At 53.8% G+C, this 57671-nt stretch carries 54 protein-coding genes and 1 pseudogene (2 of these 55 cut by a window edge); 21 read left to right on the top strand and 34 right to left on the bottom strand.

The genetic code is table 11. The annotated features are described in order from the left end of the window. A protein-coding gene (locus tag FA91_RS00545) for a VirK/YbjX family protein (protein ID WP_034911531.1) crosses the window boundary here: on the bottom strand, window positions 1-639 show its 5' portion. 288 nt of this gene lie to the left of the window's left edge; 639 of the gene's 927 nt are visible here — the first part of the coding sequence; the start codon lies at window positions 637-639; its stop codon lies off the left edge, out of view. Window positions 640-870: 231 nt separating this feature from the next. On the opposite strand from FA91_RS00545, the gene FA91_RS00550 reads away from it, so the two are divergent. Then, complete coding sequence (locus FA91_RS00550; protein ID WP_034911532.1) at window positions 871-1833, top strand: DMT family transporter; 963 nt, start codon at window positions 871-873, stop codon at window positions 1831-1833. 820 nt (window positions 1834-2653) lie between these two features. Here the strand turns inward: FA91_RS00550 and FA91_RS00555 are convergent. After that, the gene (locus FA91_RS00555; RefSeq protein ID WP_034911534.1) at window positions 2654-3049 is read right to left on the bottom strand and encodes a transposase; all 396 of its coding nucleotides are present in this window, start codon (window positions 3047-3049) and stop codon (window positions 2654-2656) included. 529 nt (window positions 3050-3578) lie between these two features. On the opposite strand from FA91_RS00555, the gene FA91_RS00560 reads away from it, so the two are divergent. Both FA91_RS00560 and FA91_RS00565 read left to right on the top strand, forming a co-directional pair. Next, entirely contained in the window at window positions 3579-4835 is a 1257-nt protein-coding gene (locus tag FA91_RS00560) for a polysaccharide biosynthesis C-terminal domain-containing protein (protein WP_034911538.1), read from the top strand. Window positions 4836-4843: 8 nt separating this feature from the next. Next, the gene (locus tag FA91_RS00565) at window positions 4844-5803 is read left to right on the top strand and encodes an ATP-grasp fold amidoligase family protein (protein ID WP_034911541.1); all 960 of its coding nucleotides are present in this window, start codon (window positions 4844-4846) and stop codon (window positions 5801-5803) included. Window positions 5804-5838: 35 nt separating this feature from the next. On the opposite strand, the gene FA91_RS00570 is transcribed toward FA91_RS00565, so the two are convergent. After that, on the bottom strand, window positions 5839-6120 hold the full coding sequence (locus FA91_RS00570) for a YjcB family protein (RefSeq protein ID WP_034911543.1): 282 nt from the start codon (window positions 6118-6120) through the stop codon (window positions 5839-5841). Between the two features lie 288 nt (window positions 6121-6408). Continuing rightward, on the bottom strand, window positions 6409-6816 hold the full coding sequence (gene soxS / locus FA91_RS00575; protein WP_034911546.1) for a superoxide response transcriptional regulator SoxS: 408 nt from the start codon (window positions 6814-6816) through the stop codon (window positions 6409-6411). Window positions 6817-6935: 119 nt separating this feature from the next. Here soxS and soxR point away from each other — a divergent pair, with 119 nt between their 5' ends. The 4 genes from soxR to FA91_RS00595 all read left to right on the top strand — a co-directional run bounded on the left by soxR (window position 6936) and on the right by FA91_RS00595 (window position 11549). After that, on the top strand, window positions 6936-7406 hold the full coding sequence (soxR, locus tag FA91_RS00580) for a redox-sensitive transcriptional activator SoxR (protein ID WP_034911548.1): 471 nt from the start codon (window positions 6936-6938) through the stop codon (window positions 7404-7406). 41 nt (window positions 7407-7447) lie between these two features. After that, complete coding sequence (locus FA91_RS00585) at window positions 7448-8110, top strand: glutathione S-transferase (RefSeq protein ID WP_034911550.1); 663 nt, start codon at window positions 7448-7450, stop codon at window positions 8108-8110. A gap of 270 nt (window positions 8111-8380) precedes the next feature. Beyond that, on the top strand, window positions 8381-9730 hold the full coding sequence (locus FA91_RS00590; RefSeq protein ID WP_034911551.1) for an NCS2 family permease: 1350 nt from the start codon (window positions 8381-8383) through the stop codon (window positions 9728-9730). Window positions 9731-9899: 169 nt separating this feature from the next. Beyond that, window positions 9900-11549: a Na+/H+ antiporter gene (locus FA91_RS00595; protein ID WP_034911555.1), complete on the top strand. Its 1650-nt coding sequence runs from the start codon at window positions 9900-9902 to the stop codon at window positions 11547-11549. 43 nt (window positions 11550-11592) lie between these two features. Here FA91_RS00595 and FA91_RS00600 read toward each other — a convergent pair whose 3' ends face one another. The 5 genes and pseudogenes from FA91_RS00600 to FA91_RS00615 form a co-directional block, all read right to left on the bottom strand. After that, window positions 11593-12084, bottom strand: coding sequence for a DUF943 family protein (locus FA91_RS00600; RefSeq protein WP_034911558.1), 492 nt, complete (start codon window positions 12082-12084; stop codon window positions 11593-11595). Further along, window positions 12071-12176 (bottom strand): annotated as a pseudogene (locus tag FA91_RS21145) (DUF3289 family protein); the annotation flags it as partial. The gene FA91_RS00600 and the pseudogene FA91_RS21145, both read right to left, overlap by 14 nt. Window positions 12177-12273: 97 nt before the next feature. Further along, window positions 12274-12765 carry a DUF943 family protein gene (locus FA91_RS00605; protein ID WP_051936928.1) on the bottom strand — a complete coding sequence of 164 codons (492 nt, stop codon included), beginning with the start codon at window positions 12763-12765 and terminating at the stop codon, window positions 12274-12276. After that, a complete protein-coding gene (locus FA91_RS00610) occupies window positions 12752-13588 on the bottom strand; it encodes a DUF3289 family protein (RefSeq protein WP_034911560.1) in 837 nt (278 codons plus the stop codon). The genes FA91_RS00605 and FA91_RS00610 overlap by 14 nt, the downstream gene beginning before the upstream one ends. A 162-nt stretch (window positions 13589-13750) precedes the next feature. After that, window positions 13751-14653, bottom strand: coding sequence for a LysR family transcriptional regulator (locus tag FA91_RS00615; RefSeq protein ID WP_034911563.1), 903 nt, complete (start codon window positions 14651-14653; stop codon window positions 13751-13753). A gap of 101 nt (window positions 14654-14754) precedes the next feature. Between FA91_RS00615 and FA91_RS00620 the strand changes: the two genes are divergently transcribed. From FA91_RS00620 to FA91_RS00630, 3 genes are all read left to right on the top strand, one after another. Further along, the gene (locus tag FA91_RS00620) at window positions 14755-15168 is read left to right on the top strand and encodes a CidA/LrgA family protein (protein ID WP_034911564.1); all 414 of its coding nucleotides are present in this window, start codon (window positions 14755-14757) and stop codon (window positions 15166-15168) included. Continuing rightward, on the top strand, window positions 15161-15859 hold the full coding sequence (locus FA91_RS00625; protein ID WP_034911566.1) for an LrgB family protein: 699 nt from the start codon (window positions 15161-15163) through the stop codon (window positions 15857-15859). Before FA91_RS00620 ends, FA91_RS00625 begins: the two co-directional genes overlap by 8 nt. Before the next feature lie 124 nt (window positions 15860-15983). Further along, window positions 15984-16529 carry a YfaZ family outer membrane protein gene (locus FA91_RS00630; protein ID WP_034911569.1) on the top strand — a complete coding sequence of 182 codons (546 nt, stop codon included), beginning with the start codon at window positions 15984-15986 and terminating at the stop codon, window positions 16527-16529. Between the two features lie 77 nt (window positions 16530-16606). On the opposite strand, the gene actP is transcribed toward FA91_RS00630, so the two are convergent. From actP to acs, 3 genes are all read right to left on the bottom strand, one after another. Beyond that, window positions 16607-18265 (bottom strand): cation/acetate symporter ActP, encoded by a 1659-nt coding sequence (actP, locus tag FA91_RS00635; protein WP_034911571.1) that lies wholly within the window; start codon window positions 18263-18265, stop codon window positions 16607-16609. Beyond that, window positions 18262-18573, bottom strand: coding sequence for a DUF485 domain-containing protein (locus tag FA91_RS00640; RefSeq protein WP_034911574.1), 312 nt, complete (start codon window positions 18571-18573; stop codon window positions 18262-18264). The genes actP and FA91_RS00640 overlap by 4 nt, the downstream gene beginning before the upstream one ends. A gap of 171 nt (window positions 18574-18744) precedes the next feature. Beyond that, window positions 18745-20700, bottom strand: a complete 1956-nt coding sequence (gene acs, locus FA91_RS00645) for an acetate--CoA ligase (protein WP_034911575.1) — start codon at window positions 20698-20700, stop codon at window positions 18745-18747. A 518-nt stretch (window positions 20701-21218) separates the two neighbouring features. On the opposite strand from acs, the gene gltP reads away from it, so the two are divergent. The 7 genes from gltP to FA91_RS00680 all read left to right on the top strand — a co-directional run bounded on the left by gltP (window position 21219) and on the right by FA91_RS00680 (window position 32894). Further along, on the top strand, window positions 21219-22523 hold the full coding sequence (gltP, locus tag FA91_RS00650) for a glutamate/aspartate:proton symporter GltP (protein ID WP_034911577.1): 1305 nt from the start codon (window positions 21219-21221) through the stop codon (window positions 22521-22523). Between the two features lie 258 nt (window positions 22524-22781). Further along, window positions 22782-24326, top strand: a complete 1545-nt coding sequence (locus FA91_RS00655; protein ID WP_034911578.1) for a PAS domain-containing methyl-accepting chemotaxis protein — start codon at window positions 22782-22784, stop codon at window positions 24324-24326. 73 nt (window positions 24327-24399) lie between these two features. Further along, window positions 24400-26049: a dihydroxyacetone kinase subunit DhaK gene (locus FA91_RS00660; protein ID WP_034911581.1), complete on the top strand. Its 1650-nt coding sequence runs from the start codon at window positions 24400-24402 to the stop codon at window positions 26047-26049. 220 nt (window positions 26050-26269) lie between these two features. Continuing rightward, window positions 26270-28828, top strand: coding sequence for an EAL domain-containing protein (locus tag FA91_RS00665; RefSeq protein ID WP_034911584.1), 2559 nt, complete (start codon window positions 26270-26272; stop codon window positions 28826-28828). A 233-nt stretch (window positions 28829-29061) separates the two neighbouring features. Further along, entirely contained in the window at window positions 29062-29790 is a 729-nt protein-coding gene (locus FA91_RS00670) for a gluconate 2-dehydrogenase subunit 3 family protein (RefSeq protein ID WP_034911588.1), read from the top strand. Window positions 29791-29792: 2 nt separating this feature from the next. Continuing rightward, window positions 29793-31574: a GMC family oxidoreductase gene (locus FA91_RS00675; RefSeq protein WP_034911590.1), complete on the top strand. Its 1782-nt coding sequence runs from the start codon at window positions 29793-29795 to the stop codon at window positions 31572-31574. 9 nt (window positions 31575-31583) lie between these two features. Further along, window positions 31584-32894 carry a cytochrome c gene (locus FA91_RS00680; protein WP_034911591.1) on the top strand — a complete coding sequence of 437 codons (1311 nt, stop codon included), beginning with the start codon at window positions 31584-31586 and terminating at the stop codon, window positions 32892-32894. Between the two features lie 97 nt (window positions 32895-32991). Here FA91_RS00680 and FA91_RS00685 read toward each other — a convergent pair whose 3' ends face one another. From FA91_RS00685 to FA91_RS00695, 3 genes are all read right to left on the bottom strand, one after another. Beyond that, the gene (locus FA91_RS00685; protein ID WP_034911592.1) at window positions 32992-33477 is read right to left on the bottom strand and encodes an RES family NAD+ phosphorylase; all 486 of its coding nucleotides are present in this window, start codon (window positions 33475-33477) and stop codon (window positions 32992-32994) included. Continuing rightward, window positions 33477-33926: an antitoxin Xre/MbcA/ParS toxin-binding domain-containing protein gene (locus FA91_RS00690; protein ID WP_034911593.1), complete on the bottom strand. Its 450-nt coding sequence runs from the start codon at window positions 33924-33926 to the stop codon at window positions 33477-33479. Before FA91_RS00690 ends, FA91_RS00685 begins: the two co-directional genes overlap by 1 nt. A gap of 63 nt (window positions 33927-33989) precedes the next feature. Continuing rightward, window positions 33990-34895 carry a LysR substrate-binding domain-containing protein gene (locus tag FA91_RS00695; protein WP_034911594.1) on the bottom strand — a complete coding sequence of 302 codons (906 nt, stop codon included), beginning with the start codon at window positions 34893-34895 and terminating at the stop codon, window positions 33990-33992. Window positions 34896-34994: 99 nt separating this feature from the next. Here FA91_RS00695 and FA91_RS00700 point away from each other — a divergent pair, with 99 nt between their 5' ends. Together FA91_RS00700 and FA91_RS00705 are read left to right on the top strand one after the other, a co-directional pair. Continuing rightward, window positions 34995-36062: an SDR family oxidoreductase gene (locus FA91_RS00700; RefSeq protein ID WP_034911597.1), complete on the top strand. Its 1068-nt coding sequence runs from the start codon at window positions 34995-34997 to the stop codon at window positions 36060-36062. 189 nt (window positions 36063-36251) lie between these two features. Then, the gene (locus FA91_RS00705; RefSeq protein WP_034918734.1) at window positions 36252-37031 is read left to right on the top strand and encodes a Sua5/YciO/YrdC/YwlC family protein; all 780 of its coding nucleotides are present in this window, start codon (window positions 36252-36254) and stop codon (window positions 37029-37031) included. A 33-nt stretch (window positions 37032-37064) separates the two neighbouring features. Here FA91_RS00705 and FA91_RS00710 read toward each other — a convergent pair whose 3' ends face one another. Continuing rightward, window positions 37065-37961, bottom strand: a complete 897-nt coding sequence (locus FA91_RS00710) for a LysR family transcriptional regulator (protein WP_034911600.1) — start codon at window positions 37959-37961, stop codon at window positions 37065-37067. A gap of 279 nt (window positions 37962-38240) precedes the next feature. On the opposite strand from FA91_RS00710, the gene treF reads away from it, so the two are divergent. Next, window positions 38241-39950: an alpha,alpha-trehalase TreF gene (gene treF, locus FA91_RS00715; protein ID WP_082212551.1), complete on the top strand. Its 1710-nt coding sequence runs from the start codon at window positions 38241-38243 to the stop codon at window positions 39948-39950. 37 nt (window positions 39951-39987) lie between these two features. Here the strand turns inward: treF and FA91_RS00720 are convergent, their stop codons facing one another. The 7 genes from FA91_RS00720 to FA91_RS00750 all read right to left on the bottom strand — a co-directional run bounded on the left by FA91_RS00720 (window position 39988) and on the right by FA91_RS00750 (window position 46024). After that, complete coding sequence (locus tag FA91_RS00720) at window positions 39988-40620, bottom strand: aspartate/glutamate racemase family protein (RefSeq protein WP_034911602.1); 633 nt, start codon at window positions 40618-40620, stop codon at window positions 39988-39990. An 11-nt stretch (window positions 40621-40631) separates the two neighbouring features. After that, the gene (pepE, locus tag FA91_RS00725; protein ID WP_034911605.1) at window positions 40632-41324 is read right to left on the bottom strand and encodes a dipeptidase PepE; all 693 of its coding nucleotides are present in this window, start codon (window positions 41322-41324) and stop codon (window positions 40632-40634) included. Between the two features lie 9 nt (window positions 41325-41333). Further along, on the bottom strand, window positions 41334-42014 hold the full coding sequence (locus tag FA91_RS00730; RefSeq protein ID WP_034911608.1) for an AroM family protein: 681 nt from the start codon (window positions 42012-42014) through the stop codon (window positions 41334-41336). 2 nt (window positions 42015-42016) lie between these two features. Next, window positions 42017-42955: a DUF1177 domain-containing protein gene (locus FA91_RS00735; protein WP_034911611.1), complete on the bottom strand. Its 939-nt coding sequence runs from the start codon at window positions 42953-42955 to the stop codon at window positions 42017-42019. A gap of 24 nt (window positions 42956-42979) precedes the next feature. Next, on the bottom strand, window positions 42980-44599 hold the full coding sequence (locus tag FA91_RS00740) for an OPT/YSL family transporter (protein ID WP_231566733.1): 1620 nt from the start codon (window positions 44597-44599) through the stop codon (window positions 42980-42982). Between the two features lie 33 nt (window positions 44600-44632). Next, window positions 44633-45397, bottom strand: coding sequence for an IclR family transcriptional regulator C-terminal domain-containing protein (locus tag FA91_RS00745; RefSeq protein ID WP_034911614.1), 765 nt, complete (start codon window positions 45395-45397; stop codon window positions 44633-44635). Window positions 45398-45634: 237 nt separating this feature from the next. After that, on the bottom strand, window positions 45635-46024 hold the full coding sequence (locus FA91_RS00750; RefSeq protein WP_034911616.1) for a helix-turn-helix domain-containing protein: 390 nt from the start codon (window positions 46022-46024) through the stop codon (window positions 45635-45637). Window positions 46025-46126: 102 nt separating this feature from the next. Between FA91_RS00750 and FA91_RS00755 the strand changes: the two genes are divergently transcribed. After that, window positions 46127-46984 carry an SDR family oxidoreductase gene (locus FA91_RS00755; protein ID WP_034911618.1) on the top strand — a complete coding sequence of 286 codons (858 nt, stop codon included), beginning with the start codon at window positions 46127-46129 and terminating at the stop codon, window positions 46982-46984. 56 nt (window positions 46985-47040) lie between these two features. Here the strand turns inward: FA91_RS00755 and FA91_RS00760 are convergent, their stop codons facing one another. The 11 genes from FA91_RS00760 to FA91_RS00810 form a co-directional block, all read right to left on the bottom strand. Continuing rightward, window positions 47041-47301 (bottom strand): hypothetical protein, encoded by a 261-nt coding sequence (locus FA91_RS00760; RefSeq protein WP_152601385.1) that lies wholly within the window; start codon window positions 47299-47301, stop codon window positions 47041-47043. A 131-nt stretch (window positions 47302-47432) separates the two neighbouring features. Then, window positions 47433-47849 (bottom strand): S24 family peptidase, encoded by a 417-nt coding sequence (locus tag FA91_RS00765; RefSeq protein ID WP_034918742.1) that lies wholly within the window; start codon window positions 47847-47849, stop codon window positions 47433-47435. 175 nt (window positions 47850-48024) lie between these two features. Next, window positions 48025-48471 carry a DcrB-related protein gene (locus FA91_RS19995; protein ID WP_072032267.1) on the bottom strand — a complete coding sequence of 149 codons (447 nt, stop codon included), beginning with the start codon at window positions 48469-48471 and terminating at the stop codon, window positions 48025-48027. Window positions 48472-48492: 21 nt separating this feature from the next. Then, entirely contained in the window at window positions 48493-49527 is a 1035-nt protein-coding gene (locus FA91_RS20210; protein ID WP_082212553.1) for a fimbrial protein, read from the bottom strand. Between the two features lie 19 nt (window positions 49528-49546). Further along, the gene (locus FA91_RS00780) at window positions 49547-52126 is read right to left on the bottom strand and encodes a fimbria/pilus outer membrane usher protein (protein ID WP_197060458.1); all 2580 of its coding nucleotides are present in this window, start codon (window positions 52124-52126) and stop codon (window positions 49547-49549) included. A 28-nt stretch (window positions 52127-52154) separates the two neighbouring features. Further along, window positions 52155-52892, bottom strand: a complete 738-nt coding sequence (locus tag FA91_RS00785) for a fimbria/pilus periplasmic chaperone (protein WP_034911625.1) — start codon at window positions 52890-52892, stop codon at window positions 52155-52157. Window positions 52893-52963: 71 nt separating this feature from the next. Beyond that, the gene (locus FA91_RS00790; protein WP_034911626.1) at window positions 52964-53518 is read right to left on the bottom strand and encodes a fimbrial protein; all 555 of its coding nucleotides are present in this window, start codon (window positions 53516-53518) and stop codon (window positions 52964-52966) included. Window positions 53519-53641: 123 nt separating this feature from the next. After that, a complete protein-coding gene (locus FA91_RS00795; RefSeq protein ID WP_034911628.1) occupies window positions 53642-53893 on the bottom strand; it encodes a hypothetical protein in 252 nt (83 codons plus the stop codon). An 11-nt stretch (window positions 53894-53904) separates the two neighbouring features. After that, the gene (locus FA91_RS00800; RefSeq protein WP_034911630.1) at window positions 53905-54219 is read right to left on the bottom strand and encodes a hypothetical protein; all 315 of its coding nucleotides are present in this window, start codon (window positions 54217-54219) and stop codon (window positions 53905-53907) included. A gap of 98 nt (window positions 54220-54317) precedes the next feature. Continuing rightward, window positions 54318-56444, bottom strand: coding sequence for a peptidase domain-containing ABC transporter (locus tag FA91_RS00805; RefSeq protein WP_034911633.1), 2127 nt, complete (start codon window positions 56442-56444; stop codon window positions 54318-54320). Window positions 56445-56475: 31 nt separating this feature from the next. Then, on the bottom strand, window positions 56476-57671 hold the 3' portion of the coding sequence (locus tag FA91_RS00810) for an HlyD family efflux transporter periplasmic adaptor subunit (protein WP_034911635.1). It continues 64 nt past the right edge of the window; only the last 1196 of its 1260 coding nucleotides appear in the window; its start codon lies off the right edge, out of view; its stop codon occupies window positions 56476-56478.

Genomic DNA, 57671 nt, shown 5'->3' on the forward strand with positions numbered 1-57671 from the left:
TTGTTCAATCAGTAATCGTTTGGGAAATAGCCCATGACAGGCGCGCGTTGCATCGCGGATCAGCGAATGCGGCGTATCGCGGTGCGCACCCTGCATGCCGCCGATAACCAGCACTTGCTCTTTCTGATCCTGCATGACCGTAAAGGTCAGGATGGCCAGACGAACTCCGTCGCAGGTGATATACAGGTTTGCTTCGCCCTCTCTTTCACAGGTTCCGGTACAGGCCAGAGTGATGGCAACGTCCTCGTCATTTTTCCCCCGGAACTGTGCCAGCGTGGTGCCTGCGACCGTCAGCATCGCCTGGCGCAGGCGTGGAGTCGTCAGCGACCGGACGAACTGATAATGATCGATAATGGCCTGAGCACGCGCGGCGGTTGCCATGCCGCCATATAAATAGGGGCGATGTGCTTTTGCGGGCAACGTGGACTGAACCGGCAGGATATCGCGCATTATTGCATTGCTGGCCATTGCATCGACCAGCTTCCAGGTCACTGAGGGATAGATGAGCGAGCGGAAGAGATATTTCACCCGATAACGGCGCGTTGACCACAGCTTACCGGGCCTTAACCGGCCGGACACCAATGAAAGAAAAACGGTCAGGCCACTCTCCTGACGGCGGACTAATGCAGTATCAGACATGCTCAACCTGTGTAATCAATCTACGTGGGAGAGACATTGAATCACCGCGTATTTCAACCTCACTTCAACCATGCTCAGGGCGTAATGCCTTTTTCATCATGGTTGAGGTGATGTTTATCTTCCGCGCTGCGAGAGAGGCAAAGCGGGTGGTGCAGATTCCTGCATGCTACAATCTTTCTTCATCAGCGCGGGTGACGATCACCGCCGGTTTGATTGATATGCGGGTTATCTATGTTAGCGGGTGTTGTTTTTGCTCTCTGTGCAGGCCTGATGTGGGGGCTGATTTTTGTCGGGCCGTTACTGGTGCCGGACTATCCGGGGGCGTTGCAGTCGGTGGCGCGCTACGTCGCCTTTGGCCTTATTGCTCTGCCTCTTGCCTGGCGCGATCGTCGCCGTCTGGCGCTGTTGACCCGCAGCGACTGGCATGAAGCGCTAAAACTGGCTCTGGTCGGTAACCTCCTTTATTACACCTTTCTGGCAAGTGCGATTCAGCGCACCGGCGCGCCCGTTTCAACCATGATCATCGGCACGCTGCCTGTGATAATCACCATTAGCGCAAACTATTTCTATGGTCATCACGATGGCAGACTGCCCTGGCGTAAACTGTTGCCGGTACTGCTGCTTATCGCGATGGGGCTGGGGCTGGTTAACGTTGCGGAATGGCAAAGCGCTAACCATCACGGCGATGCCTCGCGCTATCTGACGGGCATCGCGCTGGCCCTGTGCGCCCTGATCTGCTGGACATGGTATCCGTTGCGAAACGCGCGCTGGCTTCGCGCGCATCCCGAAAAGAATGCCACCACCTGGGCCACGGCGCAGGGCGTCGCCACGCTGCCGCTGGCGCTAATCGGGTATCTGCTGGTGAGCTTACAACTGCATACCGCCGATCCTGTCTTCACGTTGCCGCTGGGGCCAAAGCCAGAAATTTTTCTACCGCTCATGCTTTCCATTGGCTTGTTCTGTTCATGGCTGGGCACGCTATGCTGGAATGAAGCCAGCCAGAGACTCCCGACGGTGCTGGTGGGGCCGCTGATTGTCTTCGAGATCCTTGCCGGGTTGAGTTATACCTTTCTGTTACGTCAGAGCTGGCCGCCGCCGATCACCGCTGTTGGCATCCTCTGTCTTTTGACTGGCGTGGTCCTGACAACGCTGATTAAACCAGCGCCTGTTATTCGTCGCATCGCAAAAAAATAGCCTGTTGTCAGGTTTCCTCTGGTCATTTCTCATTAAAAATGGCCTTTCTGGCCGTCTGTTACCTTTCAGAACTGTGAGCGATATCGTGTTTTTCAGACTCTTTACCGCATGTGTTTATGCTTTTTACCGGCCTGTAACGGTATAAAAAACACCTTGTTCAGGCGTCCGGCGTTTCTGTAATGATGGATAAAGAAGACCGTATTAACGAGCAATCAGATATATTTGAGACGACTTTAGTAAAGGTAAACCATACTTAATTCAAATTATCAGCGCACGCACGCGTTCTCTGAACGTCAAAAAACCGTTAAACACATTAGTTTCTTTCGTATGGCATGTAAGAAGGCAGCACCCTAAAACAGGGTATTTATCATAAAGCATAAAGTTTTTTTAACGGTTTGACTTAGGTGGAATGCCGTTGTGAAGCGGGGGTGTACTGCTGTACGCGGGTTTGCCTGAAAAAATGGACTAGCATAATAAATGCAATTTTGCGGAAAGATGCAGATTTGTGAATCATTTAATCAGAAATAAACATACAATTTACTTAAGTGTTTTGTATGATTTTTGAGCAATAATTAAAAAGGGCTTAAGTCTTGAAGGGCGCATTTATCTTTGCAGACAAAGATAGATGCGCGCTCAAGCTATTGAAAATAAATGATTTTAATTCAGTGGCGTGTGAAGTTCTGGCCTGGTAAGCGATAAAAAAATAGAATCATTCATCAATGAAAATCGCTTTCACAAAAAACTACTCTTCATATTCAATTAGTAATGTGAATATTAAAGGGGATTCATAAATTGCTAAAAATGTGTACTAAATCGCATTTTATTGGTTTTCCAGATTGTAGGGATAATGATAAACACTACGGCTAATATCTAACAAACGGCAACTCCGGCGGGTGCCAATCTCAAAGGTATCTTGTAGATAATTAACGGCCTGTCGCTTGTCATTAGTGGTAAAAAAGTTTTTAAGGACGCTTTGTAGCATCTCCTTATCTGACATCAGCGTCTGCATTTCACGCTGAACGTAATGTAGCCGCTCTTCTAAATCCTTGATCTTTCTTCCTTCTTCGGAGGAAAGTCCGGCATATTTCTTCTTCCAGCTATAAAAGGTGGCTTCGGAGATGCCAAGCTCTTCACATATCTCTTTAACCTTTACCCCACGCTCGGATGCTTTAATCGCGCTGGTGATTTGTTCCTCTGTATATCGTGACTTTCTCATAGATGCTATTACCTTTCTTAACTATCACAAAAATGGAATGACTAAATTAATGACTGGATCTGATTAAAATCAAATAGACGTAACGGCGCGTCGCAGCGCATTCAAAAATATCAGGATTAACTTAAGTGATTATTTCAAAATATCATCATGGGATTTCTCCGATTTTATTTGTAATACCGAGAGTGACCTTTCGATATCTCACTTTTTGTTATAAATTCTTTTCACGCCAGCAACAAGGCCAGTGAAAAATTCAGAATGATTCACCCTGCGGTGCAAAAAATCCTGTGCCATGCTATCTGACGGATTTTACGCTTTTGGTGAATAGAATCAGGGTGGTAGGAATTAGTAAGATTAATCTTTAAGGCAGGCAGCATTGAAATTCGTCTTTTAAATAAGAGCGGTATTTTTTTGCGCGCAACATTCTAAATAATATAGCCGTATCATTTTTTTCGCAGGCCAATGCCAGGCGAGATTTTTTGAAGTAAACACGGATGTGGTAAACGCAGACAGAATTTCAAAGGATGCTTCGATGAAACACAGTGTTATGTCCAACGCCGTCTGGATGATGTCGGAAAAAATCGTTTCCGTATTCGGCGTGATATTTGTTACATCCTATGTTGCAAAATCCTTTGGTCCATCCGTTTTTGGACAAATAGCATTTTCTGCATCACTTTTTTCAATTGTTCAGGCCGTCGCCATATTTGGTACTGAAACTATTCTGTTTAAGAGTATTAGCAAAAGTGCACCACGAGGGATACGGCTGATGGCTGTGGCAAAACGGCTCCGTATGGCGCTGTTATTGTTACTTTCTGCACCGGTGCTGTTGTATATCTGGCTGACCATGCGAGAAAATTTTCTGGTGTTCGCCGTTGCTTCTTTTTTCGCAGCGTTGTTCGTTACCCAGGATATTTTCAGCGTTTACAATAACGCGCGTCTGGCGTCACGTATGAACACCATTGCCAACGCCATCGGTATGCTGTTGAGCTTTGCTATCAGCTTCGCCGTGGCCTGGTTAAGGCTCAGCCCGCTGCTGCTGTCGCTGTCGATTGTCGCGGTTACGCTGGTGCCATACCTGATCAAACGCAGCATGTTTTATCAGGCCAACAGCATTACGCTTCCGCCAAAGCGAAAGCAAAAAAGCTATCTGCGTTATCTGCTGCACGCAGGCCTGCCGCTGGCAATTTCCAGCGTCTTTATCTCCATTCAGGTCAAGCTGGCGCAGTTTTTTTTGGTGGGTGTGGGTTCAGCGCATGAACTGGGCTTGTTTACCGCCGCGAATACGATTTCGGCCTCATGGATCTTTATTCCTGTGGCGATCATCACATCCTGTTTTTCTGAAATCTTCAGAGAGCGCGCGGATGTTGCAGTAAAACTGGCCGCGAGGCTGAATGGTTATGTTATGGCAGTTTCGTTTTTGATGCTTTTGATCGTTGCGCTTTTTGGCGAGGAAATCATCACTACCCTTTACGGGCATGACTACACAGAATCAGGAGATCTCGTTACGTTATTGTCGTTGGCTACCTGCTTATCGGCAATGGGAACAGTGGCATATCGCTATATGGTGAAAGAAGGGGGTTTTAATTACCTGCTGGTGAAGGTGATCTTGCTGGTGGTAATTAGCGTGGCAACCAACTGGTTTTTCATCCGTTCCTGGGGATTAACAGGCGCAGCCTGGAGCGTTCTTATTACTGAACTCTTATCTCTTACCGTAATGAACTATTTCTTTAAGAATGCAATTATTCTTAAAATACAGCTTTCCTCACTAAACTACAAAATATACAAATGAGGCCAAAAATGTTTAATCTCAAAAAAGAATTGAGAAAAGGCGCACTCTATCTTTTTAAGAAAATTCCATGGTCTTATCAGGATCGAATCTATTATTTACACAGATTTAAAAAGCTGCCTAACCTTCATCGACCAAAGCTTTTCAATGAAAAAGTTCTCTACAGGAAATTTATCATGGGAGATTATGTTCGATACGGAGCACTTTCAGACAAGTATTTAGTCAGAGACTATATTTCGCATACTATCGGTGATGAGTACTTAATTCCACTGCTGCATGAAACGGCCGATCCGCGTACGCTGCTTGGACTCAAGTCGTTAAAAAATACCGTTATTAAGCCAAATCACGGTTCAGGTATGGTTGAGATCCTGCTTGAAGAACCGGACAGCATACAGAAGCAGTTGTTGATTAAACGCTGTGATGAATGGCTGAGTCGCGACTTCTCGTATGAGGCACGCGAAATTCACTACCGTTATATCAAGCCGCGGATACTGGTGGAACAATATATCGGCGACGGAAAATTCGCCGCCATTGACTATAAGTTCCATATGTTCAACAAAAAAGACGGGAACTTTGAGTATGTGCTTCAGGTGATCTATAACCGTTGTGGCAACTCACCGTTATCGATGAACTTTTACGTTAACAATCTGACCCAGTGTTTTTATAAAATTCGCGATACCGGGCTGGATATCAGCAGTGAACTGGAAACCCTGGAAAGGGCGCTTGATCTGAGTAAAAAGCTGGCGGCTGATTTCGATTACGTTCGCGTTGACTGGTATATTAACGAAGGCCAGATCTTCTTTGGCGAACTGACCTTTACGCCCGGCGCGGGAATGGTCACGGGTCTGGGACAGGGGCTGGATAAGCTGATGGGCGACATGTGGCTTCAGGAAAACAAGCCAAACACGCCATCGCAAAATTACCAGCCAGCGGATATCACGACGATCCCTGCCGTGTTGAAGAAAATTTAGACACACACTGCGCCGCGATCGGCGGCGCCTTATGCTCACGGCATAGGAAAATTGGCTGGCGTGTTGTTCATGACGTTGATAAACGCATCGCGGACGATGTACCAGATGTGATGTAAATTCGCCATGCTTAACGTGATCCCCAACAGGCCGGTGACGAACCAGCAGGACATGCCGATACCGATGCTGGTAAAGACGAATGCCATCACGTTGTGACTGGTCTGGCGGCATTTAACGTTAAATGTACTGGCAAAAAACATCATCACGGCGCTAATCAGTTCCCATCTCATCATCACCACGCCGGCGGTCAACGTACCCATAAGCTTTATCTACTCCACGCAATATCAGCCCCAACAAAAATGACGTCACGCGATTCGAGCGGCAGGTTGCCAGGGAAGCCTGCGTTAAAATCAGACATAAGCTGTCTTATAAGTGTGACGCAGGTCACATTATATCACCGTATTTTAAATTTTGAACAAATTTTGAACCTGGTATGGTAGTGCCAAAATCGTCAGCGAGCGCGTGCCAGGGGGAATTAAAGCGGAAAAAAGGTAATGATGCGTCCGCCGCCCCGACAGCGACAGAGGAATATCGGGGCGAAGAGACAATCAGCAGGCCTGAGAACAGTCGTCGTTTGCGCGCCAGTTTGCAGCCGACGCGCCGCAGTCAAAATGATAGTGCGGTAGCGGCTGGCGGCGCATGGTATGGCGGTAAGCTGTCGGCGTCTGCGAGAACTGTCGACGAAAAACGCGCGAGAAGGTTTGCTGAGAATCGTAACCATACTGCATGGCGATATCGAAAACCGGACGCTGCGTCTGCCGCAACGCTTCTGCCGCCCTGGTCAGGCGACGTTCACGAATATAGTTGCCTAATGTCTTTTTAGTCACCGAGCGGAAAATACGCTGAAGATGCCACTTGGAGTAGCCAGACTTTGCGGCGACCTCATTGATGGAGAGGGATTTATCCAGATTGCTGTCGATCCAGTCGGTAAGGGTGTGAATGATGTCGTCGTGCATACGTCTTTTCTCCCTGAGTAATGGGAACGGGTCATTAATTGAAAAAAGAGTTGAGAAGTTTCGCCTTCCTGATGGCTGATGAGTATAATTCCTCAAGTTAACTTGAGGTAAAGTGCCAAATGAAAAAAAGTCGCAATAACCTTAACAAGCGCGAACTTACGCCGGGCGATGTGGCACAGCGCTGTGGGGTCGCCGTTTCAGCACTGCATTTCTATGAAAGCAAAGGCTTAATCAGCAGTTTTCGCAACAACGGAAACCAGCGGCGTTATCATCGCGACGTGCTGCGACGCGTGGCGATTATTAAAATCGCGCAGCGTATTGGCATTCCGCTGGCCACCATCGGCGAGCACCTCGCGCAGTTTCCCCCCGGCGAACGCATGTCGTCAAAAGAGTGGAAGGTGCTGACCGAACGCTGGCGCGAAGAACTCGACAGGCGCATCGAAACGCTGGCACGGCTCCGGGACGATCTGGACGGCTGCATCGGCTGTGGCTGCCTGTCGATGGCGGATTGCCCGCTACGCAACCCCGGTGACCGGCTCAGCGAACGCGGCACCGGCGCGATTTTGTTGGAGCCGGGTAGCGAGCCGTAGCGTCTATAATAAGGATCCTCTTCACAACACAAGGCCAGTTCATGATCACGGTTCATCACCTGAATAACTCCCGCTCGCAGCGCATCATCTGGATGCTGGAGGAGCTTGAGGTTCCTTATCAAATTAAACGCTATCAGCGCGAAGCGACCATGCTGGCGCCGGACGCGCTTAAGAAAGTCCATCCGCTGGGAAAATCGCCGGTGATAACCGACGGCGAGCAGGTGGTTGCCGAGTCGGGCGCGATTCTGGAGTATCTGGCCGAGCGATATGACCTGGAAAAACGGCTGCTGCCGACCGGACAGGAAGCACATCTTCAGTCGCGCTACTGGCTGCACTATGCGGAAGGCTCGCTGATGCCGCTGTTGGTGATGAAGCTGATTTTCAGTCGCATGGGGCAGCCGCCCGTTCCCTGGCTGCTGCGGCCCATTGGTAACGCCTTCGGTAAAGGCGTGCAAAAAGCCTGGCTGGATAAACAACTTGCCACGCATCGGCAGTTTATCGAGCAGCACCTGAGCCAGAATACGTGGTTTGCGGGAGCGCAGATGAGCATTGCCGATGTGCAGATGAGCTTCCCGCTTCAGGCGCTGAGCGCGCGCGGCGGTGCAGCGGATTCGCCGGCCATTCAGGCATGGCTTAAGAACGTACAGGCGCGTCCCGCCTGGCAGCGCGCAATCGAGCAGGGCGGTGAGGTGCAGCTCAGCTAGCCATCCTCTCCTGAGAGCAACGCAAAGCGAAAAAGAAATATATCCACGAACGGGTGTTGAAAAGGCACTATTAAACGCTGGATAATCGTTTGCCTTTTAAAACAATGCGGCCTTTTGCGTAGCGAAGTAAACGTTTGCTTTTTTCCGATCGCCGCCTTCGGGCTTTTTGCGAGCGGTGAACATAGCGCCCCAGGATGGAAGCGTTGAACCCGATTGTGCTTCATGCGCCACGCATTAATAAACGATAAAAATTCTCAGGGGATTTTCACTATGTCGACACCTTCACCTCAGGCCGGCGGTTCGCTGGATGCCTGGTTTAACGTTTCTGCGCGCGGCTCCTCCGTGCGCCAGGAGATTCTGGCTGGCCTGACGACCTTTCTCGCCATGGTCTACTCGGTCATTGTTGTGCCGTCTATGCTTGGCAAAGCCGGTTTCCCGCCCACCGCCGTTTTCGTTTCAACCTGTCTGGTCGCTGGCCTGGGCTCACTGTTAATGGGGCTGTGGGCCAATTTGCCGCTGGCGATTGGCTGCGCGATCTCTCTGACGGCTTTCACCGCATTCAGTCTGGTGTTGGGGCAGCATATCAGCGTGCCGGTGGCGCTGGGTGCGGTGTTCCTGATGGGCGTACTGTTTACCGTTATTTCTGCAACCGGCATTCGCGCGTGGATTTTACGTAATCTGCCGATGGGCGTGGCGCATGGCACCGGTATCGGCATCGGTCTGTTTCTGCTGCTGATTGCCGCGGACGGCATCGGACTGGTGGTGAAAAATCCTGCGCCGGGCCTGCCGGTTTCGCTGGGCAACTTCGCGTCTTTTCCGGTGATGATGGCGATGCTTGGCCTGGCAGCAATTTTCGGTCTTGAGAAGCGTCGCGTGCCTGGCGGTATTCTGTTGACCATCATTGCGATTTCCATTATCGGCCTGATCTTCGATCCGGCGGTGAAATATCAGGGGCTGTTTGCCATGCCAAGCCTGCGCGATGCGCAGGGCCATTCACTGGTGTTCAGCCTGGATATTCTGGGCGCGCTGCAACCGGCGGTCCTGCCAAGCGTGCTGGCGCTGGTAATGACGGCGGTATTTGACGCGACCGGAACCATTCGCGCGGTGGCGGGCCAGGCAAACCTGCTGGACAAAGACAACCAGATCATTGACGGCGGCAAAGCGCTGACCACCGACTCCCTCAGCAGCATCTTTTCCGGCCTGGTCGGCGCATCGCCTGCGGCGGTCTATATTGAATCCGCAGCGGGTACGGCGGCGGGCGGCAAAACGGGGCTGACGGCAATTGTTGTCGGCATTCTGTTCCTGCTGATCCTGTTCCTTTCGCCGCTGGCGTATCTGGTGCCGGGCTATGCCACCGCGCCGGCGTTGATGTACGTGGGTCTGTTGATGCTGAGCAACGTTTCAAAAATCGATTTCAACGATTTTGTTGATGCGATGGCGGGGCTGGTGACGGCGGTGTTTATCGTACTGACGTGTAACATTGTCACCGGCATTATGCTGGGCTTCGGTTCGCTGGTGATTGGTCGCATCTTCGCGGGCGAGTGGCGTAAGTTGAATATTGGCACGGTGATTATCGCCGTCGCGCTGATCGCCTTTTACGCGGGCGGCTGGGCAATCTGATCGCACAGGGCCGGTTATCCGGCCTTTTTTTATTTTTCGGTCTTTTCCCTCCTGAATAACACACATCCTGTTTTTAAACGGTTTACAATTTTGTTTTACTATCAAAGGCTGATGGTCGTTTTAATCGTTTGGTACCTGTGTAAAACATTGGAAGACGCTTAAGGAAAACATGGAAATCTTCTTCACTATTCTCATTCTGACGCTTGTGGTTTCGCTTTCCGGCGTTGCCGCACGCATTATTCCCTTTCAGATCCCGCTGCCGCTGGTACAGATCGCCACGGGCGCGCTGCTGGCCTGGCCGACGTTTGGCCTGCATGTGGACTTCGATCCTGAACTGTTTCTGGTGCTGTTTATTCCGCCGCTGCTGTTCGCCGACGGCTGGAAAACGCCGACCAGTGAGTTCCTGCATCACGGGCGCGAAATCATCGGGCTTGCGCTGGTACTGGTGTTGATTACCGTTGTCGGCATTGGTTATTTGATCTACTGGCTGGTGCCGGGTATCCCGCTGCTGGGCGCCTTTGCGCTGGCTGCGGTGCTGTCGCCCACCGACGCCGTGGCGCTCTCCGGTATCGTTGGCGAAGGGCGCATTCCGAAGAAAATCATGTCGATCCTTCAGGGCGAAGCGCTGATGAACGACGCCTCAGGCCTGGTATCGCTGAAGTTTGCCGTGGCGGTGGCGATGGGCACTATGGTGTTTACCGTCTCCGGCGCCACTATTGAGTTTTTGAAGGTCGCCATCGGCGGCCTGCTGGCGGGCATTGCCATCTGCTGGCTGTACGGCAAGTCGCTGCGTCTGCTCAGCCGCTGGAGCGGTGACGATCCGGCCACGCAAACCGTGCTGCTGCTGCTGCTGCCGTTTGCCTCCTATTTGATTGCTGAACATATTGGCGTATCGGGCATTCTGGCCGCCGTTGCGGCAGGGATGACCATCTCCCGCTCAGGCATTATCCGTCAGGCGCCGCTGGCAATGCGCCTGCGTGCCAACAGCGTCTGGCATATGTTGGAGTTCGTGTTTAACGGCATGGTCTTCCTGATGCTGGGGCTTCAGTTGCCGGGCATTCTGGAGATCTCTATCGGCCAGGCCAATGCCGATCCGAACGTCGATCTGTGGATGCTTTTCGCTTCGGTCGCACTGATTTATGCGGCGCTGATGGTGGTACGTTTTGGCTGGCTCTGGACAATGCAGGTGATCAGCAATCGCCTGCTGAAGAAAAAGCCGATGGAGTTTACCCACTATTCGACACGCGAGCTGCTGGTGGCCTCTTTTGCTGGCGTGCGCGGTGCGATTACTCTGGCGGGCGTGCTCTCTATTCCACTCTTTCTGAGTAACGGCGAACCTTACCCGGCGCGCTACGAACTGGTTTTCCTGGCAACTGGCGTCATTCTGGTTTCGCTGGTGGTAGGCGTGATCCTCCTGCCGCTGCTGCTGCGCGGCGTGGCCGGTACGGACAAGTCGGAACATCGCCGCGAAGAGCTGATGGCGAAGGTGGTGATGGCGGAAACGGCCATTGAAAGCCTGCATAAAATGGAAGAACGGCTGGTGAGTGACACCGAAGAGAACATTGATGCCGACCTGCTGAAAGAGGTCAGCCTGCGGGTGATTGGCAACCTGCGCCGCCGCGCGGACGGCAAGGCCGATCTGGAGCGTTCGCAGTATGCTGAAAACCTTGAGCGTCGCTTCCGTCTGACCGCGCTGCGCGCCGAACGCGGCGAGCTTTACCATCTGCGTGCCACGCAGAAAATCAGTAATGAAACGATGCAGAAGCTGCTGCACGATCTGGATCTGCTGGAAACGCTGCTGGTTGAGAAGGAAAGTTAGGCCTGCTATCCCGCAAACCGCATCAGGTTTGCGGGATCACCCCTCACCGATCGCGCGGTTCTTTAACCAACGGCCCGCCGGGTTTTTGATGAAATCCAGCGCCATCAACCCGGTAAGACATGGTGCCGTAACGTGATCGACTTAAACGAATGACCGAGCTATCTTTTCGGATACAGTTGGCTTTCACCGGCATATCCTCAAAGCAGATCAGATAATCGAGATCGTCGCTGGGGAAAAAGGTATCAGGATCGGGTTTAAGTTCCTGATAGCCGTCGCCGTAATCGTAAATGATCACAGTGAAAATTCCGTCTTCGTCGGGCTCCGGAATGTGATAGTTCTCTTTGAGAGAGTGTTCATTTTCTTTCCACCATTTTATTTTTCCGCTGGTGGTCAGAGGGAATTTTTTCACAATAATGAAGCTGTAATTCCCTTCCCGATGCACGGCGATGACTTCTGGTTTCCTCACTGAGAAGTAGCCGGCAACGCAACAGATCAAAAATACTGCAAGGGTCAATATCCATTTTATTAGTTTCATTATCGCGTCCCCGATATCACTATTCTGGCTTCCATATTGGTAAATAAAGGCTTAAATCCAAACTGCTGCCAGCGCTGAAGCACAAACCAGATAAGAAGAATATGCTGATAAGTAAAGCAGCCCATACCGCTTTACTTATGAAAATCCTGGTCACCGCATGAACAGCCTGAATACAATTTTATGCCTGCTTTAATAGTCTCTGATTAGCTGTCCGCCAGGCTTTTGATGAAATCCAGCGCCATCAACCCGATAATACATGGTACCGTAACGCGATCGGCCAATACTAATGATCGAGCTATCTTTTCGGATACAGTTGGCTTTCACCGGCATATCCTCAAAGCAGATCAGATAATCGAGATCGTCACTGGGGAAAAAGGCATCAGGATCGGGTTTAAGTTCCTGATAGCCGTCGCCGTAATCGTATATAATTACCGTAAAAATGCCGCTCTCATTTGGCTGGGGAATATTATAATTCTCTTTCAGAAGCTGTGCATTTTCTTTCCACCATTTTATTTTTCCGCTGGAAAGTAAGGGGAAGTTCTTTACGATAAGGTAACTTGATGTGCGATTGCGATGAGCAGCGATAATCTCTACCGGGCGCATAAATATCGTGGTCACCCAGGTGGCAGTTATGATGGCAGTCAAAATAATTACAGTTTTTATAATATTATTTATTTTCACTTTTTGTTCCTTTCAAAGTGATGTTGGCTTCCATGTTGGTAAAGAAAGGCTTAAATCCAAACTGCTGCCAGCGCTGAAGCACAAACCAGATGCGAAATATATGCAGGCGGTGAAAGGTTGGGTTCAGAATGTCATGCGCATCAAGTCCAAAGTGATCCTGACTGGCATAATGAATGTTCGCCTCAAAATCTTCCCCATCAACTTTTAATGATTCCAATACAATCTTTGTCGCATAAATATCATGAACGGACATGGAGAGCCCGTTTATCTTGTCTGTCCAGCGCGTGAATTTGGGTAAGACGGTGTCCAGAACAGCGTCTGTTAACGACTGTCTTTCTTGAGAAGGGTAAAATTTTTCATCAAAATTAATAGATTTTGACAACACTTCTTTTATCGCCTTCAACGAACTATCCCTGGAAAGATCGGTTTCAATCTGCCTTTTATAGGCAAAATTCAGCTTGCTGCTGCGGAACGGCTGGCCGTTGCCATACTGGAAATGGTTAACCATATCCAGAAACAGATCGCGGTAGCCAAAAAAGGTGAAGATCCACGAGTCACGACGAAATTCGGTAAACAGCTTGTTGACCAGTTCCTGTTGACTGATTTTTTGCTGTACCACGGCATAATTACTGCGGGGAAAGTTTTTCCACTCCGAGCGCCAGGGATCAACATTATCGGAAATGGTTTTTAGTCCATATCTGCCAGTTAACTCTGATTCAGTTAAATCGCCACAGTACATATCATCGGCCCGGTAGTCGTTCATGCGGTGCTGGGTGTGGAAAATAGTGAACGGAAAACGTAATGCAACGTTGTTATCAGTCATCGTAAAATCCTTTTAATTCAACGGCATCATTGCCTTTGTGCTGATAAAATCTACTCTGTTTCCCTTTCTGATTCAGCCGCTAACGTTAAAAGTGTGAACCCGGTTTACATTGGTAATCCTTTTTTCAGCATGCCGGTGCAAGCTTATTTGCCGACGAGCAATTTATACCGACAGCGTCGGCGCCATGCCCGGCCAGAACTCACGGCAGCAGGCGATCCACGCCTGTGCGCTTTTCGACAGGTAGCTGCCTTCACGCCAGATCAGCCCCAGTTTCCACGCCAGCTCCGATTCCAGCGGCAGCCACAGCAAATTGCTTTTATCCAGCCGCTGACAAATCGGCTCCGGCAGGATCGCCACGCCCATTCCCGCCTGAACCATCGCCGCCAGAAAATCCCACTGTCCGCTACGCACCGCAATCTGCGGCGTGAAGCCGCTGGCCTGAAATGCACGCATTAGCTGGCGATTGAGGGAGAACTCCTCGTTGTAAATCAGGATCGGATGCCCGGCCAGTTCGCTGATCGGAATGTGCGTCCGGCGCAGCCATTCGCGGGTGCGCGGCACCAGCACACAGAGCGGATGGCTCATTAGCGGCAGCGCGTTAAGCGGCAGATCGTCGGCCACCGGCAGGGCGGTCATGGCGATATCCAGCGTGCCGGCCAGCACCGCCTGCTGCACGGTCAGGCCGCCAAATTCAGAGATTTTCAGCTCAACGCCCGGATAGCGCTGGCGAAAAGCCGAGATCGACCCGGCAATCTGCATGCCGACCATAGGCGGAATGCCGAGTCGTAGCTCGCCGGTTTTCAGATCGTTAATATCCGAAATTTCCGCTTCAAGCTGCTTAAATTCCTGAAGAATCGTCATGCCGCGCTGATAAACCGCCTGGCCGGTGTCGGTCAGATGCAGCTTACGGCCTTCGCGGATCAGCAGCGTGCAGCCCAGTTCATCCTCAAGCTGGCGCAGCATCTTGCTGATGGTCGGCTGGGTGACGAACAGCTGCTCAGCGGCGCGGGTAAAGCTCTGTTGGCGCACCACCTCAACGAAATAGCGCAGGGCTCGAACGTCCATAATTATTCCTGTAGGGCATAGTATGAATAACATTAAGTCATTTTTTTCACTATCCGTCACCGCTTTATACTGTGCGCAGACATTTTTCAGGAGTTAACGTCATGACGATGCGCTCAGGTTTGACGCAACGTATTCAGGTTCCGCTTCAGGTCGTACTCTATATTGCGTTGTTTTTAATGGCGCAGCAGCTGGTTGCATGGCTGGATCTGCCGCTGCCCGCCAATATCGTTGGCATGCTGCTCCTGCTGGCGCTGATCGCGCTGCGCGTGCTGCCACTGCGCTGGGTAAAGGCGGGTTCGCAGTGGCTGCTGGCGGAAATGCTGCTGTTTTTTATTCCGGCGGTGGTGGCGGTGGTCAACTATTCGCAGCTGCTGCGGGTTGAGGGCTGGCGCATTATGTTAGTTATCGCTGTCAGCACGCTGCTGGTGCTGAGCGCCACCGCGCTGGTAGTCGATCGCGTCTACCGGCTGGAAATCTGGCTGGCGCAGCGCCGTGAGGAGAAACGCAATGCGTGATCTCATTCTCAGCGTGCTCTGTCTGCTCGCCACGCTGCTGATCTACTTTATCAACAAGCGGCTGTACCGTCGCTGGCGTCGGCTGCTGTTGATGCCGCTGGTAATGACGCCAATGGCGCTGGTGGCGCTGCTGTTGGTGACGCGGATTTCGTGGCAGGACTACATCGGCGAAAGCCACTGGCTGCTGTGGCTGCTTGGCCCGGCGACGCTGGCCTTCGCCGTGCCGGTTTATGAAAACACAGAAATTATTCGCCGCCACTGGCTGTCGCTGAGCGCGGGCGTGGTGACCGCAACGGCAGTGGCGATCGGCAGCTCGGTATGGCTGGCAAGACTGCTCACCCTGCCGGAGGTGATCCAGCGCAGTCTGGCCGTGCGCTCCATCACCACGCCTTTTGCGCTGGCGGCGGCGGAGCAGCTTGGCGGCCAGCCCGATCTGGTGGCGCTGTTCGTGGTGATAACCGGCGTGTTTGGCATGGCGGTCGGTGACGTGCTGTTTATCCGCCTGGCGGTGAAGCAGGGAATGGCGAAAGGGGCCGGTTTCGGGGCCGCGTCGCACGGCGCAGGCACCGCGCGCGCCTACGAAATCGGTCAGGAAGAGGGCGTGGTAGCGAGCCTGGTGATGATGCTGTCCGGTATTGTGACGGTGATCATCGCGCCAGTGACGGGGCATCTGCTGTGGGCAGTGGCATAGGCTGGTTATTTCATGTTACGTAAATATGTCCTGGCGGGCGGGATTCTCATGTTAATCATCCGACAGTTGGTTTACTCTGCGAAGCCGCCAGCAATGGCGTGAGTAAATTGACCAGGAGAATAAAATGAAAGCAGTGGCAACTCTTACCGGCGCGCTGGCGCTTCTGACGCTGGCAGGCACGGCGCAGGCAATCGAAGGCGGCGTGAGCGTCGGCGAAAAATACACCGATGTGCATGTCGGCCTGGGCACCACCACGCCGGGTTTTGCACTGTCAGGTGACTGGCTGCGCAGCGACCATGACGGCAACGTGGAAAGTCTCGGACTGGGCTACAACGTAGCGGTTGGCGATATATTCCTGTCGCCGGGCGTGAAAGTGATGTCCACTAATCCGACCGACAGCAAAGACGGCTACGCCGTCGCGGTGGGTGGCGGGGTTCGTTTCCCGGTAACCAATATGTTCAACGTGTATGGCGAGTATTACTACTCACCGGACTCATTCTCCAGCCATCTTGATGACTATCAGGAAGCCTCAGGCGGCGTCAGCTTTCAGCCCATTTCGCTGGTTGATGTGCGCGTAGGCTACAAATATATGGCGATGAACGGCAAAGACGGACGTAAAGACAACGTGGTTGCCAACGGCCCGTATGTGGGCGCCGCTGTGCATTTCTGATGCGCAGGGAAGGGAGCGTGCTCCCTTCCCGTGATTTTTCGAGGCGGATGGTTCAGTCCGCCTTCTTCTTCGCGCCGCTAGTGCGCCTTGCCCTGATCGATCCCCACCCCCGTCTGCGAACGAACAAACTGCGCCTTAAAGCGCTGTCGCTCCAGCTTCCCTTCGTCTGAGTTATCGGTTATTGAGAACAGCCAGGTGCCGATAAACGCGACCGCCATGGAAAACAGCGCCGGATACTCATAAGGGAAAATGGCCTTCGGGTGGCCGAGCACCTGCACCCAAACGGTGGGCCCGAGGATCATCAGCACCACCGCCGTCAGCAGCCCCATCCAGCCGCCGGTCATCGCGCCGCGCGTGGTCAGCTTCGACCAGTACATCGACAGCAGAATAATCGGGAAGTTACAGCTTGCGGCGATGGAGAACGCCAGCCCGACCATAAAGGCGATGTTCTGCTTCTCAAACAGAATGCCCAGCGCGATAGCAACAAAGCCCAAAATCACCACGGTAATTTTCGACACTTTCAGCTCCTGCCGCTCGGTGGCCTGTCCCTTACGAAACACGCTGGCGTAGAGATCGTGCGATACCGCCGAAGCTCCCGCCAGCGTCAGCCCGGCAACCACCGCCAGAATGGTGGCAAAGGCGACGGCAGAGATGAAGCCGAGGAACAGACTTCCACCTACCGCATCTGCCAGATGCACCGCCGCCATGTTGTTGCCGCCAATCAGTGCGCCGGTAGCATCTTTAAACGCCGGATTGGCGCCTACCAGCAGAATCGCGCCAAAGCCGATGATGAAGGTCAGGATGTAGAAATAGCCCATAAAGCCGGTAGCGTAAAACACGCTTTTCCGCGCCTCGCGCGCGTCGCTGACGGTGAAGAAGCGCATCAGAATATGCGGCAGGCCCGCCGTGCCGAACATCAGGCCGAGGCCAAGCGACAGCGCCGAGATGGGATCGTTGACCAGGCCGCCCGGTCGCATAATCGCGATACCTTTCGGATGCACCGCCATCGCCTGCGTAAACAGATTATTGAAGCTGAAACCTACCGTCTTCATCACCATGATTGCCATAAAGGTGGCGCCGAACAGCAGCAGCACGGCTTTAATAATTTGTACCCAGGTGGTGGCCAGCATGCCGCCGAACAGTACGTAGAGCACCATCAGAATACCGACCAGGATCACCGCCACCAGGTAATCCAGCCCGAACAGAAGCTGGATCAGCTTGCCCGCGCCAACCATCTGCGCAATCAGATAGAGTGCTACCACCACCAGCGAGCCGCAGGCGGAAAGTGTGCGGATCGGCATCTGCTTCAGCCGATAAGAGGCGACGTCGGCAAAGGTATAGCGCCCAAGGTTGCGCAGGCGTTCGGCGATCAGAAACAGAATGATCGGCCAGCCGACCAGGAAGCCGAGCGAGTAGATCAGCCCGTCGTAGCCGGAGGTATAGACCAGCGCCGATATCCCCAGAAACGAGGCGGCAGACATAAAGTCGCCCGCCATCGCCAGTCCATTCTGAAAGCCGGTAATGTTGCCGCCTGCGGTGTAATAGTCGCTGCGCGAACGGGTTCGCTTCGACGCCCACCAGGTAATGCCCAGCGTGGCGGCGACAAAAATGATAAACATCACAATCGCTTCAACGTTTGTGGGCTGCCGCTGCACTGCGCCGTTAATGGCGTCGGCGGCCAGTGCCGAAAAGGGCAGCAGCGTGGCAAAACCGGTGGTCAGAAGACGGAGTTTCATCCTTTCACCTCTTTCAGCAGTTCGCGAGTGAGGCGGTCAAACTCGCCGTTGGCGCGGCGCACGTAGACGCCGGTTAATAAAAAAGAGATGACGATCAGACCCACGCCGATGGGAATGCCGCGGGTGACGTTGGTGCCGTCATACAGCGGCGTGCCCAGCCAGCCTGGCGCGAAAGCGATCAGCAAAATAAAGCCTACGTAGAGAATAAGCACGATGGCGGAGAGAAAAGCGGCAAACGTCTGGCGTTTTTTCACCAGTTGTCTGAAGCGGGCGCTCTTTTCTATCCGTTGATAAATATCGTCATTCATCACAGGTCTCCAGAGGTTATTTATGCGGCGCCGGCCGTCGCGCAGAGGCGACGGAACGCGGGCAGAAAGAGTGCACGCGCCGGTAACGCCGGTAGGGTCATTTATTGTTATTAAAGAGTACGTTAATAAAAGGCAGCGTTATTACGCTGCCCGCCGGGTAAATAAAACGAATTACGGCATCAATATGGCCTGCTTCTCCTCAAGCAGCTTTTCGACCACGCCCGGATCGGCAAGCGTTGAGGTGTCGCCCAGATTACTGGTATCCCCCGCCGCGATTTTACGCAGAATACGGCGCATGATTTTGCCGGAGCGGGTTTTCGGCAGCGAGTCGGTCCAGTGCAGCACGTCCGGCGTGGCAATCGGGCCAATCTCTTTGCGTACCCAGTTGCGCACCTCAGCGTACAGTTCCGGTGACGGCTCTTCGCCGCTGTTGAGGGTGATATACGCGTAAATCGCCTGGCCCTTGATGCCGTGCGGTATACCGACCACGGCGGCTTCGGCAATTTTCGGGTGTGATACCAGCGCCGATTCGATTTCCGCTGTGCCGAGGCGATGGCCGGAGACGTTCAACACGTCATCAACGCGGCCGGTTATCCAGTAATAGCCGTCCTCGTCGCGTCGCGCACCGTCGCCGCTGAAATACATATTTTTGAAGGTGGAGAAGTAGGTTTGTTCAAAGCGATCGTGGTCGCCGAACAGCGTACGCGCCTGGCCGGGCCAGGCGTCGACAATCACCAGGTTGCCTTCGCAGGCTCCTTCCAGCGCGTTGCCTTCGTTATCGACCAGCGCAGGCTGAACGCCAAAAAACGGTTTGGTTGCCGAGCCTGCTTTCAGTTCGGTAGCCCCCGGCAGCGGGGTGATCATGAAACCGCCGGTTTCCGTTTGCCACCAGGTATCGACAATCGGACAGCGGCCATTGCCAATTTTGTTGTAATACCACTCCCAGGCTTCCGGGTTGATCGGCTCGCCGACCGAGCCCATGATGCGCAGGCTGGAGCGATCGGTGCCGGCAATGGCTTTATCGCCTTCCGCCATCAGCGCGCGAATGGCCGTCGGTGCGGTATAGAGCAGCGTCACCTTGTGTTTATCCACCACTTCCGCCATGCGGCTCGGCGTCGGCCAGTTGGGCACGCCTTCGAACATCAGCGTGGTGGCGCCGCAGGCCAGCGGCCCGTAAAGCAGATAGCTGTGGCCGGTGATCCAGCCCACGTCGGCGGTACACCAGTAAACGTCTTCCGGGTGGTAATCAAACACGTATTTGAAGGTGGTGGCAGCGTAGACAAGATAACCGCCGGTGGTATGCAGCACGCCCTTTGGCTTACCGGTGGAGCCGGAGGTATAGAGGATAAAAAGCGGATCTTCCGCGTTCATCTCTTCCGGCTGATGATGCGCGCTGGCGCTGTTAACCAGCTCGTGCCACCAGATGTCACGGCCGTTTTCCCAGGCGATATCGTTACCGGTGCGGCGGAATACGACCACGTTAGTGACCGAGGTGACTTTAGGATTGGCTAACGCATCGTCGACGTTTTTTTTCAGCGGTATGGTGCGGCCCGCGCGAATGCCTTCGTCGGCGGTGACCACCAGCTTACTGTTGGAATCAATAATGCGACCGGCGACGGCTTCGGGGGAGAAACCGCCAAAAATCACCGAGTGGACAGCGCCGATGCGCGCACAGGCAAGCATGGCGACCGCGGCTTCCGGCACCATTGGCATATAGATAGCGACCACGTCGCCTTTATTGACGCCCAGCTCTTTCAGTGAGTTAGCAAAGCGGCACACTTCACGGTGCAGTTCGCGAAAGGTCAGCGTTTTGCTTTCGCTGGCGTTATCGCCTTCCCAGATAATGGCTGGATGATCGCCACGGCTGTGCAGATGGCGGTCAAGGCAGTTCGCCGCCAGATTCAGCGTGCCGTCTTCATACCAACGGATATCGATATTGCCCGGCGCGAATGAAGTATTTTTTACCGTTGTATAAGGCTTAATCCAGTCGAGAATCTGCCCCTGCTCACCCCAGAACGCGTCCGGATCCTGGACAGAGAGCTGATACATGGACTGATACTGCTGAGCGTTAATCAGGGCGTTTTCCGCAATGGCGGCAGGAACAGGGTGTCTGTGTAGTTGGCTCATGGCTAATCTCCTTGAAGATGTTAATAGTATGTCAATCAAAGGTTGAATGAAGCCTGCTGATCCGCTTTGTTTGCTTTTTGCGCGACAGATCACGCCATAACTGCATGTAATGAAACAGGAACGAAACGCATGTGGAACTTTAGTGAAAAAGGCGCCACATAAGCGCCTTCTGTCGTTATTAGCGAACAAAATTACGGCAGTTGAACTGAACAGAAACGATTAAGTAAACGCTGGTACTGCATAGCTATGCGCTTTACGCGGCGGAATATTACTAATTATAACAACGTGTTAAATGCCCGGCCTCCTGACAGAGCTTTACGCTGTTAATTGGTGATAAAGTAACCGTATTTCACGCGGGGTTGCATTTATGCCAGTGAAAATGGTACTGATTACGCGCCTGTAAAAAGGCACAAACCATCCATTATCCGTGAATTAGCCGATTTCGGCGCTGCCTCCCTTGAGCGTAATTCTGCTGCATAACAGATGCAGCAAGCGGGTTGTGTTAAGGAAAATAAGATATGAAAGCTGCTAAATTCAGCCTTGCCTGGCAAATATTGACGGCACTGGTACTGGGAATCATCGTCGGAGCCATATTGCATAACCAGCAGGAAAACCGTGAATGGTTGATTGCCAACATTCTCACCCCGGCTGGCGACATCTTTATTCATCTGATCAAAATGATCGTCGTACCTATCGTGATCTCCACGCTGATTGTCGGTATCGCGGGCGTCGGCGATGCAAAAAAACTGGGACGCATTGGCGTAAAAACCATCGTCTATTTTGAAGTGATTACCACCATTGCCATCGTGGTAGGGATTACCCTGGCGAACGTGTTTGAACCTGGCTACGGCATTGATATGTCGACGCTGGCAACGGTGGACATCTCTAAGTATGAAGCGACAACCGCACAGGTACAGGGTGGACCGCACAGTCTGGTGACCACCATCCTTTCGCTGATCCCGCAGAATATTTTTGCCGCGATAGCCAAAGGCGACATGCTGCCGATTATCTTCTTCTCGGTGCTGTTTGGCCTGGGTCTCTCTTCTCTGCCCGCAGAACACCGCGATCCGCTGCTGAAGGTATTCCGCTCAACCTCAGAAACCATGTTTAAAGTAACGCATATGATTATGCGCTACGCGCCGATCGGCGTGTTCGCGCTGATTTCGGTTACCATTGCCAACTTTGGTTTCGCCTCGCTGTGGCCGTTGGCCAAGCTGGTGATCCTGGTTTACGCCGCGATTTTGTTCTTTGCCTTCGTCGTGCTGGGTACGGTTGCCCGCCTTTGCAAGCTGCGCATCACCACGCTGATGCGCATCCTGAAGGACGAGCTGATCCTGTCATATTCCACGTCCAGCTCTGAAACCGTGCTGCCGCGCATTATGGAAAAGATGGAGGCCTACGGCGCGCCCAAGTCGATTACCAGCTTTGTGGTGCCGACCGGCTACTCCTTTAACCTTGACGGCTCCACGCTTTATCAAAGCATCGCGGCGATCTTTATTGCTCAGCTTTACGGCATTAATTTGTCGATTGGTCAGGAAATCGTGCTGGTGCTGACGCTGATGGTTACCTCAAAAGGTATTGCGGGTGTACCGGGCGTCTCCTTTGTGGTGCTGCTGGCGACGCTTGGTAGTGTGGGCATTCCGCTGGAAGGTCTGGCGTTTATCGCCGGCGTTGACCGTATCATGGACATGGCGCGCACCGCGCTGAACGTGGTGGGTAATGCGCTGGCCGTGCTGGTTATTGCGAAATGGGAAAACCAGTTCGATGCGCAGCAGGCCGTTGCCTACGAGTCAAAAATTAAGCGTTTAGCCTCCTCAAGCTAATCGACGGCGGGCCGCAACGGCGGCCCGCTCTGGTAAAGCGGTATCTCACCGACTCTACAATCTCTCTTCATAATAAAGACTTAGCAGTTGCAGGGTCTTTTTCAGCGTCACCTCCGCCGCTCTCCGCATTTTCCATGCTTTTATCTCTGTCACATTTTTTTCAAATGCGATTAAAGGCGGCATGCTTTCCGCCGAAAACCATAAAAAGAGATAAACATTCATTCCTTTTTTTGACTCTCGCCTCCAGGATACGTTTCCATGCGCACAAATCTGCCTGTCACTCAGCAGGAGCATCCGTTTAATGATACGGCTACCCTGATGTCAACCACCGACGCCGCCGGACACATTACCTACGCCAATGACGCCTTTATTGAGGTAAGTGGTTTTACGCCTGAAGAGATCGCCGGTCAGGCGCACAATCTGGTGCGTCATCCTGATATGCCCGCCGAAGCCTTCGCTGATATGTGGGCCACGCTGAAGCAGGGCGAGCCCTGGACGGCGCTGGTGAAAAATCGCTGTAAAAATGGCGACTTCTATTGGGTAAGGGCCAACGCGATCCCGGTGGTGCGCAACGGCACAATTCAGGGCTATATGTCGGTGCGCACGCGGCCGGACGATGCGGAAATTCAGCAGGCGGAGCAGTGCTATCGGGCGATCCGTGAAGGTAAGCGTAAGAGCTGGCGCTTCCATAAGGGCGTGATGGTGCGCACCGGCCTGATGCGCTGGCGCAGCCTGTTCAAAACGCTGCCGTTGCGCTGGCGCATCCGCAGCGCGCTGATGACGCTTCTGCCGCTGAGCGCGGGTGCTGGTTGGGCGTCAGGATTAGCGGCTCAGCCGCTGGCGATCTTCACCGCCATCATGACGCTGCTGCTGTTTCTCGCTTCCGCCTGGCTGGAGCAGCAGATCTCCCGGCCGGTCGAGCGTCTCTGCAAGCAGGCGCTGAAGGTCGCCACCGGCGCAACGCATAATGTTGAGCAGATGGATCGGGTCGATGAGGTGGGTACGACGCTGCGCGCTATTGGCCAGTTAGGGCTGATGTTCCGCTGGCTGGTGGATGACGTTAGCGGGCAGGCGGTTAACGTGCTCAGCGCCAGCGATGCGATAGCGCAGAGTAATCAGGATCTCAGTCGCCGCACCGAACAGGCTGCCGCCAACGTGCAGCAAACCGCCGCCACCATGAATGAGATGACCGCCACGGTGAAAAGCAATGCCGGGACGGCGCAGCAGGCCAACGCCCTGTCGAAAGAGACGCGTGACGTCGCGACGCAGGGCGGCGTGGCGATGAAAGATATGGTTAACGTCATGTCCGGCATCGCCGACAGTTCAAAAAAGATCGCCAGCATCACCAGCGTGATTGACGGCATCGCGTTCCAGACCAACATTCTGGCGCTCAACGCCGCCGTCGAGGCTGCCCGCGCGGGCGAGCAGGGCAAAGGGTTCGCGGTTGTGGCCGGTGAGGTGCGCAGTCTGGCGCAGCGCAGCGCAAAAGCCGCCAGCGAAATCAAATCGCTGGTTGAAAACAGCGTGGCGAAAGTGGAATCGGGTAGCGTGCACGCCTTCGATACCGGCCAAACCATGGAGAGCATCGTTTCTCAGGTACAGAACGTCACCTCGATGATTTCGCAAATCGGCGCCGCCACCGCCGAGCAGGCGTCGGCGCTGAGTGAAATCAGCCTGGCGGTTGAGGAACTGGATAGCATCACTCACCAGAACGCCGCCAGGGTGGAAGAGGGCGCGCAGGCTTCCGGCCGCATGGCGCGACAGGCAACAAGGCTGGTGGAGGCGATCAGCGTCTTTCGCTGAGGGTTCAGAGATCGGCTACAGTTAAACGCTTGAAATCATTTGATCCGACAACATCAGGACAGAGGAAAGCGTTATGAGCCAGTTTTTTATGAATAAGAAAAGCGATCTCGTCAACGAAGCCATTGAAGGGACGCTGCTCAGCAATCGTTATCACAATACCAGCCTGCTGGATGCAGGCGCGGATATTCGCGTGGTGGTGCGCAATGACTGGGACAAATCGCGCGTGGCGGTGATCTCCGGCGGCGGCTCCGGCCACGAGCCGGCGCACGTTGGTTTTGTCGGCAAAGGGATGCTGACCGCCGCGGTCTGTGGCGACGTTTTTGCCTCGCCCAGCGTGGAAGCGGTGCTGGCGGCCATCGTGAACGTCACCGGTGAGAAAGGCTGCCTGCTGGTGGTGAAAAACTACACCGGCGACCGGCTGAACTTTGGCCTGGCGGCGGAAAAAGCCAGAGCGCGCGACCTGAAGGTCGAGCTGGTGATGGTGACCGATGATATTGCGCTGCCGGATAATCCGCAGCCGCGCGGCATCGCAGGAACGGCGCTGGTGCACAAAGTGGCGGGCTATGCGGCAGAGCAGGGGAAATCGCTGGAGGCGGTGACGGCCCTGGCCAACGAGGCGATCCGTGCCACGGCCAGCATCGGACTGGCCTTCTCCACCTGCCACGTGCCCGGCGAAGCGCGTGACGATCGCGTAAAGGCGGGCCACAGCGAACTGGGCATGGGCATTCACGGCGAGCCGGGTGCCTCCACGCTGGCGACGCAAAACAGCGTTGACATTGTCGCCACGCTGGCGGAAAAGCTGGCCGCGCATAATAAAGAAGGCAAAAGCGTGGCGCTGCTGGTGAATAACCTGGGCGGCTTCTCCGCGCTGGAGATGGCGGTGCTCACCCGTGAAACGCTGCGTTCGCCGCTGGGAAAAAACGTGAAGTACCTTGTCGGCCCGGCCACCCTGGTCAGCGCGCTGGACATGAAAGGCTTTTCGCTCTCCACGCTGCTGCTGACGCCTGCTTTTGAAGAAGCGCTTCAGGCGCCGGTTGAAGCGGCGGGCTGGCAGCCGCTCGCCAGCGTGCAGGCACTGAAACCGGTCGCCGGAGAGAAGGTGGCGCTTCAGCAGGCGGTTACGCCGTCTGATAACGCGCAGGTGGCGCAGATAGTCGAAACCATCTGTCAGACGTTGGTTGACCTTGAAAGCGAACTGAACCAGCTGGATGCCAGAGTGGGCGACGGCGACACCGGTTCAACCTTTGCGGCCGGGGCGGGCAAGGTGCTGGCCGAACTCCGGGCGAAAAAACTGCCGCTGAACGATACAGCCAGCCTGCTGACGCTGATCGGCGAACAGCTGGCGGTGGTGATGGGCGGCTCCAGCGGCGTGCTGATGTCGATTATGTTTACCTCGGCGGGGCAGAAAGTGGAAGAGGGCAAGCCGCTGGCCGAATCGCTGGCGTGGGGGCTGGATCGCATGCAGCACTATGGCGGCGCGCGTCCGGGCCACCGCACGATGATTGATGCGCTGCATCCGGCCTTTGAAGCGCTGGTGGCCGGGCAGGATCTGGCCAGCGCGGCGGCGGCGGCAAAAAAAGGCGCCGATGCCACCGCGCAGATGACCTCGGCGCAGGCGGGCCGCTCCTCCTATCTGAATCAGGAGAGTCTGACCGGGGTTAAAGATCCCGGTGCCTGCGCGGTGGAAAAGGTCTTTGCCGCGTTAGAAAAATACGTTAAGTAAGGCCGCCTCCGGGTGCTGCCCACGGCGGCGCCCGGCTCTTTCCTCTCCAGCGCTCCCCCGATGTAAAAACTCTTCTGAATGTTTTTTTCGTTATGCCGATAAAACGGAGACAGGTTGCTGCATTACAACCTGTCCCCTGGCTGAAAGCAGCGTTATTTCAGCGTAAAGCAGGTGCAAAAATTTTTAAAACAGCACCACCATTCTGCTCCAGGCGAAAAAAATGATTGAGAACAACGATGTGATGTACCGCCTGCTGGTACAAGGTGTGATTGACTACGCAATCTATATGCTTGAACCCGACGGCACCGTGGCGAACTGGAACGCCGGCGCGCAGCGCGCCAAAGGCTATCTGCCGCATGAGGTTATCGGCAAAAACTTTTCTCTTTTTTACAGCGAGGAAGATCGCGAAAAAGGCCTGCCGCAGCGCGGTCTGGCGATTGCCCGCGAAACCGGCCGCTACGACGTGGAAGGCTGGCGCTACCGCAAAGACGGCAGCGCGTTTTGGGCGCATGCGGTGATTGATGCCATCCGCGACGACGACGGCACGCTGATTGGCTTCGCCAAAATTACCCGCGACTGTACCGAACAGCGAGAAGCGCTGGCAGAACAGCGTGCGCAGGAGCAGAAGTTTCGTCTGCTGGTGGAAGGCGTAACCGACTACGCCATTTATATGCTTGATATTAATGGCCGGGTGGTGAACTGGAACGCGGGCGCGCGGCGCGCCAAAGGGTATACCGCCGATGAGATCGTAGGCCAACACTTCTCCTGTTTCTATAGCGCACAGGACAGGCTGGCGCAGATCCCGGACAGCAACCTGAAAATGGCGAAGACCCGCGGCCGCTTTGAGGATCAGGGCTGGCGCTATCGTAAGGATGGCAGCGCGTTCTGGGCGCACGTGATGATTGAGCCGATTTACAATGAAGCCCGCATGCTGATCGGCTTCTCAAAAATCACCCGCGACTGTACCGAAATGCGCGAGTACGAACAGCAGATCCTGCACGCAAAAGATCTCGCCGAGCAGAACAGCGTTAAAATGGCGTCACTGTCGAAGTTTCTCGACACCATTATCGCCAATATTCCCTCCTGCGTGATGGTGGAGGACTTGGTGTCGCGTGAGATCCTGCTCATCAACAACAAAGCGGAGCAGCTGCTGGGCATTACTCAGCAAGAGATAGCGGGCTGCCAGCTTGCTGACTGCGTGGATCCTGAGATGTGTGAGTACTTCTCACAGCTCTCGCGCGCGGCGCAGCGCAATGAAGGACTGCATAAGAATGAGCAGATGCTGCCGACGCGCTCTGGCGACAGGATTATCAGCGCCTCGGCCTCCATCGTGCGCGGCAGCGATGCGCGTACCAATTACGTGCTGTTGATCGCCGATGACGTTACCGACCAGCGCGCCGCCGATGCGCGCATTCACCATATGGCGCATCATGACAATCTCACCAGCCTGCCTAACCGCGTGCTGTTCAGCCAGCGCCTGCACGAGGCGCTGCGCGCCGATCGTGACGTGGGGAAACGCACCGCCACGCTCTGTCTGGATCTGGATAATTTCAAAAACGTCAATGACGCGCTGGGTCATCAGGTTGGCGATGAACTGCTGCGCATGGTGGCCCGACGGCTGAGCAGCGTGCTGCGCGGACAGGATACGCTGGCGCGCAACGGCGGCGACGAATTCTCTATTGTGCTGCCGGGTATCATGCAGTTAAACGAGGCGGAAGCGGTGGCGCGTCGGCTTATCGATGTGACCCGGCCCGTTTTCAACGTTGACGGACACAACCTGTCGGTTGGACTGAGCGTCGGCATCGCGATTTCCGATCAGGATCTGTCCACGGCCGATCAGCTCCTGCGCTGTGCGGATATGGCGCTTTACGAAGCGAAGCGTAATGGACGCGATCGCTTCGAGCATTTCTCATCGGAAATGGGTGAAGCGGCGAGCAAGCGGCGGATGATTGAAAACGATCTGCGCGAAGCGATAACCCGGCGTCACCTCAGGCTCTATTATCAGCCCATCACCAATGAAAACGGGCATGAGATCGTGGGCTACGAGGCGCTGATGCGCTGGCATCATCCTTCTCGTGGGTTGATTATGCCGCTTGATTTTATTCCTGTCGCGGAGGAAACCGGTCTGATCCACTCGCTGGGAGCTTACGCGCTGTACGAAGCATGCCGCGAGGCCGCCACCTGGCCAGGCGGCGAGAGCGTGGCGGTGAACCTTTCTCCGTTGCAGTTTAAAAACAGCGCGCTGGTTTCGGTGGTGGAAGCCGCGTTGAAAGAGTCGGGCCTTGCGGCGCATCGCCTTGAAGTGGAGATCACCGAGTCGGTGCTGCTGGATAATGCGCTGACAAATATCCGCACGCTGCAAAAGCTGAAGGCGCTGGGCGTGCGTATCGCACTTGATGATTTTGGCACCGGTTATTCGTCACTGAGCTACCTGAGGTCGTTTCCCTTCGACAAAATCAAAATTGATAAATCCTTTATCAGTGATATGACCGAAAGCCGTGAATCGCTGGCGATCATCAGAGCCATTACCGGAATGAGCCGCAGTCTGGATATTCAGATAACCGCAGAAGGCGTGGAGAACGACCAGCAGTTTGAACAGCTTAAAATCGAGGGCTGCACGCTGTTTCAGGGCTACTACTTCGGGCGACCACAGCCAGCGGAAACGCGGCTGAAAGTCTTCAATCCGCCTGTGCGCGCTGGAGGAGCCGCTGGCCTGATTCTTCCGGACGGCGCCGATGGCAACGCCTCAATGCCGATCGCTGCCGGGCCGCCTGAGTAAATGCCCGGGCCGCCGGTTGCGCTGGCGGCAGCGTTTCCCGACCTGATTTGTGCGTGATGTTAATTAATCTGTGCTTTTTTGTTTCATGACAATAAATTTTTGCTTAAGACCTGTTAAAATATGCGGCTTTGTTACCGATAACATTCACCTGGCGCTGACGCACTTTTGAGCACGGTGGATGGCGGGTCGATAAACATGATCGCCATCAAGGCGACGCGTTATAAGGCAATGTCATGTCAAACGAAAACAGAGGCAGTTCCCGTCGGGACTTTCTGCTTAAAACTATTACTCTGGCGCCCGCCGTGGCGATTGGCAGTAGCGGCCTCGGCGCGCTGGCCTCACCGGCGCCTGCCACCGCCGCACCGTCAGGCCCGCAAAAAGCGCGCGATTATCAGCCCACATGGTTTACCCCGGAAGAGTATGCGTTTCTGCAAGCCGCCGTGGCGCGCCTGATCCCCGCCGATGAACGCGGCCCCGGCGCCCGTGAAGCGGGCGTGCCGGAGTATATCGACCGCCAGATGAATACGCCTTACGCCACCGGCGCCAACTGGTATATGCAGGGACCGTTTCATCCCGATGCCGATAAGCTGCTCGGCTATCAGCTTCCGCTGGTGCCGCGTCAGGTGTACCGGCTGGGCCTCGCCGATGCGGATGAGGTGGCAAAGGCGCAGCACGGCAAAGCCTTCGCAAAACTGAACGATGACCAGCAGGATGCGCTGCTTCAGGCTTTCGAAGCGGGTAGCGTTGCGTTCCGGCAGATCCCCGCGCAGGTTTTTTTCACCTTCCTGCTGCAAAACACCCGCGAAGGCTTCTTCAGCGATCCGATCCACGGCGGCAACCAGGGCATGGTTGGCTGGCGGCTGATTAACTTTCCCGGTGCGCGCGCAGATTTTATGGACTGGGTGGAACGCGGCGAGCGCTATCCGTTACCGCCGGTATCCCTTCGCGGAGAGAGAACATAATCATGGCGACTGAAATGAAAAAAGCGGACGCGGTGATTGTCGGTTTTGGCTGGGCGGGTTCGATTATGGCGAAGGAGCTGACCGAAGCCGGACTGAACGTGGTGGCGCTGGAGCGCGGCCCGCATCGCGATACCTGGCCTGACGGCGCGTATCCGCAGGTTATTGACGAACTCACCTACAATATCCGCAAAAAGCTGTTTCAGGATCTCTCCAAAAGCACCGTGACCATTCGTCATAACGCGGCGCAAACCGCTCAGCCCTACCGCCAGCTTGCCGCGTTCCTGCCGGGCACCGGCACCGGCGGCGCGGGCCTGCACTGGTCCGGCGTGCATTTTCGCGTCGATCCGATCGAGCTGCGACTGCGCAGCCATTACGAAGAGCGCTACGGCAAAAAATTCATTCCGGAAGGGATGACCATTCAGGATTTTGGCGTCAGCTATGACGAGCTGGAGCCTTTTTTCGACAAGGCCGAAAAGGTGTTCGGCACCTCCGGTTCGGCGTGGAGCGTAAAAGGCAAGGTGATCGGCAAGGGCAAAGGAAATCCTTTCGCGCCGGATCGCTCAGATAATTTCCCGCTGCCTGCGCAGAAGCGAACGTTCTCTGCGCAGCTGTTTGCCCGCGCGGCGGAAGCGGTGGGCTATCATCCCTACGATTTGCCCTCGGCCAATACTTCCGGCCCGTATACCAACACTTACGGCGCGCAGATGGGGCCGTGCAACTTCTGCGGCTACTGTAGCGGCTATGCCTGCTATATGTATTCAAAGGCTTCGCCGAACGTGAATATTCTGCCCGCGCTGCGCCAGGAGACAAAATTCGAGCTGCGCGAAAACGCCAACGTGCTGCGCGTGAATCTCACTGCCGACAAGAAACGCGCCACCGGCGTCACCTATGTGGATGCGCTGGGAAGAGAAATTGAGCAGCCCGCCGATCTGGTGATCCTCTCCGCTTTTCAGTTCCACAATGTGCATCTGATGCTGCTCTCCGGCATCGGCAAGCCTTACGATCCGGTGACCAACCAGGGTACCGTCGGGCGCAACTTCGCCTACCAGAACATCTCCACCATTAAGGCGTTTTTTAATAAAGACGTGTTTACCAATAACTTCATCGGGGCAGGCGGCGCGGGCGTTGGCGTGGACGATTTTAATGCCGACAATTTCGATCACGGCAAGTACGGCTTCGTCGGCGGCTCGCCTTTCTGGGTGAATCAGGCGGGCGTCAAGCCCATCTCCGGCCTGCCGACGCCGCCGGGCACGCCGAACTGGGGCAGTAAGTGGAAAGCGGCGGTGGCCGATCACTACACCCATCACGTTTCGATGGATGCCCACGGCGCGCACCAGTCCTATCGCAACAACTATCTCGATCTTGATCCTAATTACAAGGATGCCTTCGGGCAGCCGCTGTTGCGTATGACCTTCGACTGGCAGGAAAACGACGTCACTATGTCGCAATTTATGCACGATCGTATGCACAACATCGCCGAAGCGATGAATCCTGTGCTGATCAGCGGCTCGCCGAAAAAGCCGGGAACCCATTTCGACACCACCACTTATCAGACCACGCACATGAATGGCGGGGCGATCATGGGCGAAGATCCGCAAACCAGTGCGGTAAACCGCTATCTGCAAAGCTGGGACGTGCCGAATGTCTTTGTGCCCGGCGCGTCGGCCTTTCCGCAGGGGTTGGGCTATAACCCAACCGGCATGGTGGCCGCGCTGACGTACTGGTCGGCAAAGGCCATCCGCGAGCAGTATCTTAAAAACCCCGGCCCGCTGGTTCAGGCATAAGGCGATCACATGAAAAAGCGACTTCTGGCTCTCGTGCTGGGCATAACTACCTTCGGCGCGCTGGCGGACGAGAGCGGCGCGGATCTCATCAGCCGCGGTGAATATCTGGCGCGCGCGGGCGACTGCGTGGCCTGCCACACGAAAATGGGCGGCAAGCCTTTTGCGGGCGGCCTGTCGATGGCGACGCCCATTGGCAATATTTACTCGACCAATATCACGCCGGACAACAAAACCGGCATCGGCGACTACAGCTACGACGACTTCCAGCGTGCGGTGCGCCACGGCGTGGCGAAAAACGGCGACACGCTCTATCCGGCCATGCCCTATCCCTCTTATGCGGTAGTCAGCGATGAGGATATGCGCGCGCTGTATGCTTATTTTATGCACGGCGTTGCGCCGGTAGAGCAGGAAAATCAGCAGAGCGATATTCCGTGGCCGCTCTCAATGCGCTGGCCGCTGGCTATCTGGCGCGGTCTGTTCGCGCCGGACGTCAACGCCTTCCAGCCCGTTGAGGGAGAAGACGCGGTGCTGGCGCGTGGCCAGTATCTGGTTGAGGGGCTGGGACACTGCGGCGCCTGTCATACGCCGCGCAGCCTCACCATGCAGGAAAAAGCGCTCAATGACCGCGAAGGAAGCGACTACCTTTCCGGCAGCAGCGCGCCGGTTGACGGCTGGATCGCCAGCAATCTGCGAGGCGACAGCCGCGACGGGCTGGGGCGCTGGCATGAAGCGGAGCTGGTGGAGTTTTTGCGTACCGGCCGTAACGATCGCACCGCAGTATTCGGCGGCATGACCGATGTCGTGCAGCACAGCCTTCAGCATCTGAGTGCGGAGGACGCGACGGCGATTGCCCGCTATCTGAAATCGCTTGGGGCACGCGATCCCAATCAAACCGGTTTTGCAGAGGATGACGCGGTGGCCCGTGCGCTGTGGCAGGGCGACGACAGCCGGGCGGGCGCGTCGGTGTATGTCGATAGCTGCGCCGCCTGTCATAAAACCGACGGCAGCGGCTACAAGCGTTTCTTCCCGGCGCTGCGCGGCAATCCGGTGGTGCTGGCGGACGATCCCACATCGCTCATCCACATTGTACTGAGCGGCGCGACGCTGCCTGCGATGAAAGGCGCGCCGTCATCGATTACCATGCCCGCGTTTGGCTGGCGGCTGAACGATCAGCAGGTGGCGGATGTGGTAAATCTGATCCGCACCAGCTGGGGCAATACGGCGAAAGAACAGGTGAGCGCCGCCGACGTGGCGAAAATCAGGAAAAGCACGCCTCAGCAGGGCAGCGTGGATATCGATAAGCTGATTGAGGTGAAGTAAGGGAAGCCCGGGAAGAAGAGTAAAGCGTCGCGCGCCAGGGAGGGCGTTTTTTGCGTTTTTACGATCCTGCCTGATTCCCCGGGCAGGCGCGCTGTCGTCATTCTTTATCCTGTTGCAGCGCAAAACGCGGGTCGAAAAAGAAGGGTTCGACGGAGACCGTTGCCAGCGCCGCTGCCGCATCAGGATGAAGTGGATTGAACAGCGCGTTCCAGTCGCCGGTGATCGTACTCGGCACTTTTAACACCAGCCCTTGATCGCGACTGTTTAACCACTCATCGCCAATTGCCCTGGTTGAAAGCGGCGCGGGATCGTGCTGCCAGTCGGCAGGGAGCGCGTTCAAATCCAGTTCGGAAACCAGCTTCTCCGGCACCTTCAGCGACAGCATCGAATAGTGACCGGCCAGATCGCTGATGCGCAAATGCACCAGAAGCTCAAGCACACACAGCGAGCGGCTGGAAGCGAGGTAGACGCAGGAATGCCCAATTGAATTCCAGCGGCCGCCGTAGTTCAGTGCGCCAAAGCCGTTAAACGCGGTATCCGCATAAGCCGATTTCACCAGACGATAAAAAGACACCGTTGCCATCAGGTGATGACGCCGTGCTCGATCTGCCCTATCAGGTTGATCACGGCTTCAGCGCCCGGCGGCGTGGAGGTAAATTCAGCCGGCTTTTTGCCGCCCAACCCTTTCGCCGGCGTATCAAGCCACTCGGCGGCGCGGGTCATATCGCCGTTAAACAGCTTACCGGCGGCAGAGAGCACGCGGATCATCATATACACTCTGCCGCTCTGCTCCGGCGAAAAGGCCTGTTCACTCTTCAGACGGCGGCTGTAGGTGTTGCGATCGATACCAGACATACGCAGCAGCGAGGACTCATCAAACGTCGACAGCGACGCCGTCTGGCGCAAAATCTGCGCGCTCAGCCCGCCGCTGATGCGGCTGTGCGCCTCCGGCAGCGTCTCAGGCAGATTCAGCGAGAGCAGCAGCGAGCCTTCGGCATGACGCCTGCCGGGTGTAAAAACGCTGAGCGACATAAAACCTCCTCGTGTTCATTTGATGTTTATTTTAGTTCAAATGAACAGGCGCGACAAGCAGGATCAGGCGATTCGCAATGCTTCCAGCGTGTTCAGCAACGCATTAACTTTTGGCGTCAGTTGTTTCCGGCGCGGCCAGACCAGACACAGCGGCAGGCCGCTGACCGTCAGCTCCGGCAGGATCTGCACCAGCTCGCCACGCCGGAGTTGTTTCTCGATCATCCATGTCGCCATTTGCGCCACGCCAAGTCCGGCGGACACGGCCATCATTTGCGCCTCGCCATCGCCCAGCGCCATGCGGTGCGAAACGTTACGCGTTACTGTGCGCCCATCCGGCAGCGGCAGCCGCCACGGACTGGCGCTGCCGTCCACGCGATCGTAAACAATGGCCCGGTGTTCATTCAGGGCGTCAAGATCCTGCGGCGTGCCGTGCTGTGCCAGATAGTGCGGCGCCGCGCAAAAAATCAGCTGCTCGTCGCCGAGGTAGCGCCAGGCCAGCGAAGGCGGATACGCCGTCGGGCCGCCGATGCGTATCGCAATATCCACGCCTTCTTCAAACACGTCCACAAAACGATCCGAGAAGGCAAGATTGAGCTGGATATCCGGGTTTTGCTGACAAAAAGGGGTAAGCAACGGCATCACGCGCATACGGCCAAAAGTATGAGGCACGGCGATGCGCAGCCTGCCGGACGGCATGGTGCGCTGCGCCGCCAGTACCGACTCCGCTTCCAGCAGCTCATTGAGCACCCGCGTGCAGGTTTCGTAGAAGGCCTGGCCCGCGTCCGTCAGCGTCAGGCTGCGGGTGGTGCGTTCAAAAAGCAGTGAACCGAGCCGCGCCTCCAGCCGCGCAATGCTTTTACTGACTGCGGAAGGCGTCAGGTGCAGATACGCGGCGGCGGCGGTAAAGCTGCCGTGCTCGGCTGTGGCGACAAAGGGCGAAATGCCTTTCAAACGGTCCTGGCTCTGCATGACTAATGACTCTTTTTCACAAATAATGTGAATTTATACCTCAGATAAGACTTTTATTCTCTGCCAGACTGGTGCTGTTACTTGAAATGGAGAGAAATTATGCAACCACGCGCACTTATTGTTGGCGTCAGCGGCGTTATCGGCGCGGCGCTGGCAGAAAAACTCAACCACGACGGCTGGCAGGTATTCGGTCTTTCGCGCGGCCGCACCGCCGTGCCGGAAGGATGTCAGGCGCTGACGGCAGATTTGACTGATGCTGCGTCGGTCGCGTCGGCGCTCAACGAGATGAAAGTCGATAAGGTCTTTTTCAGCGCCTGGGCGCGCCAGGAAAACGAAAAAGAGAATATTCGCGTCAATGGTGCCATGGTACGTCATGTTATTGACGCGCTGGGCGACGGCCTGAAAGGCGGACACGTTGCGCTGGTCACCGGTCTGAAACACTATCTCGGCCCGTTTGATGCCTATGGTAAAGGCGAAGTGCCTTTGACGCCGTTTCGCGAAGAGCAGGGACGCCAGCCGGTAGACAACTTTTACTATGCCCAGGAAGACGAAGTCTTCGCCGGAGCAGAAAAGTATGGCTACAGCTGGAGCGTGCATCGTCCGCACACCATTATCGGCTTTGCGCTGGGTAATGCGATGAACATGGGGCAGACGCTGGCGGTCTATGCCAGCCTGTGCAAACAAACCGGGCAGCCGTTTGTGTTCCCTGGTTCAAAAGCGCAGTGGGAAGGCGTAACGGACATGACCGATGCGCGCGTGCTGGCGCAGCAGTTGGAATGGGCCGCGACCACGCCTTCCGCACAAAATCAGGATTACAATGTGGTTAACGGCGACGTTTTCCGCTGGAAATGGATGTGGGGCGAAATTGCCGACTACTTCGGCATCGAAGCCGCGCCGTTTCCGGACGAGGTACAGTCGCTGGAAGGGCGAATGGACGATGCGTCCGCGCAGTGGCAGAAGATTGCGCAGCAGTTCGGCCTGAAAGAGTCCGACATCAGCCGTCTGGTTTCATGGTGGCACACCGATGCCGATCTGGGTCGACCGATGGAGGTCTTTACCGACATCAGCAAGAGCCGTAAAGCGGGCTTCACCGGCTACCAGTGCACCCGCGATGCCTTTATCGATCTTTTTGAACGGCTGAAAGCGGAAAAACTGATCCCCGCCTGATGCTCATCTGTTGCGCGGAACAGAAACGCGCAACAGTCAATTACTGTTTCTCAGCAGAAACAATCAGGGTGGTTGTGCCACAACTGTTGTGTAATATTGCACTTGCGTTAGGATGGTCAGCAACAGGTTTCGCTGCGGCTGAACGCAACGACAACCGACTTTCCTTTTCTGAACCAGGCAGGTGCGATGATGAGCAACAAAACGATTCACTGGAACGGCGACTTGCAGCCGGAAGCGGTTAACATTCTCTCTGCTGATGGCGGCATGATCGTCTGTCCGACCAAGGTCGGCTATATCATCATGACCTCTGACGCTAAAGGGCTGGAGCGCAAGTTTGATGCCAAGCAGCGTAACCGCAACAAGCCGGGCGTGGTGCTGTGTGGCTCGCTGACGCAGCTGAAAGAGCTGGCGCAGTTGAATCCGGAAATTGAATCGCTTTATCAGCAGCACTGGGACAAAGACGTGCTGTTGGGCTGCATTCTGCCGTGGAAAGAAGAGGCCGTGGCGCGCATTCCGGACGACGGTTCAAAAGCGTTGATGATGGATGGCCGCCAGACCAGCTGCTTTGTGATCAAGTTTGGCATCCCCGGCGAAAAACTGGCGAAAGAGCTGTGGGAAAATCACGGTAAATTCGCGTTTGCCAGCTCGGCCAACCCGTCAGGCAAGGGCAACCGTGGCCTGGTGGAAGGCATCGGCGAGCGTATCGAATCGCAGGCTGACCTGATTATTGAAGCCAATGACTACGTGAAATCTATTCAGCCGAACGAAACTGATAAAACCCGCTACGAGCAGGGCGTAATGGTAGCGATGGTGGATGAGAGCGGCAAACTGGTGCCGGAGCAGAAAGGCGAGCGCAATATCACGCCTTGTCCGGTGCTGATCCGCAAAGGGCTGGATGTCGATAAAATTATGTCGATGCTGTCTGACACCTTTACCACCTGGGATTACCGTCACGGTAACTACTACTGATACTGTTTGCCGGGCGGTATTCTTGCCGCCCGCTTAATCCTGCCGTACCGCTCGCTGAAGCGCCTCGATAAACAACCGCACTCGCGGCGAAATGTAGCTTTCGTGCTTATATAGCACCCACGATTTATAGATATCCATTTCCCATTCCGGCAGCACTCTGCTCAACGCGCCCGTTTTTACCGCCTCCTGCGCCACATAGTCAGGAAGATAGGCAATACCGGTCTGCGCCACGGCGGAATTTACCAGCGCCATGCTGTTGTTGGCGCGAAAGCGGCTGCGAACGTCAATATTTCGCCGCTGTTTATCGCGACGAAAAGGTAAAGAGAGGGTATGAGCCGGCCCGCGAAACAGAATAAAATCATGACGCGTTAACTCTTCCGGCCTGCCGATGGTCGGGAAGCGCGCAAGGTAGTCAGGGGCGGCGTACAGGCCCCAGCTGATATCCACCAGCGGCTTATAGTGGTCGTGTTCAGGCAGATCGCGGCGGATAACGATCGCCACGTCCACGTTGTCTTCCAGCAGATTGACCGGACGATCGGTAAGATCCAAATCCACGCTGACGTGCAGGTTGGCGCTGACGAACTGGTTAAGTACCGGCACAATACACTGACAGCCAAAGGTGACGGGCGCCACCACGCGCAGGCTGCCGGTAGGCTCCTCGTGATACTGACGGATGAACAGATCGGCGCTTTTGACCTCGCTGAGAATGCGCGCACAGTACTGATACCAGGTCATGCCGACCCCGGTCACCTCTGTACGGCGGGTGGTGCGCTGAAGCAGTTTTGCGCCAAGCCGGATTTCCAACGCGGCGATCTCCTTGCTGACTGCCGATTTGGAGAGGCCCAGCGCCTTTGCCGCGTCGGTGAAGCTGCGCGTTTCCACCACCTTTGCGAAAACAACCATCGCGTGCAGGTTTTCAACATCGCTCATGATTGCCGCATTTCCTCAGTGTGTGCGAAGCGTCTGGCTTAATCTTAATGAGCGCGGCAGGCTAAGTAAATGTTGCTGATAAATAATAAAGAGAATTATTCGTAACGGGAATGCTCTGAATATTATTTTAAATAAACGTCAAGCAGGCTTTACAAAATGAACATTAAGTCAAATATATCCCCAAAATAGTGCGCGCAAACGGTTGTATTTATTTTTTGAAATATCCTTTTATGGGTGGAAATAACAGGGCGGGTTGCGTTGTATTATGTGCGTATTATAATGACCGGCTTCTTTAAACAGCACATAACGCACTGTCGATTCAGATTGGCATCAGGAGGCTTTATCACTTTTAATCAAAACGACCTGATTGTTGACCCAAATCACACTGAATTTGAAACCTGGTATCACGACTATGAGTCTGGCCCGGAAGCCGCAGTCGAGCCGCAGCCGGAGACAATTCGCGGCCTGCCCGCATCGGATATTCTGACGCCCTCAGACCGTTATCAGGATCTGTTTGAAGCGGTGCAAATGTCGCAAATATTTAGCGACAGCAAAACGTTTGCAGACTGCGCGCCAAAAGCAGAGCCGGAACGCATTCTTTATCGCTATTATATTCAGCGCGAGCGTGAAGATTTTAATTTATTAACCTTTGTGCTGGAGAATTTTGAGCTGCCGCGTGTGCACGACAGCCGCTATGTTTCCGATCCGGCAAAAAGTATGGAACAGCATATTGATTCTCTCTGGCCGGTATTAACACGCCAGCCGGAAAAGCATTCGGAATTCTCTTCGCTGCTGCCGCTGCCGGAGCCTTACGTGGTGCCGGGCGGCCGGTTTGGCGAAACCTACTACTGGGATTCCTACTTCAGCATGCTGGGTTTTGCCGCCAGCGGCCGTCACGATCTGCTGGCCAACATGGCGGACAACTTTGCGTGGATGATCGACACCTACGGGCACATCCCGAACGGCAATCGCACCTATTATCTGAGCCGTTCGCAGCCGCCGGTGTTCGCCATGATGGTCGAGCTGTTTGAAAAAGATGGCGTTGATAAAGCACAGCGCTATTTAAAGCAGCTCAAAAGCGAATATGCTTTCTGGATGGACGGCACCGATGCGCTGACGCCGAATGAAGCTTATCGTCACGTGGTGATGATGGCCGACGGTGAAGTGCTCAACCGCTACTGGGACGATCGCGATACGCCGCGTGACGAGGCGTGGATAGAGGATGTGGAAACCGCGCGCAATTCGGCGCGTCCGTCCAGCGAAGTCTATCGCGATCTGCGTGCGGGCGCGGCGTCCGGTTGGGACTTCTCCTCGCGCTGGCTGAGCGAGCCGGGTCGGCTGGAGAGCATTCAGACCACCAGCATTGTGCCGATCGATCTGAACGCGTTTCTCTACAAGCTGGAAATGACCATTGCCCGGCTTTCCGAAAACGCTCACGATCATGATGCGGCCGGGCTGTATCGTGAAAAAGCGACGCGCCGCCGCGCCGCGGTGGATAAATACCTGTGGGATGTCCAGGCGGGTCTCTATCGTGACTATAACTGGCGCGAGCGGGAGAAGGGCGCTTTCTCGGCCGCCTCGGTTGCGCCGCTGTACGTTGAAATGGCGAGCGAAATCCAGGCCAGCCAGACGGCGGATGCGATTCGTGCGCATTTACTGGCGCCGGGCGGCATCCTTTGTACGGTGGAAGAGACCGGCGAGCAGTGGGATCGCCCAAACGGCTGGGCGCCGATGCAGTGGATGGCGATTCAGGGCTTTAACCAGTACGGTGAAGAGCTGTTGGCAAAAGAGATTGCCACGCGCTGGCTTCAGGTGGTGGGCGCAACCTATCACCGGCACCACAAAATGGTGGAGAAGTATAACGTGGCCGGACGTGGGCCGGTGCTGGCGGGCGGCGGTGAATATCCGCTTCAGGACGGCTTCGGCTGGACTAACGGCGTCACCCGTCGCCTGTTGGCGATGTACCCCGACGCCGCGCCGACCAGGTAAAAATTAAGGCCTTCATATGAAGGCCTTTTTTTTGCCGTTAACGCGGCGCAAGCTGGCTGATAAACAACCCCGCTGCACCGACGGCATCAATCGCGATTTTCCCCAGCTTCTGGTTGATCGTCTCCGCCAGCGCGATGGTGGAGAAGCCGGTACAGGAGAACGCGATGACCTCGGCGCCCTCACGGTAAAGCGCGTCGGCGCAGGCCAGCGACGCCTCGCGACCCTGCGGCGTCAGCAGATCGGTAGTGTTCAGCACGCCTTCAGGCCGTGCATAACGCACCGTTTCGCCCAGCAGCGTTCTGAACGGCGCTGGCGCATCGGCGCCGATGCCCATTACCGCTACCGGGCGCTTCAGCACCGCCGCCAGGCTGGCCGACGCGCTTCCCGCACTGACGACCGGGATCGCGACCGCCTGACGCAACTCGGGCAGGCCGGGATCGGCGGCGCAGCTGAGAAACAGCGCGCGGCATCCTTCTGCTTCCAACGCGCGGCCCAGCGCCACGATCTTTGGCACCGCCACGGCTTCGCTCTGCGCATCAAAGATGCCGCGCGGCTGGTCGTCAATACAGCGGCTGACCGACGCAATCCCCCACGCCGCAGCGATCAGCCTGCCGTGTTCGTTGACGAACTCCGGATCGCTGTGCGTCAGCACACGAATAATTCCCAGCATGGTGCCTCCTGTTAACTCAGTTGATGGCCCGAAGGCAGGCTGATGGCTTCGCTGTTGGCTTTAAACACCAGCGTGGAATGCGGCCCGCCGGTGCGCGCGCCGCCGTCTGTCACCTCAATCCAGTTACCTTCCGGCAGGCCGATAATCTCCAGCTCTGGTGACACCGCCAGCAGTTCGCGGATTCGCTGCTCGCGCGTTTCGCCCTGATGCCCGGCAGGCAGCGCGTTGGTGAAGTGCGGATTGATTTGCAGCGGAAAAAGATTGAGCGCGTCCAGCCCGACCGGATCGACAATCGGCATATCGTTGGTGGTACGAATGGTCGGGCAGGCAAGATTAGCGCCTGCGCTCCAGCCAACGTAGAGCGCGCCTTTTTTCACCGCGCTGGCAATCGGGCCGAGCAGTCCCTTCTCGCGGCAGGTTTTCAGCAGGTTAAAGGTGTTGCCGCCGCCTACGATAATCACCTCCGTCTGCGCAATGGCCGACGGCGCGTCGTCCAGCGTATGCACGCCGGTGATGTCGAGGTTTAACGCGGACAGCGCCTGGCGCACTTTATCGGTATACGCATCCCGACTCTGAGTCACGCCCGCGAAGGGAATAAAAATGGCCGAGCGACGCTGTGCGAGATGCTGGCGAATAACCGGCACCGCATGTTCCAGGTAAGCTGCGCCGGGCGACGCGGAGTTGCTCAGTAGCAGTAAGTTCATGATGTCTCCTCAGAGCATATTACGCAGCAGATCGGCCAGCAGCTGGTTTGACAGCACCACCGGCAGTTCAACATGCTGGCTACAGATTTCCCGATGCCAGCCGGTATAGCCCATGCAGTCGGTGAGGATGATCTCCGCACCCTGGGCTTCCAACGAACGAGCGGCGTCGGCGATCTGCTGTTCGGTGGCGGTATAAGGCGACGCGACGGCAAAAACCGGCGCGATCGCCGCGCCTTTCCACTTGGTCAACTCGCTGGCGATCTGCGACTCCAGTGGCACCAGGATCCCGGCGCGGCGGTTGCCGACCAGCGCGTTCAGCGTCGGCGGCAGGATACGATCCGGTTCAATCAGCCAGGCGCCGTCGCAGTTGAGGCCGTGAAACTCGCCGGTACAGAGCAGAGCGATAATCTGGCAGCCCTCGGCTGCCAGCCAGTCAATCTTCTTCTGCACCGCGGCGCCCACAGCGGGTTTCCCCATCACGACCGCACTGCCGTTGAGCAGGCGCGACGTCAGCACGCCGTGGCCCTGCTGCACCGGAAATCGTGCGGCAATCTCTTCCTCGCTCAGGCCATCCAGTACGCCGGCGTGAACGCAGGTGACATGCTCAGGCAGCGCCGCCTCAAGGATGGGGGTGATATCGCTGCGCGGCGCCTGGCCGATGGTCAGCGTGCCTATTTTGCTTACGGACATTTTCATGCCTCCGGCTGACGTTTTTGCAGGTGTGCCAGCGAACCGTACAGATCAAGCAGGCGCTGATACTCCTCTGCGTTATAGAACTGACAGGTGCCGCGGGTAAACTCTTTTGCCACTTCCACGGCGAATTTGGTGGCCAGCGCGATATCCACTTCGTGGCTGGCGCCCGTGCCGCAGCCCGGCACGGCGCTGACGGCGGTGATCGCCACGCCGACGACCGGCGCGCGGGTGGCAATCGACGGTTGCAGAATGCTGTTCAGGTGATAAACGCCGTTGCCGTAAGGCGTGATGTCCTGGGTGGTGATGGGGAAGGTGACCGGCAACTGCCCGGTCGTCATCTCCATCACCCGCAGCAGATCTTCCGATACGCGCAGGATGTAGCCTTCTTTTACCGTTGGCGAAATCGCAAAGCCTTTGTGATTGATAATCCGGTTGCCTTTGGTGGTGTCAATCGACAGCACCGCATCCATCTCATCCGACACTTCCTGCTCGTTCATGTCTTCTGTTTCTACCGGTGAATCCATGAAATCAACCGGATCGTGCGGACGCGTTGGCGCATCCGGGCAGATATGCGTGGTGACAATGACGTCGCCCGGCAGGCTGTCGCCCTGGCGCTGCATTTCCGCCAGCTTCAGCGCGCTGGCAACCGCCGCGACCGCGCCGTCGGCGTCCGACACCAGCCCGATGCGTCCGGGGCGCGCGCCGATACCGCCGAGGCGCCCGACGATGCCGAGAGTGGGCGTTGTGCCGCCCTGACGCTTGCCTGCGGTGCCGGGGATCATAATTTTGACGAAGTCGGTTTTGCCTTTCGGGCCGCGGACTTCCTTAACGGTAACCTCAACGCCAGCATAGCCTGCCAGCAGTGATCTGACCTTTTCACCGCTGGCGGTGGCGCTGTCCAGCAATTCGAATACCTGCAAAGTCTGTTGTAAGCTCATGATTTTCCCTTGATGTTGGCGTGGTTATTTCTTGCCGCCGGGCAAAATTGAATTAAAGAAGCTGAACAGGGCGTCGCCTGCGATCAGGCCTGCGGCGAGCACCTCCATATTATTACGGGCGGCTTCGCCGCCGCGACGTATCCAGATGTAGCGAATAAGAATACCGAACAGCACCGCCCAGCCTGCCAGCGGATTGTTAATCAACAGGCCGGTGGCGAGGAGTACGCCCATCTGACGACCCGGACCGCCGATGAACTGGATCAACGCGCCGGGGATCGCCCAAATCAGCAAGGATTTGGCGATATCCATCGATACGCCGGCGTTGATCGCCGCCACATAAACCTTCGCGACCGGCGGCACCAGCCCCTGCGAAAAGTAGTCGCGGAAAATGAACAGCACGACCGGGATCGCCACCACAAAGGCCAGCATCGCCGCCAGAAGCTGCTGGCGGCGGCCGCTGACTTCAAGGCGGGTGAATTCCCCTTTACCACGCAATATCCAGCCCGCTTTGAGATCGTAACCCATGTCGGCAAAGGCCGGGCCGGTGGCGGCGGAGAAGCCGCACAGCATCGCCAGCGCTTCCGGCGGGAAGCCAATCAGAATACCCACCAGCAGGGTAATCAGTGCCACGGCGAACGCCGGGAACCAGCCTGAATGCATCGCGGCCAGTCCGACGATCATCTGATGCAGGAAGGCGGCAAAAGCGGCGTAGACCATAAAGGCCAGCAGCCACGGTAGCGTCAGATGCGCATAAAGGCCACTGCTCAACGCAATCAAAACGGAGATGGCAACAAAACCCAGCGCGCCAAGGCGCAGCGTCTTACCGATTTGCGTGCTCTGGTTTTCCGGCAGCGTGCTGTCGTGCTGCGTGGCGGTTGTCCCCTCCTCATTACTGGTGCGGATTAGCCTGATTATCTGGAAAAGCGCGACCACGCCTGCGCCCGCCATCATGCCGTGAGGAATATAGAGCTGGTTGATATCAATGCCGAAAACCGGCTGCGAGTAGCCACGCAGCAGGAAACCGATGCCCAGCATTCCCAGCGCCCAGATATTGCCGATAAACGCCGTACCCAGCGCGGCCATTGGAAATTTAAAAAAGGAACCGATTGCGCCAATCACAATACCCATGCCCAGCAGCGCTGCTTGCTTTCCTCCCCGATCGCCGGCCTTAATGGATTCTGCTGCGGCCACGCCCGGCGGCCACGCGCCTTCCGCCGGGAATATGCGCGTGTTGAACAGGCGGTAAAGCATGTAGCCGTCCAGCAGCATCGCCAGCGACACGCCAATAAACATGGGCATTACCATGTCCTGACGGCCAAACAGCCACGGAATGGCAATGGGCAGCAGCAGCGAATTGGCCGCGCCAAAGGTGGCCGCCGACGTGGCGCTTTGCGCAAGATTCTGGATATGTATTGAGCGAAAGCGCGCGAACGATTGCAGCGGGATACGGGCGATGATCATCGCCACCATCGCGCCGATAATCGAGGTGTTCGGCGTCACGCCAAGCGTGGTGAGAAGCTGCACGCCGATAATAGCGCCGAACACGCTGAGCGCGAGCAGCAGCAGCAGCGTAGCGGGTTCGAAGACGCGGGGATGCTCTGTGACATCCTGCCGCGGTGTTTCTGAAGGCGCAATTTTACTCAAGGTCATTCTCCTGGTATTGGCAATGAAACAACATTAAAGCTGGTGTGTTACCAGCGTGTCACCCGTCTTCAGGGCAATGTTCAGAGCGGTTTCTTTTAGCAGGGCAGCAATACGCTGTAGCTCTTCTGGCGTTGCCAGCGCTTGCGGAAAAGAGAGACAAAAAGCCACGGCTTCGAAGGTGGTGGGATCGCCAATCGCGCAGCTTACCGAGGCGGTATCAGAGACGGATTCATTGATGGCCGTGGCATAACCGCTGTCCCGGCAGCGTTCTACCGCAGCGTACAGGCTGGCGATATTGTGCGACGTGCCGCCGATCTGCGTCGCTATCAGCGGCGAGGCAAAAAAGGCGTCAAGCTGCGCATGATTGAAACGGGCCAGCAACGCGCGGCCGGTGGAGGTTCCCCACGCAGGAGAACGCGAGCCGGGCCAGGTGACGGCGGGCAGCGAGTGACGGCCGTGGATCACCCGCAGCACCAGGATCTCCTGGTTATCCAGCATGGAAATGTAGCCGGTATAGCCAGTCTGTTCGCACAGAGAGCGTAGCGCATTGTCCACCAACTCATTCAGTGGCGCCTGACGGTTGGCCAGGTGCGATGCGGACAGAAGCAGCGGGCCGGGCAGAAACAGGCCTCTGGCTGCGTCCTTTTCCACATAGCCGTAAGATTCGAGCTGGTTCATCACCCGCGAAGCCGTGCTTTTCGGCATCTCCAGGTGCTGGATCACATCGCTGATTTTGATGCCGCCTTGCAGCGTCACCATCAGCTTCAGAATATTGGCCGTCGTTTCAAGAATCGACATTGGAAAGTCTCATAAAATGGGATTGCGTACCATTTTATGAGTTGCAAAGAAGGTGCCAACGTTCAGTGGTTTTAAAATCAGCGCTGGTGATGATTTATTACGCGTTTTGCACTATAAATGAGCACAAGAAGGGTGCAGGCGATCGATTTTGGTGCAGGTAAGGCCGTGGAGTAAGGTGAGAAAGTAAAAAGCACCGTTGCCGGAGGCGTATGAAATGTCACATCCGGCAGGCGCGTATCACGTTGATGTGTGACGACGCTTATCCAGAATATGGTGCAGGTTGGTTTCTATCCAGTCAGTAAGACCTACCACCTGTCCGCGTACGTCTGCGCCGAGCGGTGACAGGTGATATTCCACATGCGGCGGCACCACGTCCAGCGCGGTACGTTCGACAAAACCATCCTCTTCCATATATCGCAGCGTCTGTGCCAGCATTCTCTCGCTGATGCCGCCGATGTGACGCCTTAACTCGCTAAAGCGCAGCGTATTGTCCTCAAGCGCAACCAGCACCAGCAGGCTCCAGCGGCTGGTAAGCCGCCGCAATATCTCGCGGGAGGGGCAGTTGGCGTCAAGAAGCTCACCGCGACGAAATTTTTCGTCAGGCAGGCAGGCAGAATCTTTTTTCATACTAACATTCCTGTGCGTACTTACTTTTCGTTAGTATATGGCTTAGCATCCTTTTCTGAAAGCAGAAAACGTATCCCTTATTTGAAAAACAGGAGTGGACAAATGATTGCTGTAACGGGCGCAACGGGCCAGCTTGGCCGCTTAGTGATTGAAGAGCTGTTGAAACATATCCCTGCGGCGGAAATCATTGCCGCCGTACGTTCGCCGGAGAAGGCTCGCGATTTGGCCGCGACTGGCGTGCAGGTGCGTGAGGCAGATTATTCACGTCCCGAAACGCTGCCGGCTGCGTTTCGTGGTGCTGAAAAAGTGCTGCTGATCTCATCCAGCGAAGCGGGAGCGCGTGTGCCGCAGCATCAGGCGGTAATCGACGCGGCGAAAGCGGCAGGGGTGCAGCTACTGGCCTATACCAGCCTGCTTCATGCCGATACCACGCCGCTTGGGCTGGGTGGTGAACATCGCGCTACTGAAAAAGCATTGAAAGACTCCGGCGTGCCTTTCACTATTTTGCGCAATGGCTGGTACACCGAAAACTATGCGGCGAGCATCGCGCCGGCTGTCGCACACGGTGCATTTATTGGTGCTGCCGGTGATGGAAAAATCGCGTCCGCCAGCCGTGTGGATTACGCCCGCGCGGCGGTAGCGGTGCTTATTGGCCGTGACGTGGCAAACAAAACCTTTGAGCTGGCAGGTGACGACGCTTACACGCTGGCAGAGTTTACCGCAGAGATTGCCCGCCAGAGCAATAAAGAGATCAATTATGTCAATCTGCCTGCGGCAGAGTTTGCCGTCGCGCTGAAGGGTGCTGGCCTGCCTGATGGCCTGGCCGAACTCCTGGCTGATTCGGACGCTGGCGCAGAGAAGGGCGCGCTGTTCGATGACAGCCGGACGCTGAGCAAACTGATCGCACAGCCTACCGTCTCGTGGCAGGACGTTATCAAAACGTTTATTAAAGCGGCATAACGCCAGGCCGCTCTGTAAAGGATCAGGATGCAGGCGCGACCCGCCGCATTCTGATTTTAAGCACATGAAGCAGGATGAGCGGGGATGACCTCGCGGATCGCAACGCCAATAATCGTCACCTCATCCAGCAAATTACCTTCAAGCGTGTGCCCGCTGCCGGTGACGAGCCGCTCCGGGCTACGATAAACCTGCGCCCAGTCATATCGCCCTGACAGTTCGAAAAGTACCTTACTGCCCGCTATTGCAGGACGGTAGCGATCGATAATGCAATAGACGCCATTACAGGCCGCCAGATAACAGTCATGGTTGGTCGTCACGATGTCCTTGAGTTTACAAAAAAGAAAAGTCAGCTCCCGTCGGGCCGGATGATTAAAATTCTCTGGTAAATCGGGAAGATGCTCGCTGTCACGGGATTGAAAAGACGAGTTATTCTGCACTGGCGCGGCCCTCATTGTTCCATTGCTTTAATGGTGAACGTAACAACGCCGAAAATATCCGGCTCGGCGTCGATGGCTATAGTTTTTTGATCAACACGCAGGTCGACAAACTGAACGCTGGGGTTGAGCTGAAGTTTTCTCACCGCGAATTCACCCTCGATCGCAACAATCACCATATCGCCATGACCTGCGGTTAACGCGCTGTCAACGACTAACAGATCGCCATCATCAATGCCGGCTTCTTTCATTGACTCTCCACAGACACGAATAAACCAGGTGGTTTCAGGCCGCCGGACGAGCAACTCGCTGAGATCGAGATGCTGCTCGATATCCCCGCAGGCCGGAAGGGGCGAGCCACACGGGACTCGCTCCAGGTAAAGAGGCAGATGGAAAAGGGCATGCAGCTCAGTCGGTCGTAAAAAATTCATCATAAACTCTCATGATTTACTGTATATAAACACAGTATTACCATTTGAGTTAATCGACAAGCGTTAGCGGTTTTTTTTTGAATAATATGACGGGTTCAAAGGAGCGCGTAGATGAGATCGGTGATGGTCGTATTCAGCCATTTCATGTTGAAATGGCTGAATTTATTTATCGGTTTCAGGCTTGATGCAGGCTAAAACGGGTTGCGCTCTCAATAATTTTTTCACGCATGATATTGTGATGGATTTCAGTCTGGCAGACAGAACCAAAAAGCATGACATGCCCGTTGTTGTTTGCGGGCGTAGCGAGAAACGTGTATTGCCAGGTCTTTGTTCCATTGCCTGCATGTGTGAAAGCCAGTGCTATACCTTCGCTGAATACCGGGTTTTCAACCGGGTTTTCTGTTTTCAGTTCGGTAAAGTGTTGCAGGCCAGACTGTAATTTTTGCTTTTGTACAGCCAGGTAATCAGAAAAAGTGCTGCCATGTGGAATGGCATCACGGGTTACCGTGATGCTACTTCCATCAGGAAAGACGATAATATTCATCGTATGGACTGCCGCGCCTGAAGGTACTGCAATCAAGCCTTCAGGACAAATAACTGTGTGTAGATCTAAACTGGACATTAATGACTCCATTGATAATTATTATTCATAGCTTATTGTATAAACGAGGATGGATTGATATTCACCCGCCGTTTGTTCTTTTTGCAGTGCATAGTAGGCTGCCCGCAATGGAACCCAAATAGTGCTCAGGCCCAATCCAAATTCGGATACTTTAAATTTACTGTTAACTTCAACAGGTGACCAGGTATTACCTTGTTTATGAAAAATCTGTACGGCAATTTGTGTCGAAACTTCACCGGTTTCTTTATTTTTGAAAGAAAATACACCTTCTTTTTCCAGCCCGGCAATGTTTGCGCCTGATAAAGACATGTGGATGCCCATATTACTCCACAAGTTTGAGTTACATGTTAATCCTACTTCAAAATCAGTATTATGATTTGGAATTGATCCCACGCCGGTAATATTACTGGAACTGATAGCTGGCAGCATAATTCTGTAGTTTCCACCATTAAACACCTCACAGGTTTGCGTGGTAAAAACGAGTTTCTTTGTATTTCTCAAATAGAAAATCTGCGAGCCGCTGCCTTCAGAACCGATACTAAAGAGTGCAACATCATTTCTTGTCGGATTGAGCGAGACATTTTCTCCTGTTTTGACAACCTCAACAATAATGGATGCCTCAAACTGAAGGTAGTTATCTGTATTGATCGACGTACCCAGATAAGGGACTTCCGTAGACAAACCTGTTTTGATTCGACGATTGGTGTAGTTACGATCCCCATTGACGGTAACAAAAACGGTCAGCCCACTTTGAGAACCTAATATATTAGAGATGTTATAGGTGTTGATATAGACATCTTCAGGCCCTTTCGCGATATCATTACCTATTTTCTTGGCGCACCATATTGATATAGGAAGATTGTTAGTATAAATAACAGAACCTATTGGCATACTCGTTGGGACTTCGTTCGGTACTTTACTAAAGTCCAGACCTGTCGTATCCGAGCGACTGCTATTAAAATCACAAATTAATTCAGCGCGCACAAACGAGCTTACTGCGATTAACAGGACGAACAGACAGTATTTATTCGCTTTCGTTAACGTATTAATATTCATCGTATTATACTCAGTCCTGTTACTGGCTGGATGATAGCGTTGTCGCCAGGCTGGCTACAGCAGAAGACGTATCGGAAACGCCGCCAGGGGTTTGGGGCTGACAAACGCGATTGAGTCGCTCAAATTTTCGCGATTTATTATCAACCGGTTTATCGCTGATGCTGACTTCAAATCCGCATGTTTGCTGTTTTTCCTCACCCCAACGAACGGATAAATAATCGCTGGTATTATCCAGTCGGACATAGATCTGACCGCCCTGAGCCACAATACCCGCCTCTTCACCATTGCGTTTTTTAACCGTCGCGCCAAAAGGAAGAGCGTTACCATCAGGTAGTTGCGCCCTGATCAGTAACATCCGGCCATGGCGCGTTGGATAATCTATTTTCACGATTGCGCCGTGGTAAGGAGCGACCTGCTGAATACTGTTTTCTATTTCTACGTCGTACGACAGGCCTTTAGGATTGAGACTGACCTGATTAAGACGATAAGGGTTCAGGTACGGCACTATTGCGTGGCCTTTGTGGTCGAGAACAATGCCTGAATAACCATCAATGGTGGCGCCGGCAGCATGTTCCGCAGAGACAACCGCCATTGTATCCAGGTTGTTATACGGGCTGAGCACGATACCTTCAGAGAAACCGACCACGCTGCCGCTTAACCCACCTGAAAACGCGTAATAACTTTTGCCGCGTGAATAACTTCCGCTCATCGTTGTTTCAGGACGAGTCCAGGTGCCGCTGAGATCGGTGGAATAGTTATTATTAACGTCTTTACTGATCGACGAACCATAGGTTAACTGATCCCGGTCGCCTGCAATGCCGCTAATGCCAATCTGGCTATTTGAGCCTTCTTTATTAAATGTTGTATAACTGTGTACGCTGGCATTTTTTCCCAATGGAAGAGATAAATTGAGCATGTACTGCGTTTCTGCCCCGGCAAGCGTAATGTTCTTATTTACCGCCAATCCATAACTCAACATTTTATAACTGTTATTATAGCCAAACTGATATTGCGTATTGGTCTGACTTTTGTTCCAGTAGTTTTCCCTGAATCCACTAATATAAAACTGACCCAGCTCGTCACTGAGTAACTGACTGACGGTCAGAGAATAGCGGTTTTTTGGTCGATTCAGGTTATTGAAGCTCATTGTTTCATTATCGCTGTCAAGATGATCTTTCAGATACACTGAATTGTATAAATCCACATAACCCGATGACGAGAAACGATAAGCGGCCAGTGAAATACTACTACTGGTAGCTGAAATAAATTTGCTGTAGCTGGCCCTGACGCTGGCACCGTTTTTGTTTTCATCTTTATAGCGAAAGTTAGCGCTGGTGACGTCAAATGAAAATGCGCCGACGGGGGTTCCTATGGCTGAACCTATCACGGCGGATCTCCAGTTTTCGGTACCGGTAAGCCCCGTATAAACGGTTAGCAGGTTATTCAGTCCGCGTTTATATGTCATCTGAGCCACCCACGGCGCAGAACTCACGTTCAAATTACGCAGTTTGCCTGCAATTACGCTGTAATTACTTAATCCCGGACGTAATAAATGCGCCAGCGAGGAATAGGGCACGGCAAAAGTTGAGACGCTGCCATCCGCCTCAGTGACTTCAACATCTAAATCACCGCCATAGCCTGTCGGATAAAGATCGTTAATAATGAATTCACCCGCAGGCACGGTGGTTTCATAAATAACGTTGCCACGCTGCCTGACAGTGACACGCGCGTTGGTCCTGGCAATACCTCTTATGGTGGGCGCATAACCCCGCATTGAGTCTGGTAACATTTGATCTGCTGTGGCCAGTTGTAAACCACGGAAAGAAAAACTGTCAAATATTTCGCCTGACGTGTTTGCGTCGCCTAATAGCAGGCGTGAACTAATGGGCGTAATATCGCGCTGAAGCGTAGTGCTGAACACGTTGTATTCACGATCGCGATGTTCATTCCAGCGAAAAGATCCTGCATGGCGTAAGAACCACGGCCCCAGATTTAAACCTGCCCGAATGTCACCATAAAAAGAGCGATTAACCTCATTGCCGTTATGCTGCTCAAAAAAGCTGGTGGTATAGTTGGTAAAAGCGCCATTTACGCCATGTGACCACAAAGCAGGCGAAACATATCCTCTGGCTTGTCGCTCCAGATAGGCCTGAGGAATAGAGAAATCAAGGCGCATATCGGCCAGGTTAAGTTTTGCTTCAGATTGCGGGATTAAATCGCGCATGGCCGAACAGCTATTCTCGTCGGCAGAGAGCATTTTACCCTCCTCCTCAAGCTTCTGCTGCTTAATTTTGATCGTTTCAATGAGATGCTTATCGATACAGATAACAGAAACATTGCCCACTTCCCGAACTACAACCTTATTGCGCCCGATGAAACGACCGTTAATATAAATGTCGGGATCATAGACGCCGGGATAAAGCTTGTAAGCACCGTTAAACCTGGATATATCCACGTTCGTACCCGTCATGGTACTGATAAAATCTGGATTAAATTGCACCTCAGAATACGCGGGGCGATGTAGGAAAAAAGACATTAATATGACAGAACTGACAAATAATGCAATTTTTGAGTTATTAATGCTATAGGTTTTCTTCATAAACATCATCCCTGAATATTTTTTTGGTCTAATCTTTTTTGATTTCTTTTAGCGTCACTACACCATGATCGTTGATATAGCTTGCGAAAAGATGCGGGTCATTTTTCAGCGATGACGTTTTAATTTTGTATGATTCGCTTAAAAATGGCGCTACCATATTTCCAGTGATAGATTCTGTTTTCTTCTCTCCCTGTCTGACTTCAATGGTAGACAAGGTCATATGTAATGGGGAGCTGTTAATAACATCGATAATACTGTAAGCACCCTCTTTTCTTCCGCTATCGCGCCATGAAATTAAATCTGTGGCATCGGTAAATGTGGTTTCTCTGATAGCGTCAGGTCGAAAAAAGAGCTTGATACGCGTGCGAAAAGCCATCTGCATGACATTCGATGAGCTTGATTCGGCCTGCGGTGGAATATCCAATACATTTAACCAAAAAACGCTTTCCCGATCGTCGGGCAGGTCATTTCCGGTATACGTAATACGCAAGCTTTGCCCCTGAGCAGGTTCAATACGCACCACCGGCGGAGAAATAATGAAAGGAACGTCAATCTGGCTTACTTTTTTATCTTTATCGCCTGTGTCAATCCATGATTGTAGCAGAGAAGGCTTTTCGCCCTTATTGTCAACTTTGACAATAACTTCTTTTTCACTCTCGTTATAGATAGCGCGTGTGCTGTTAAGCACAACCGTTGCATTTACCTGAGCAGTGAGTGAAAAAAGCATAATGGAGAGGGCTAATTTAACTTTACTTTGAATGTTCATCGCTATCCTTGCGAAATAAATCGGGGAGGATCTCCCCGATTAAACGTTATGATCAATTAATAATTAATAAATTAATTATAATCGATTGAATACGTTACAGCAGTCTGCAGATCGCCAGCGGTGGTTGCGCCAGTTGCATAGTAGCGAGCAATATAAGACATATCGGCAGCGCCAGCATTCAGCGTTACTTTGTTGGATTCAATATCACGCTGGCTGGTGTTACCCGCTGCAAGAACATCAGCGTTAGCGGTCAGTAGCTCAACCTGTACGTTTGAAGCGCCGGATGCGGCAGCGTTGTTCAGACGGCCAGAAGCAGCATCAACATTAGCGCCAGATTCAAAATAGGCACGAACGGTACCGGTTTGTGGGTTACATGCGCTCAGTTTGATCAGGAAATTGGTTTCACCAGCCGTTGCGCCAGCGGTAGCCAGTTTGCTGGTGGACAGCGTAGGCAGGTTTACGATGCCGTCGCCAGTTGCGCTGTCGTTAACTTTTACAGTACAGGTTGCAGCGGTCAGTTTACCATTGATGGTAATGGTGCCTGCTGGTGCAGGTGCTGCGAATGAAGAGAATGATACAACGCCTAACGCGGCAGTCATGAGAGATGCGACAAGAGTCTTTTTCATTTGTTAATCCTTAAACATATTTTCAGTATTACTAAAACGGTTTCAGAAAAACCTTCTGAGACCGGGTCCTTGCGTTACTACATTATCGATATCATGACTGATAAGATTACCAATCAGATATGATTACTTGCGGTTGAACAGGCTAAAAAACCCACCCAAACCTACGGCAAAAATTGAGACGGCAACAACAGCGACGCCAACAAATATCTTACCGAATAGATCACCCTGGCCAATCGCCGGAGAATCAATTGTTGAAGGGCTGGTCCAGTCCCCTTTTTCAGATGGTACGCGATCCGGATTTAACGCATCCATAATGTCGCTGCTCAGGTTACCACCAGAAACTTTTTTTGAATCACAATTAGAAAGTAATTTCATTTTCTATTCTTTTATTTAGGGTTGTTGTTTAACAGGTCCATCCACTGCTCGGTAAGATTATTAAATAATTCTACCGTCTTATCCCAGTCGTTTACCAGACCATACATGCCGCCCTGAATTGCACCAAAAGTAAGACCTAAAGCGACGCCAACCAGCGCACCAATAACGCCTACACCCAGAATGCCGCCGGTATTACCACCCGCGATACCTACTTTCATCATGCCGGTTGTTGCGCCAGCAAGACCACCAAGAATCATTGCCCCTACAGTACTAAAAAAAGAACCACCAGAAACGTTATCAATTTCAAAAAGTTGCAATTCACGCATTTTTATCTCCTTAGTTTATTATTTATGGTAAAACTATTTGCTGCGGTATGAATATTAATGGATGAGCAATATTCCGGGCAATAGAATAAAATCTATTTTCACGGGAACAGAGACTCTTTGGATACTTCTCGGATTATTCCTTTATCCAGAAAGATTATCCTGTCAGCACTCTTAATAGTGTCAGGGCGATGCGCAATAATGATTCGGGTAACGTTCATGCCTGAGATTGCCTTGTTGATGGCGCTTTCCCGGGCAACGTCGAGATGACTTGTCGCTTCATCAAGAATTAAGATTTTTGGCTCTCTGTAGATTGCACGAGCAAGTAATAATCGTTGAATTTGCCCGCCTGATAAAGATGAGCCCATATCACCTACCAGACTATTATAGCCCATTGGCATATGCATGATATCGTCATGAATCTCGACAAGTTGAGCAACTTTCATTGCTTTTTCTTCATTATAATTGGCATCAAAGAAGCAGATATTGTCCATAATTGAACCCGCGAAAAGTATGTCATCTTGCATCACACTGCCAACCTGATCGCGATAATGCTTCATTCCCAGCTTTTTAATATCAGTACCGTTAATGCATACCTCGCCTGCTTCCGGGCGAAGCAGCCCCAAAAGAATTTTTGCTAACGTACTTTTACCCTGACCTGAAGGGCCGACAATAGCGACTGATTCACCGCCTTCAATAGTAAAACTTGTGTTGTGCAGAATAAAAGGTTCATTTTCAGAGTAGCGAAAGTTAATATTTTTGATTTCAACACGACAAGGCTGATTATTTTTTTCCAGCGCCACCAGACTTTCAGTATCTTCTTCGGTTTCCGTAAGGACAATATCTGCCAGACGTTCGCCGTGCAGACGAAGCATTGAAAAATCAATGACGGCGTCGACCAGGCCGGTCAGGCGGCCAATAAACTGATCGGAAAAACTGATAAACGCCACCAGCATGCCGCCAGAAAAATTGCCATCCAGTACCTGAATAGCCGCCAGCCAGATAAGAACAATTCGGCTAATGCCCGATGTCAGCCCCTGAAGGATGCCAAAGAATATCGACAATCGTTGAATGTTTATGCCTTTGTTAGTGACCTGCACCAGTTCGCTGGCATAGCTTGAAACACGAATTCCCTCTTTATTGTTTAGTTTCACCGCCTGCATGCCGCGAATCGACTCAAGAAGCTGCGACTGCGCTTTAGCCGACGCGATCATCTGATCCTCATTTGCCTGGCGGAAAGGACGAAACGAAATGGCTCTGAGTAGGGTATAAATAGCAACCGTCGCCAGTACGATGTAGGTCAACGTAACGTTGTAGCTGAACAGAACAAACAAGGTGATTATTGCCATCACGCCATCAAGGATCGAGCTGATAAAGCGCGTCGTCAGCGTATTTTGAATCGTACCGATAGATCCAAAACGCGAAATAATATCGCCGATATGCCTTTCCTGAAAATAGGACATCGGTAAGCCAAGCAGATGGGTACAGATATTGGTTGACCATTGCACGCTAAGCAGGCTGGAAAACCATGTGGTGACCCAGGAACGCAATGCGGATATGACGGTTTGCAGCAGAACAACGCAGATAAACGCGGTGCCGAGCAAGAAGAGCAGATCTCTGTCGCCCGCCACCAACACATGGTCCATCACCCATTGCATATAGAAAGGTGACATCAACCCGAAAACTTCCAGGGCGACGGACAATACCATGACCTGCACGAATGCCGAACCAATGCCAGAGACATTGCCAATCAGCTTCATCATCGACAGTCGCGTTTTTTCGCTTTTCTGTTCGAAATTACAATTTGGATAGAGCTCAAGCGCAACGCCGGTGAACGATTCTGAAACTTCATCCATCGGCACTTCACGCTTGCCGCGGGCAGGATCGTGCAGAACAATTTTGTTTTTTGATACGCTTTTCAGTACCACAAAATGGTTCATGTCCCAGTGAAGGATACAGGGAAGCTGAAGCTTATCCAGCTCGTCCAGCTCCAGTCGCAGCGCGCGGCTGGAAAGCCCCATATTGTTGGCGATCTGCATAACATCGGCCAGCGTGGCGCCTTTCAATGACGTCGTATGCGCCCGACGCAGCGTGATCATGTCGGTCTGATGGCCATAAAAGCCTGCAATCATACCCACGCAGGTTAACCCACATTCCGCCGCCTGCGTCTGGTGCAGGACCGGTAATTTCTTTCGCCATGAAAACTGGAGGTCTTTCAAAAATTTCATAATAGTCCGAACCTGAATATAAATTTAATAATTAAATAGAAGCGTGACGACCCAAAGCATATAAAGGTTCAAGAACCCACTCATACAAATGACGCTTATCAATAACGAAGTCGGCCTCTAACGCACCACCGGGTTGTAATTTAACTTCCTGGCCGTAGGCGCTGATTGACTGTTTATCCAGTTCTACTCTGACCTGATAAAAAGACTCCTGAACCTGCAAATCACCGGTGATATGAGACACTTCCTGCGGAGAGAGTGAGACGCGAGAAATTTCCGCGACTTTTCCGTACTGCTGACCAAATTTTTGATACGGAAACGCCTGATAGCGCAGGATGACCGCTTGCCCCGGTTTAATAAATCCAATCGCCCGGCTGCTGACCATAATACGAGCCTGAAGATTGCCGTTTTCAGGCAGAAGCGAAGCCACAGACTGACCCGCATTGACTATCTGTCCGGGTTTTACCAACACGGAGCCGACCAGCGCGTCTTCTGGCGCGGTAACAATAATTGAACGGCGCGACTCATTTTCCACACGAGACTGACGAATACTTGAGATCTGGCGTTCAATCTCATTTTGTTTGTTGCGGGTGTTCACAGGTTGCTCACGCATTTGCTGGCGGGCCTGGGTAAGCTGCTGCTGCGCATCAATACGCTGCCTGTTAACATCCAGTAGCCTGAATTCTGCATCCAGAAGCGCTGATTGCTGCTGTTCAACCTGCGTATTCGAGGCATAGCCCTTATCACGCATTTGGATGAATTTACTGACCTGTTTTCTTGCAATATCAACGTGTGCGACCCGCTGTGTGTGCATCTTTGCCAACTGCGCCAGCTGATCCTGAAGCATTTTTTCTTTGACTTTCAGCCCCTTCATTGTCTCCTCATGCAGAGTTTGAAGGTCTTTTAATTCATTTTGCATACCCTCATATTGTCTGTTGAGCTGCTCGGCGATCATTTCGCGCGTTTGCCCAAGCTTTGTTTCTACTTCTGAAGAAATAGTCGCCAGCACGTCACCTTTTTTAACCAGCTGACCTTCGTGCATTTTCAGATCAACAATGGTGCCATTATTCATCGCCATAATGTTCATGACGCCATCAACCGGCAGTAAAGAACCTCTGGCCGTTTCACGTTTGGTATAACTGCTGAAAATACAAAATGCGATAACAATAAGCGTGATAACCGCAACCAGCCCAATTTGAATCCATCTGTAAGGTGGGCAATAAAGCGCAA

It is taken from the genome of Erwinia sp. 9145 (assembly GCF_000745075.1).
In the GTDB taxonomy this organism is placed as follows: Bacteria; Pseudomonadota; Gammaproteobacteria; order Enterobacterales; family Enterobacteriaceae; genus Erwinia; species Erwinia oleae.

Excerpts from the sequence above, each read along its gene's own strand:
- FA91_RS00550 (WP_034911532.1), top strand. The coding sequence starts at position 871 with ATGTTAGCGGGTGTTGTTTTTGCTCTCTGTGCAGGCCTGATGTGGGGG.
- FA91_RS00555 (WP_034911534.1), bottom strand. The coding sequence starts at position 3,049 with ATGAGAAAGTCACGATATACAGAGGAACAAATCACCAGCGCGATTAAA.
- FA91_RS00560 (WP_034911538.1), top strand. The coding sequence starts at position 3,579 with ATGAAACACAGTGTTATGTCCAACGCCGTCTGGATGATGTCGGAAAAA.
- FA91_RS00565 (WP_034911541.1), top strand. The coding sequence starts at position 4,844 with ATGTTTAATCTCAAAAAAGAATTGAGAAAAGGCGCACTCTATCTTTTT.
- FA91_RS00570 (WP_034911543.1), bottom strand. The coding sequence starts at position 6,120 with ATGGGTACGTTGACCGCCGGCGTGGTGATGATGAGATGGGAACTGATT.
- soxS (WP_034911546.1), bottom strand. The coding sequence starts at position 6,816 with ATGCACGACGACATCATTCACACCCTTACCGACTGGATCGACAGCAAT.
- soxR (WP_034911548.1), top strand. The coding sequence starts at position 6,936 with ATGAAAAAAAGTCGCAATAACCTTAACAAGCGCGAACTTACGCCGGGC.
- FA91_RS00585 (WP_034911550.1), top strand. The coding sequence starts at position 7,448 with ATGATCACGGTTCATCACCTGAATAACTCCCGCTCGCAGCGCATCATC.
- FA91_RS00590 (WP_034911551.1), top strand. The coding sequence starts at position 8,381 with ATGTCGACACCTTCACCTCAGGCCGGCGGTTCGCTGGATGCCTGGTTT.
- FA91_RS00595 (WP_034911555.1), top strand. The coding sequence starts at position 9,900 with ATGGAAATCTTCTTCACTATTCTCATTCTGACGCTTGTGGTTTCGCTT.
- FA91_RS00600 (WP_034911558.1), bottom strand. The coding sequence starts at position 12,084 with ATGAAACTAATAAAATGGATATTGACCCTTGCAGTATTTTTGATCTGT.
- FA91_RS00610 (WP_034911560.1), bottom strand. The coding sequence starts at position 13,588 with ATGACTGATAACAACGTTGCATTACGTTTTCCGTTCACTATTTTCCAC.
- FA91_RS00615 (WP_034911563.1), bottom strand. The coding sequence starts at position 14,653 with ATGGACGTTCGAGCCCTGCGCTATTTCGTTGAGGTGGTGCGCCAACAG.
- FA91_RS00620 (WP_034911564.1), top strand. The coding sequence starts at position 14,755 with ATGACGATGCGCTCAGGTTTGACGCAACGTATTCAGGTTCCGCTTCAG.
- FA91_RS00625 (WP_034911566.1), top strand. The coding sequence starts at position 15,161 with ATGCGTGATCTCATTCTCAGCGTGCTCTGTCTGCTCGCCACGCTGCTG.
- FA91_RS00630 (WP_034911569.1), top strand. The coding sequence starts at position 15,984 with ATGAAAGCAGTGGCAACTCTTACCGGCGCGCTGGCGCTTCTGACGCTG.
- actP (WP_034911571.1), bottom strand. The coding sequence starts at position 18,265 with ATGAAACTCCGTCTTCTGACCACCGGTTTTGCCACGCTGCTGCCCTTT.
- FA91_RS00640 (WP_034911574.1), bottom strand. The coding sequence starts at position 18,573 with ATGAATGACGATATTTATCAACGGATAGAAAAGAGCGCCCGCTTCAGA.
- acs (WP_034911575.1), bottom strand. The coding sequence starts at position 20,700 with ATGAGCCAACTACACAGACACCCTGTTCCTGCCGCCATTGCGGAAAAC.
- gltP (WP_034911577.1), top strand. The coding sequence starts at position 21,219 with ATGAAAGCTGCTAAATTCAGCCTTGCCTGGCAAATATTGACGGCACTG.
- FA91_RS00655 (WP_034911578.1), top strand. The coding sequence starts at position 22,782 with ATGCGCACAAATCTGCCTGTCACTCAGCAGGAGCATCCGTTTAATGAT.
- FA91_RS00660 (WP_034911581.1), top strand. The coding sequence starts at position 24,400 with ATGAGCCAGTTTTTTATGAATAAGAAAAGCGATCTCGTCAACGAAGCC.
- FA91_RS00665 (WP_034911584.1), top strand. The coding sequence starts at position 26,270 with ATGATTGAGAACAACGATGTGATGTACCGCCTGCTGGTACAAGGTGTG.
- FA91_RS00670 (WP_034911588.1), top strand. The coding sequence starts at position 29,062 with ATGTCAAACGAAAACAGAGGCAGTTCCCGTCGGGACTTTCTGCTTAAA.
- FA91_RS00675 (WP_034911590.1), top strand. The coding sequence starts at position 29,793 with ATGGCGACTGAAATGAAAAAAGCGGACGCGGTGATTGTCGGTTTTGGC.
- FA91_RS00680 (WP_034911591.1), top strand. The coding sequence starts at position 31,584 with ATGAAAAAGCGACTTCTGGCTCTCGTGCTGGGCATAACTACCTTCGGC.
- FA91_RS00685 (WP_034911592.1), bottom strand. The coding sequence starts at position 33,477 with ATGGCAACGGTGTCTTTTTATCGTCTGGTGAAATCGGCTTATGCGGAT.
- FA91_RS00690 (WP_034911593.1), bottom strand. The coding sequence starts at position 33,926 with ATGTCGCTCAGCGTTTTTACACCCGGCAGGCGTCATGCCGAAGGCTCG.
- FA91_RS00695 (WP_034911594.1), bottom strand. The coding sequence starts at position 34,895 with ATGCAGAGCCAGGACCGTTTGAAAGGCATTTCGCCCTTTGTCGCCACA.
- FA91_RS00700 (WP_034911597.1), top strand. The coding sequence starts at position 34,995 with ATGCAACCACGCGCACTTATTGTTGGCGTCAGCGGCGTTATCGGCGCG.
- FA91_RS00705 (WP_034918734.1), top strand. The coding sequence starts at position 36,252 with ATGAGCAACAAAACGATTCACTGGAACGGCGACTTGCAGCCGGAAGCG.
- FA91_RS00710 (WP_034911600.1), bottom strand. The coding sequence starts at position 37,961 with ATGAGCGATGTTGAAAACCTGCACGCGATGGTTGTTTTCGCAAAGGTG.
- treF (WP_082212551.1), top strand. The coding sequence starts at position 38,241 with ATGACCGGCTTCTTTAAACAGCACATAACGCACTGTCGATTCAGATTG.
- FA91_RS00720 (WP_034911602.1), bottom strand. The coding sequence starts at position 40,620 with ATGCTGGGAATTATTCGTGTGCTGACGCACAGCGATCCGGAGTTCGTC.
- pepE (WP_034911605.1), bottom strand. The coding sequence starts at position 41,324 with ATGAACTTACTGCTACTGAGCAACTCCGCGTCGCCCGGCGCAGCTTAC.
- FA91_RS00730 (WP_034911608.1), bottom strand. The coding sequence starts at position 42,014 with ATGTCCGTAAGCAAAATAGGCACGCTGACCATCGGCCAGGCGCCGCGC.
- FA91_RS00735 (WP_034911611.1), bottom strand. The coding sequence starts at position 42,955 with ATGAGCTTACAACAGACTTTGCAGGTATTCGAATTGCTGGACAGCGCC.
- FA91_RS00745 (WP_034911614.1), bottom strand. The coding sequence starts at position 45,397 with ATGTCGATTCTTGAAACGACGGCCAATATTCTGAAGCTGATGGTGACG.
- FA91_RS00750 (WP_034911616.1), bottom strand. The coding sequence starts at position 46,024 with ATGAAAAAAGATTCTGCCTGCCTGCCTGACGAAAAATTTCGTCGCGGT.
- FA91_RS00755 (WP_034911618.1), top strand. The coding sequence starts at position 46,127 with ATGATTGCTGTAACGGGCGCAACGGGCCAGCTTGGCCGCTTAGTGATT.
- FA91_RS00765 (WP_034918742.1), bottom strand. The coding sequence starts at position 47,849 with ATGAATTTTTTACGACCGACTGAGCTGCATGCCCTTTTCCATCTGCCT.
- FA91_RS19995 (WP_072032267.1), bottom strand. The coding sequence starts at position 48,471 with ATGTCCAGTTTAGATCTACACACAGTTATTTGTCCTGAAGGCTTGATT.
- FA91_RS20210 (WP_082212553.1), bottom strand. The coding sequence starts at position 49,527 with ATGAATATTAATACGTTAACGAAAGCGAATAAATACTGTCTGTTCGTC.
- FA91_RS00780 (WP_197060458.1), bottom strand. The coding sequence starts at position 52,126 with ATGAAGAAAACCTATAGCATTAATAACTCAAAAATTGCATTATTTGTC.
- FA91_RS00785 (WP_034911625.1), bottom strand. The coding sequence starts at position 52,892 with ATGAACATTCAAAGTAAAGTTAAATTAGCCCTCTCCATTATGCTTTTT.
- FA91_RS00790 (WP_034911626.1), bottom strand. The coding sequence starts at position 53,518 with ATGAAAAAGACTCTTGTCGCATCTCTCATGACTGCCGCGTTAGGCGTT.
- FA91_RS00795 (WP_034911628.1), bottom strand. The coding sequence starts at position 53,893 with ATGAAATTACTTTCTAATTGTGATTCAAAAAAAGTTTCTGGTGGTAAC.
- FA91_RS00800 (WP_034911630.1), bottom strand. The coding sequence starts at position 54,219 with ATGCGTGAATTGCAACTTTTTGAAATTGATAACGTTTCTGGTGGTTCT.
- FA91_RS00805 (WP_034911633.1), bottom strand. The coding sequence starts at position 56,444 with ATGAAATTTTTGAAAGACCTCCAGTTTTCATGGCGAAAGAAATTACCG.